We start from the raw sequence: 57671 nt of genomic DNA on the forward strand, positions 1-57671 counted from the left end.
GAGCAGGCGGGTTTCATGGCGGGTGGGAGTTTGGGAAGGTAGGTGTCGTTCGGGGGCCTCACCCCCTGACCCCCGGTTCGCTTGAAGCGCGAAGCCTTCAGAGAGGGGGCACCGGGAGTCAGTTAAAAGTGAAGAGTTAAAAGGCAGACGGGCAGTTTAACTTTTAACTCTCAACTTTTAACTTCCGTCAGGCTCCCCCTCTCCGCGGGAGAGGGGGCCGGGGGGTGAGGTTTCGTCGGGGGTGTCAGGCGGCTACGCCGAGCAGCTCGCGGACTTTTTCCATGAGCTGGCGGGTGCTGAAGGGCTTGGTAACGTAGAGGTCGGCGCCGGCTTGGTAGCCGCGCTGGGCGTCGGCGTCGCGGCTCTTGGCGGAGAGGAAGATGACCTTGGTGTTGGCCCGGTCGGGGCGCTGGCGCAGCTGCTCGCATACCTGGTAGCCGTCCACGTCGGGCATCATCACGTCGAGCAGCACCAGGTCGTAGTCGGTCTGGGCGATGGCGGCCAGGGCCTCGGTGCCGTTGCGGGCAATGCCCACGTGGTAGCCGTTCTTGCGCATGAGAAATTCCAGCGACATGACAATATTGGGCTCGTCATCAACAATAAGGATATGGGGCGTTTTCATGAACAGGTAGAATAGTGGTTAGTGATTAACGGTTAGTGATTAGTGGGCAATGGTTGGTATCGTCAGTTGCTAGTAGTTGATGGGGAATTATTGAACATCAGCAGTCAGTCAACTGACCACTAACTACTGACCACTAATCACTGCCAACCAGCTCGGGTACTTCGGCCACCGGCAGCTCCACGTAGAAGGTGGCGCCCTGGCCGGGCTGGCTTTCCACCCAAAGGCGGCCCTGGTGCAGCTCCACTATTTTCTTGGTGATGGCCAGACCCAGGCCGGTACCCTCGGGCTTGCGGGTGGTCTGGTGGTGGGCCTGGAAAAACTTGTCGAAGATGTGGAGCTGGTCGTCGGGGGCAATGCCCTTGCCGTTGTCGGCGATGGTGATGACCAGGTGGTGCGGCACCGGGGCGATGCCGGCAAGGGCGGGCCCGGCGCCCGAGGCCACGGCCCACGCGGCGCCCACGCGGATGCGGCCGGTGCCGTCGGCCCGGCAGGCCTTGACGGCGTTGGAGAGCAGGTTGACCAGCACCTGCATCAGCCGGTCGCGGTCGGCGGGCAGGGCGGCCAGGCCGGGGGCCACGGCCAGGTCGAGGGCAATGTGCTTGTCGCGCAGGAGCTGGCCCACGGCCTCCACGGCTTCGCCGAGCAGCGCGGGCACGGGCACGGGCGCGCGCTCCAGGGTGGCCTGGCCCGACTCAAACTTTTCCAAATCCAGCACCAGCGAAATGAGGCGGGTGAGGCGTTCGGCCTCGCGGCTGATGGTGAGCTCGAAGCGCTGGCGCTCGGGCTCTTCCAGGTCGGGGTTGTCGGCCAGGATTTCGGCCAGGGCGCGGATGCTGGTCAGCGGGGTGCGCAGCTCGTGGGTGACGGTGTAGAGGAACTCGTCCTTGCGCTGGTCGAGGGCCTGGAGCTGGTCGTAGGCCGCGCGCAGCTCGTCGGTGAGGCGCTGGAGCTGGCGGCTCTGTTTCTGGAGCTGGCGGTTGGCTTCGAGCAGCTGCTGGCTCTCGCGCAGGATGCCCACCACGTTGTCGTAGCTGATGTGCTCGGCGCCCGCCACCGAGGCCACCAACATGCGGGCCGAGGCCGGGCCCAGGCTGCCGGCCAGCAGCTTTTCGGCGTAGGTGAGCAGGCGCGGGTCGGCCGAAACGAAGTGGTGGGGCACCGAGGCGGGCAAGGCGTTTTCGGGCGGCAGCGCGTCCGGGAAGCGGGTGGCAAACGTGCGCAGGGCCTGGTTGGTGCGCTTCTTGCCCAGGAAGCCCAGCAGCAGGGCCCGCACGTCGGGGTACGGGGTGCGGCCCTGCCAGCCGGCCACTTCCTCGCCCAGGCTGCGGCGGCTGAACACGTCCACGAACACGTCGGCCTGGCGCAGCTCCAGGGCCGTGGGCGGCACGGCCAACGACACGCCCACGTAGAGGCCAATGTTGAAGAGCCAGCTCCAGAACAGGCCGTGCGAGAGGTAGTCGAGCCCGTCGAGGCCAAACAGCGCGAACGGGCGCAGACCCGCGATGCCGCACACGCCGGCGGTCAGGATGGACTCGGGCAGGCGGCCCGGCCCCACCAGCGTGGGCAGCACCAGGGTAAAGAACCACACGGCAAACCCCGCCAACAGGCCCGTGGTGGCCCCGCGGCGGGTGCCGCCCTTCCAGTAGAGCCCGCCCAGCACGGCCGGCACGAACTGCGCCACCGCCGCAAACGACACCAGGCCGGTGTTGACGAGCGGGAGCTGCTTGCCCACCACGGCGTAGTAGCCGTAGGCCAGCAGCAGCACCAGCACCACGGCCAGGCGGCGGCTTTCGAGGGCCACGCGGCCCAGGTAGGCAAACCAGCGGGTTTGCAGGGGGGGCTGGGCCGCCGGCACCCGCACCAGCAGGGGCATGAGCAGGTGGTTGCTCATCATCACGCTCAGGGCAATGGTTTCGACGATAATCATGCTGCTGGCCGCCGACACCCCGCCCAGGTAGGTGAACAGCGCCAGGCCCGACTGCCCCGCCGCCAGCGGCAGGGCCAGCACGAAGGTGTCGGCGTCGATGCCCGTGCCACCGAGCCGCAGCACGCCGCCGAACGCGACGGGCAGCACGAAGAGGTTGATAACGACGAGGTAGAGCGGAAACAGCCACATGGCCTTGCGCAGGTGGTTTTCGTCCACGTTCTCGACCACGGCCACCTGAAACTGCCGGGGCAGCAGCAGCACCGCCGACATGCTCAGGACCAGCAGCGTGAACCACTCCGCACCCCCCGTGCCGCTGCCGCGCAGCGTGAACAGCTGCCGCAGGGCCGGCACCGCCGCCGCCTGGTCGAACACGTCGGCCAGGCCATCGAACAGGCCGTAGGTAACAAATATGCCCAGCGCCAGAAACGCCACCAGCTTGAGCAGGCTTTCCACGGCCACGGCCAGCACGATGCCCTCGTGCCGCTCGGTGGCCTCCACCGAGCGCACGCCGAAGAGAATGGTGAACACGGCCAGCGCGCCGGTGGTGTAGAGGGCCGTGGTGGCGGCCGGCCCGCCCGCGCCGGCCCCGCTGCCGGTCATGGTAACGAAGGAGGCGGCGATGGCCTTAATCTGCAGGGCGATGTAGGGCACAATGCCCAGCACGCACACCGCCGTTACCAGCGCCCCGAGCGAGGCGCTTTTGCCGTAACGGGCTGAGATGAAGTCGGCGATGGAGGTGAGGCGCTGCTGGCGGCACACCCGGATGATTTTGCGCAGCACCAGCCACCACAGCGGGGCCAGCAGCGTGGGGCCGAGGTAGATGCTCACAAACTCCAGCCCGTAGTGCGCGGCCCGGCCCACGCTGCCATAATACGTCCAGGCCGTGCAGTACACGGCCATGCTCAGGGCGTAGACGTAAGGGTTGCTCACCAAGCTTTTGCGGGCCGCCGAGCGCCGTTCCGCCGCGTAGGCCACGCCGAAGAGCAGGGCCAGGTAGCCGAAGGAAAAAGCAACGACAAGCAGCTTGGACATTTATTTCAATTGACAGTGAGCAGTGAGCAATGAGCAATGAGCAATGAGCAAAAGGAACGTCATGCTGAGCTTGCCGAAGCATCTCGCGTGGGGTAGTAATTCAATCGTTCAATAAGGCGAGCGAGATGTCTCGGCAAGCTCGACATGACGTTCTGTTTATCTTATCCGCTTTCCATTCCTCATTCTTCATTCCTAATTGATTTCCTCGCCAGGTAGCCAGTGAAAGCCACCAGCGCTACCCACACGAGCAGCACGTAGAGGTAAAGAATGGGTACGCCGCCCACGCGCCCGTCGTGGTCGAAGACGGCCAGCAGCGGGAAATTGAGCAGCACGCCGAACAGCACGGACAGAAACAAGAGGCGCTGGCCGCGGCGCGGTTCGGCCTGGTCGGGGCGGGGCGGCATGGGTGGTTCCGGGTCAGGGGGCATAAACGGGCGCCGCGCGGTGCGTGCAGCAGCCCTCCAATTTAACGAAAAAGCCGCCGGCCCAGCGGACCAACGGCTTTTCAGGACCGAAAGGGCCCCGCGCGGACCGGCTACGCCTTTGCCGAGGGCTGGTCGTCCATGAGCTTCACGTTGCGCACGTCCTTCATCAGCGCCGAGCCAATGAAGAAGCAGAGTAACGCGATGACGACGGGGTAAGCCAGCCCCATGAAGCTGCTGTACTCCTTGGAGAACGTGCCCGCCGGCTGCGCCGCGGCCCACACCGTGAGCGAAGTCGCAATGAACGGCACGAACCCGCCGAACACGCCGTTGCCGATGTGGTAAGGCAGCGAGAGCGAAGTGTAGCGCACCTTGGTCGGGAACAACTCCACCAAGTACGCCGCAATCGGGCCGTAAGCCATGGTGACGAACAGCACCAGGCAGAACACCAGCGCAATCATGGGCAGGAGTTGCGGCGAGGCCGACTGCATCACGGCGGGCACGGCGGCCACCGCCGCGCCGGCGGCGTCCACCGTGGCCGGGATGGCGGCCGTTTTCTCGGTTAGCGGGCCGGCGAAGGCCTTGATGCCATAGAAGATGGGCACCGTGAACAAGGCCCCGCACAGCAGCCCGGCCATGATGATTTTTTTGCGCCCGATGCGGTCCGACAGGCTACCGAAGTACACGAAGAACGGCGTGGCCAGCAGCAGGGCCGTGCACAGCACGATGGCCGCGTCCACGATGCTCATTTTCAGCGTGGAAAGCATGAAGGAGTAGGCGTAGAACTGCCCGGTGTACCAGACCACGCCCTGGCCCATGGTGGCGCCGAACAGCGCAATCAGCACCAGGCGGCGGTTCACCGGGTTCACGAAGGATTCGCGCAGCGGGTTGGTACTGGTTTTGCCCTCGGCTTTGGCCTTGGCAAACAGCGGCGACTCGGCCAGCTTGCGGCGGATGTAGTAGGAAGCCACAATCAGGAAGCCGGAGAGCAGGAACGGAATGCGCCAGCCCCACTCTTTGAAGGCATCTTCCCCAAGAATTTTGCGGGTGGCCAAAATGACCAGGACCGACATGAACAGGCCGGCCGTGGCCGTAATTTGGATGAAGCTGGTGTAATAACCCCGCTTGTTATCGGGCGCATATTCGGCCACGTAAGTCGTGGCCCCGCCGTATTCGCCGCCCAGGGCCAGCCCTTGCAGCAGCCGCAACACCACCACAATGGCCGGCGCCGCCAGTCCAATTTTATCATAGCCTGGAATCAGGCCCGTGACGAAGGTGGCGCCGCCCATGATGAGCAGCGTGAGCAGGAAAGTGTATTTCCGCCCAATCAGGTCGCCGATGCGCCCGAAGAACAGGGCGCCGAACGGCCGCACCACGAAACCCGCTCCGAATACGGCCAGGGCCCCGAGCAGGGTGTCCTCAATCTTGCCCTTCGACCCAAAGAGCACCGGACCGATGATGGTGGCCAGGGAGCCGAAAATGTAGAAGTCGTACCACTCGATGACCGTGCCCACGGACGAGGCGGTAATCACCTGCCAGATTTTGCCGGTCGGGGTCGAGTTGTTGTCGTGCGCGACGGCGGTGTCGACCGGAGCGCCGTACGCGGTGGGAATGCGCTGTTCCATGAGATGGGAATGTGGGGTTTAGCGAATAAGGGAACTGCGGCCTAGAGGAACACCTGCGTTTGCAGCGTGATTTCGGGGCGGTACTTGATATCGGAGGGCGCCGTGACCGAGGCGGGCGTGCCGGAGGGCAGCGAGAAGTCGGGCCGGGCGCGGCAGTTGAGGGTGAACTTGGCGTTGTGCCCGTCGAGGTAGAAATTGGCGCCCAGGTCGGTGATGTTCACGCCGCGCTTCTCGCCGCTGGCGTCGCGCAGGCCCTCGTAGCTGGCCAGCTGGTGCGACACGTAGGGCTGCACCCGCACTTTGGGGCCGAGCAGGCTTTTGGGCAGCAGGAAACCGGTTTCGACGAAGCCCACCTGCCCGGTACCGGACTGCGGCACGGCGTTGCCGCGGCGGGGGTCCACGCCGTAGCCGGGGTTGGAGGCGCCGATGAAGCGCACGTGGTTGGGGCCGAAGTCGTAGTTGTAGTACACCCCGTAGAAGGTGAAGGCCGTACCGGTTTCCTTATTTACGGGCGTGTCGAAGAAGGCGTCGAGCGACCACAGGCCGATGTCGTGCGCCTGGACGCCGTAAGCGGCGTTGCTGTACGCGGGAATGCCCCCCGCAGTGGCCGCCGCAATGCCCGTCGCATCAAGCACGCTTTCGGTGCCGCGCGACGCCATGCCGTCCGGGTTGTAGAAGAAACCGCCGCCGAAGTTGAGCACCCGCTTGGTGCCCAGGTAAGTGCCCACGTTGAAGGGCAGCAGGTTCGATTCCAGGTCGAACAGCTCGTAGCTCACGTAGCCCTGGTAGATATGCTTGGTTCCTTGCGGGTGGTACTCCGCCCGGTTGTTGCCTTGGTTGGTGGCCGCCGGGCCCGTACCGGTGGTGGCGCCCAGCCCCACGGGGGTGCTGAAGAGGCCGGCTTGGTTGAAGAGGAACGACTCGTTCACGCTCAGCGCGTAGTCGAGCTTGCCCACCCGGCCCTTGGCGTAGGCCCCGATGCCGCGGGCAAACTGGTCGATGGCCTCGATAACCGGCCAGTTGGTCAGCGGCGCGTCCATCGTCAGGAAGTTCAGGGTGCTGCTGCGCGTGAGGCGCGAGAGGCCGTTCTGGTAGTGCATGCCGGCGCCCAGGCTTACGTAGTTGTTCAACTTATATTCCACCACGGCTTCGTGGATGAACAGCTGGGGCTTTTTGCCGTCCACGGCCGGGGTCACCCCGCCGCTCACGGCCGTCTGGTTGTTGATGCCGATGTGCGTGTAAATCAGAAACCGCGGGTTGAGCTGGGCCAGCATAATCAGGCGCGACCGGCGCAGGGCGAAGTCGAACTGGTCGGTCTGCAGCTTGCCCGGCGCGCGGAGAGTGTTGGAGTTATTCTCCGTGTAGCGCGACCACACCTGGCTCCAGACCAGGAAGCGCAGGTACTTCGAGCCGTCGGGCGAAATGTTCACCTTCATGCCGGCGCCGTAGGGCACGCTCTCGGTGGGCGTGGGGGTAGCGGCGCTGCCGGCAGCCGGCGCCACGGGCGTGGAGGGAGTTGGCGCGGCCGACGGCACCGGGTTCGTACTGGCCGGGGCCGGCGCGGCGGGCTCGGTCGCCGGAGCTGGAGTGGTGGGCGGCGGTGGCGGCGGCGTTACTTGCCCAAAGGAGGCACCGGCACCGGTTAGCAGCAGGCCGCTCAGGGCCAAGGCGTAGCGGGGAATTCGCATAAGCGGGAAGGAGGTTGGTGAAGGAGAAACGGCGGCCACCAGACCCGGGTCTGGACTGGCTTTGTGGCGGCTAAGTAGCACTGCCCGCCCCCGCTTTGCTACCCCGGCCCTATACTTTCGCTAAACGCTATAGCTTCGCCCCTGCCCCCGCCGCGCCTACCCGGCCCGAAACCGCTCCCAGCGTATCACCATAAACTTGTCGCCCAGCTCCGTTACCACCATGCCCGCGCCTTTGAGGTTGCCGGGCACCTGAAAAAAAGCCGCCAGCTCGCTCTGGTTGAAAATCTTGTACGTCGGGTGGTAGTCGGTCTGGCGCGGGGCGCGGACGCCGTATTTTTTCACCCAGTTCATCACGCTCACGTGGCTCACGCCGAGCAGGCGCTCGATTTCGCGGTAGCTCACGCCCTCAATGTAGAGTTGCAGGGCCTTGATGACGTAGTAGCTGTCAACCTCCCGGCCTACCTTGGCCACGGTATAGTGGTAGCCACAGTTCCGGCACTTAAACCGCTGCCGGTTGCCCACTACGCCACTTTTCGTGGCTTCCGGCGACTCGCATTTGGGGCACTTGGGCGCAGTCATGGCACGGAAACGTTTGCGGAAACGACGGCAAGCTACAGTTATTCAGCAAACATATACCTGTTTAGCGAATATTCAGTCCCTCATAAATCGGTTGGCCCGGGCAGGACCGCAGCCAGCAGCGCTTCCACGGCCAGCCCGAGGCGCCGCATGTCGAGCCGGGCCAGGCCGTCGGTGGGCTGGTGGTAGCTGGGGTTGCGGTAGAAGGCGGTGTCGGTCAGCAGCACGGCGGAGTAGCCGAAATGCCAGTAGTTGAGGTGGTCGGAAAAGTCGATGCCCGGCAGCCAGGCCGGGGCCTTGAACTGCTTCACCGGCAAGCGGGCCCCGCGCCGGTAGCGCCGCGCAAACTGCCGGCCGAAGCGGCCGTTGCCGAATTTCTGGGCCACGGTCACGTAGTTGCCCCGGCTGCCGTAGATGAACTTCAGCGGGCCGAACGGGTAGCGCTGGGAGCCGCGCCGGTCGTCGAAGTAGCCCAGCATTTCCAGGGCCACCATGCCGCGCACCGGCACGCCCGCCGCCCGCAGAGCCGCCGCGTGCACGTAGCTGCCCATGTTGGGCGTCCGAAAGAACGGCGGCTCTTCCAGCGTATAGGCCACCAAGTCGATGCGGTACGGCAGCGCCGGCTGCTGCCCCAGCAGCCGGGCCAGCTCCAGCAGGGCGGCCACGCCCGTGCCGTTGTCGTCGGCCCCCGGCTGCTCGCCGCACACGTCATAATGCGCCCCCACCACCAGGCGCGGCCCCACCGCCGGGCCAAACGAGCCGATGACGTTGCGGTAGGTGTGCTCGCCCACGGCGTAGGGTTGCTCCGCTACTTCCCGGGCGCCCGCTGCTTGCAACTGGCGCCGGAGGTACCCGGCCACCGAGTCGAGCACCGCCGGGTGCTGGTAGTTGCGCGGCTGCGCCGTGGTGGTGAGGTACTGCAGGTGCCGACGCAGCCGGGCCGTGTCGGCCAGCGGCCTCGGGCGTCCTGCCGCTGGAACCTGGGCAACGGCAACCGAACCGGTCAGCAAAAACAGAAACAAGAGCGCGCGCATGCGGCCAAAGCTAGCAGACGTCCCCGCAATACCGCCGTACGAAGCTAATTTTCGGGCGGGCGCTTAGCTTTGGCCACTGGGGCCGACACTCAGCGGCCGCGCCGTTTTCCATGCCCCCCACCCCTGCTTCGTTTCACTCGCTCACGCCCGCCGACCTCACGCCCGCCCAGTGGCACCCGTTTCTGGTGGGGGCCGTGGCGCCGCGGCCGGTGGCCTTCGCCAGCACCGTCGACGCCGCGGGCCGGGTGAACCTGAGCCCGTACAGCTTTTTCAACGCCTTCAGCTCCAACCCGCCCATTCTCGTGTTTTCGCCGGCCAACCGGGTGCGCGACAACTCCCAGAAGCACACTTTGCAGAACGTGCGCGAGGTGCCCGAGGTCGTCATCAACATCTGCGATTTCGCCCTCGTGGAGCAAATGTCCCTGGCCAGCACCGAGTACGCCCAGGGCACGAACGAATTCCTCAAAGCCGGGCTCACCGAGCTGCCCTCGGAACTGGTGCGGCCGCCGCGCGTAGCCGAGGCGCCGGCCGCCTTCGAGTGCGTGGTGGAGCAAGTGGTGGAACTGGGCCGGAACAACGGGGCCGGCAACCTGGTCATTTGCCGGGTGGTGCGCGCCCATTTTCGCACCGACATCCTACTGCCCAACGCCGCCGGCATCGACCCGTTTAAGCTCGACGCCGTGGCCCGCCTGGGCGGCGACTGGTACTGCCGGGCCAGCGGCGCCAGCCTCTTCGAGGTATCCAAGCCCAACCGCGTCCTGGGCATCGGCATCGACCAGCTTCCCGCCCATATCCGCACCTCCGACGTTCTCACCGGCAACAACCTGGGCCGCCTGGCCAACATCGAAGAATCGGCTCTGCCCGCAGCCGAGCAGGTGGAAGCATTTCGCCGGCACCCGCTGGTGAGCGCCGTACTACAGCAGCACCGCGACCAGCCCAGTGAACAGCAGCGCCAGTTGACCCTACTGGGCAAAAAGATGCTGGAAGAAGGCCAGTTGCTGGATGCCTGGAAAGTCTTGTTGCTGGCCGGCAACGAGTGAGCCACAGCCTGAATTGCGGGCACCCATCGGCGCGGGCAAGCCCTGCCCCGGAACGGCCCGTTTACCGTCGCAGCATTAACTCGGCGAAACCAATTAATGGGGTAGGACGAAAAAGTTGCTGCGAGAACCGCGGCCTGTGGATTACGAATATTCTATCCTAAAATTATTTCTTGTTAAAAGTTGCCCGTTTTAAATCCGAAGTCCGCATCAGTCCGTAGTCTGTAAGGGCAGTTGGGTTACTACTTCGGACTGCTCCAATAAATCTTATCTGTCTGGTTGTCGGCTAATTTCACTGGTAGCCGCTCCAACTTAACACCGCCGCGGGACAGCTTATCCGCGGGACCGATAGCCAGGCCAGACCGCCGCAGCCTGTTCTGCCACCCGGCCGCTTCGCTTGCCAGGTGGACGCAGCTGCGTTGAAGATACTCGGCTGGCCATCGCCGCAACCCAAGCACCCAAGTGCGTCGTAACAGTTGCAGTGAAGCAGTTGCTGAACAATTAGTTTTAGTTTGCTTAGGCTCGGGTGACGGCCCCGTTTCTCCATCCCCATTCTTCAACCTCCTGCCCCATGAAAAAGCATACCCTCGTAAGTGCGTTGTGCAGCACGGCCCTGCTCGTGGTGATTTCGGCCGCCGTGGCCCTGGCCCAGCCCGGTACCGGCGGCCCCGGCCCAGACCCCGTTCCGCCCGTCGACCCCAACGCCGTGCCCATTGACGGCGGCGCTTCCTTGCTGCTGGCCAGCGGCGTGGCCCTGGGCCTGAAAAAGCTGCGGGACCGTCGCAAGGCCCAGGCGCGATAAAGTCGAGGCTACTCTAAAACAGCGAAGGTTTGCAGTGATTCCGCGTCCGCGCCTCAGTTGCGCACGGCAATCAGCAGCCCCAGCTCTTTATAGCGCAGGTTAAATTTCTTGGCAATCATGGCGTTGGTCAGCGAGCCGCGGTAGAGATACACGCCGCTGCGGAAGTGCTCGTTGGTGAACAGCACCTCGTTGATGCCACCTTGCTTGCTGATTTCTTGGAGAATGGGGGTGAAAATGTTGCTGAGCGCGTTGGTGGCCGTGCGGGGCACGCGGGAGGCGATGTTGGGCACGCAGTAGTGCACCACGTCGTACTTGCGGAAAACGGGCTTGTTGTGGCTGGTCATCTCGCTGGTTTCGAAGCAGCCACCCTGGTCGATGCTCACGTCGATGATGACCGAGCCCGGGGCCATGCTGGCCACCATTTCTTCGGGCACCATGAAGGGAATCCGGCCGTCCTCGACTGCCAGGGCGCCGATGACCACGTCGGCCCGGCGGATTTGCTGGCTCAGCGCAAACGTGTCCAGCGTGCTGGTGTAGAGCTGCATGCCCAGGTTGTGCTTGAGGCGGCGCAGCTTGTAGAGGTGGTTGTCGAACACCTTCACCTCGGCGCCCAGGCCGGTGGCGGCGCGGGCGGCGTACTCGGCCACCGTGCCGGCCCCGAGTATCACCACCTGCGACGGCGGCACGCCCGTGATGCCGCCCAAAATGATGCCCTTGCCCTCGTTGGAGCGGGCCAGGTACTCGGCGGCAATGAGCATCACCGTGGAGCCGGCAATCTCGCTCATGGCGCGCACCACGGGTCGGGCCCCGCTGGGGTCCTTCATCAGCTCGAAGCCGATGGCGTTGATTTTTTTGCGGGCCAGCGCGGCGATGTACTCCTGGGTCATGGAGCCCATCTGCAGGGCCGAAATCAGGGTTTGGTTGGCGTGCAGCAGCTCAATTTCTTCGAGCGTGGGCGGGGCCACCTTCAGCAGCACGTCGGCCTTGAACACCTCTTCGGTGGAGTAGGCAATCTGGGCGCCGGCTTCCGAGTAGGCGTGGTCGGCGTACTTGCTGGGCTCGCCAGCCCCGGCTTCCATCACCACTTCGTGGCCTTCGGTGACGAGGTGCTGCACGGCTTCGGGGGTGAGGCCGAGGCGGTTTTCCTGGAGTGACGTTTCGCGGGGCAGGCCGATGAAAAGCTTCCGCTTGCGCGTGTCCACGGCCAGCATGGATTCCTGCGTGAAATAAGCGCGGCTGGTGGCCAGGGACTCAAAACCGGAAGGTAGCTGTTCGGCCATAAGGTGATGGAATTAATAATTAGAAATTAAGAATTAAGAATTAGCGTGAATGCTGCTTCCCAATTAGTATTCCATCATTTTTAATTCTTAATTTATAATTTTTAATTGAATCTCGCGAGCCCCGCCGCCCAGCACGTTCAGGCGAACCTCAAGCCGGGGCACGGGCAATAAAGCAGCCACGCGGGCGGGCCATTCCACTAAACAAAGATACCCGGAATCGAGGTACTCGGCGGCGCCCATGCGCTCGGCTTCCTCAACGGAATCAATGCGGTAGAAGTCAAAATGGTACACGGGCTGGCCGCGGCCGTCGCGGTATTCATTGACCAGGGCGAAGGTGGGGCTGCTCACGTCGTCGGCCACGGCCAAGGCCGTCGCCAGCGCCCGGATGAGGGTGGTTTTGCCCGCCCCCATCTCGCCCTCAAACGCCACCACATTGCACCCGGCGGCCGCAATCGCCGCTTGCAGTTGCTGGGCGGCAGCGGCCAAATCGGCCAGCGCAGGAACGGAAATGGCGGAGACAAGCACGAGGGCAAAATTACCAAGTGCCGCCCACAAGCAAGTGGTTTTTTTTTGGATTATCCGCAGCCATTCAGCACCTTTATGCTTCGCCGCAGCGGACAACACGGTCAATCGAAAGCAAGTGACGCTTTTGCATGGCTTGCTTGGCGCTGCGGCGGCCGCCCGCTTTCCGGTGCGCGTGCCGCCTTTCGCCTTCTCCCCATTCTCTGCCGCCATGCCCTATTTTGCCCCCGCCCGGCTTGCCCGCGTTCCCCTTGATGCCGTGCGGTGGCTGCTGCTGTGCCTCACGCTAACGGCTCCGCTCGGCGCCCGGGCCCAGGCCCGCACTGCCGTGCGCGGCACGGTGACCACCCCAACCAGCGGAGCCGTCGAGTTTGCTACTGTGACCCTGCACCGAGCCGCCGATTCGGTGGTGGTGAAAACCGAATTCAGCAGCCCGCAGGGAGCTTTCCGGTTGGAAGCAGCGGCCGGACGCTACCGCGTTTCGGTGGCGCAGGTGGGCTTCGAACGGTATTGGAGCCCGGCATTCGACCTGGCGCTGGCGGCGGAGATGGACTTGCCGGCCATTGCGCTGGTGGCCAGCCAAGCCACGGCGCTGAAAGAGGTGACCGTGACGGCCCGCAAGCCCCTGTTTGAGCGCCAGGCGGACCGCACCGTGGTGAACGTGGCCGACAGCCCGCTCACGGCCGGGGCCACGGCGCTCGACGTGCTCGGCCGCTCGCCGGGGGTGACCGTGGGCGCGGGCGACAACCTGGCCCTACGGGGCCGCCAAGGATTGCTCGTGGTCATCGACGGCAAGCGCGTGCCCCTCACGGGCCCCGAGCTGGCCGACTACCTGCGCGCCCTGCCCGCCGAGCAGCTCCAGAGCATTGAGCTCATTACCAATCCGCCGGCCCAGTACGATGCCCAGGGCGGGGCCGGGGTCATTGCCATCAATCTCAAAAAAGACCAGAGCCTGGGCACCAACGGCAGCGCCAACGCCAGCTACGGCCGCGGCGAGTACGGCAAGTTTACGGGCGGTTTTTCGCTGAACCACCGCCTCAAAAAAATCAACGCGTACGGCACCTACGCCTACACCGACCGCCGGAACTTCACGCAGCTGACTTTCGACCGGCGGTACCTGGCAACCGCGCTGCTGCCGGCCGCCAGCAGCGCGGCCGCCACCCGGCAAGTGTCGGACCTGCGCTCCCACACCGGCAAGGCGGGGCTCGATGTGGCGCTCTCCAAGCGCACGCTGCTCGGGGCCGCGGTGAGCGGCCTGGCCAGCCAGACGGACCTCACCAACACCAACAACACCCAGCTGCGGGGACCCGTCGGGGAGCCCACCGCCCGCTTTAATTCCACGGCAGCCCAGGACCTGCGCCGGCCCAGCGGCAGCGCCAACCTGAACCTGCGCCACGCCTTTGCCGACTCGGCCACGGCCCGCACCCTCACCGCCGACGCCGACTTCGCCCGCTACACCACCACCCGCCTGCAGGACCTGCTCACGCACTACGAGGAACCCACTTCGGACGCCACCTTGCTCCGCGGCGACCAACGCAGCACGCTCACCATTCAGGCGGTTAAAGTTGATTTCAGCCAGCCCCTGCCCCGCCGCGCGCGCCTGGAGGCCGGCGCCAAAGTGACGCGGATAAGCTCCGACAACCGCGTGCAGTTCGAGAACATTGCCAACGGCGTGAGAGTCCCGATGCCGGCCATCTCCAGCAATTTTCGCTACGACGAAAACGTTAACGCCGCCTACGTCAACCTGCGCAGAACGGCCCCCAAAACCACCTTTCAGGCCGGGCTGCGCGCCGAGCAGACCAACACCCAAGCCGACCCGGAAGGCGACACACTGCGCGAGCGTCACTACGTGCAGCTGTTTCCCAGCGCCTCCGTTCAGCGCACCCTCAGCGAGCGGCATGCCCTGGCCCTGTCGGTGGCCCGGCGCATCGACCGCCCCAGCTACGGGCAGGTCAACCCGCTGCGCAATTATTTCGACGCCACCTCGTACCGCTCGGGCAACCCCAACCTGGTGGCGCAAACCAGCTACAACTTCGAAGTGGCCCATACCTACCGCCAAAAATTCAGCACCGCCCTGGCCTACGCCGTTACGAACCAGCCTTTTGTGAACGTGGTGCAGCCCTCGCCCGACGGGGGCCGCCTGGTGGTGAACCGCGACGTGAACCTGACCACCGAACACTACTACGCCCTCACCCTCACCGCCCCGCTGGAGCTTACCAAGTGGTGGACGCTCTACGCCAACGGAGTGTTTTACTACGCGCAATTTGTGGGCCGGTTGGCCGGCACGGCCCTGAACCGCGGCCAATTGGCTTGCAACCTGACGGCGAACAACAGCTTCACCCTGCCCCACGGCTGGTCGGCGGATGTGAATGGCGGGTACGAGTCGCGGGAAGTGTTTGGTTTTGAGGCCGTCGGGCAGCGCGGGCAGGTGTCGACGGGCGTGCAAAAGAGCTGCATGGGGAAACAGGGCACGTTGCGGCTCAGCGCCGCCGACATTTTTTACACCACGCCCGTCCGCTCCACTTCCGCCTACGTCAATTTTACGGAGACTTTCCGGCGGCGCCAAGACACCCGGGTGGTGACGGCGGCCTTCACCTACCGCTTTGGCAACGGCAAAGTAGCCGCCGCCCGCAAGCGCACGGCCGGCGCCGAGGAGGAGCTGCGCCGCGCCGCCGGCCAGTAGCCCCGGCACCAGCGGCCACCGAAGCAGTCGCAACCCGTTTTATCCGCGGCTAATCGCGTGGAATGGTTCTTCAACCTTTGCCGGCTGCGTTGGAGCGGTTTCCCAGTTGATGCATCCGGCGTAGCGACGCATCTTTACCTCGCTACAAAAACACGCATCCGGGCTACTTTGAAACCGCTTTGGATAATCAGCAGTTGGCCGCCGCGCGGCGCCGGCAGGGCAAAAACCGAAAATTGCCGCGCCGATTGGGGACCCCTCGTTCGGCCGCGTTGAAATATCTTCGTGAGCCGGTCCGGCGTTTTATTTCTTCGTTACTCCCACATGCAAGTATCCCACATGGCCGCGGGCCTGAGCGGCTCCGAAATCATTCGAATCGGCAACCAAGTGAGCGAGCAGGTGCGCCAGGGCGCCCGTATCTGCAACCTGACCATTGGCGACTTTGACCCCCGGATATTTCCCATCCCGGCCGGCCTGAACGCCGGCATCACCGAGGCCTACCGGGCGGGGCACACCAACTACCCGCCTGCGGCCGGCATGGCCGAGCTGCGCCAAGCCGTTGCGGCTTTCCTGCAAACGCGCCAGGACCTGGAGTACGGCCCGAACGACTTGCTGATTGCCGGCGGCTCGCGCCCGCTCATCTACGCCGCCTACCGCGCCGTGGTCGACCCCGGCGACCGGGTAGTATTTCCGCTCCCCAGCTGGAACAACAACCACTACTGCCACCTCACCGGCGCCGTGCCCGTGGCCGTGCCCGCCCGCGCCGACAACAATTTTATGCCCACCGCCACCGACCTGGCCCCGCACCTGGCGGGCGCCACCCTGCTGGCCCTGTGCTCGCCCCTGAACCCCACCGGCACGGTGTTCACCAAAGCCGGCCTGGAGGAAATCTGCGACCTGGTGCTGGCCGAAAATCAGCGCCGCGGCCCCGAGGAGAAGCCACTCTACGTCCTGTACGACCAGATTTACTGGCTGCTCACCTTCGGCGACACCGAGCACCACGACCCGGTGAGCCTGCGCCCCGAGCTGCGCCCCTACGTCATTTACATCGACGGCATCTCCAAGTGCTTCGCCGCCACCGGCGTGCGCGTGGGCTACAGCTTCGGCCCGCCCGCCATCATCGAGAAGATGAAATCCATCCTGGGCCACGTCGGCGCCTGGGCACCCAAAGCGGAACAGGTCGCCACCGCCCACTTCCTGGCGGAGCCGGGCGCCGTGGATGAATTTATTGCCGACATGAAAACCGGTTTGCAAGCTTCGCTGCAAGGCTTATTCCAGGGCCTGAAGGAATTGCAAACCCAGGGCTACCCCGTGGATGCCGTGGCCCCGGCCGGCGCCATCTACCTCACCATTAAAATTGACGTGCTGGGCCGCACCGCGCCCGATGGCGCCGTGCTGACGACCACTGCCGAACTCACGTCCTACCTTATTGCCGAGGCCAAGCTGGCGCTGGTGCCGTTCAGCGCCTTTGGCACCCCCGCGTCGGAGCCGTGGTTCCGGGCTTCGGTGGGGGCCGAAACGCTGGCGTCGATTCAGGCGGCGCTGCCGCGGTTGCGGGCGGCGCTGGATAAATTGGTGTAGCAGGTGCGGTGCGTAGCGGCTTACGCTGAGCCGTTCACCATCATGTCGTACCAAGTGGCTTGGGTGAGGTTAATTTTCACATTGAAAAAGCAGTTGCCCCCGTCGTCTACGTCAACCACTTCCTTGCGCCAGTAGCTTTCGCTGCCCTCGCAGAAGCAATTAACCCAAACCTGCTTCTCCCCTCTGGCATCGGTTACCGCAATCAACTGCCGCTTGTAGGCAGGCAGGGAAATAAAGTACCGCTCTTTCTTAAAAGGGATTTCGGGGTGCGCTCCCATCATGTCCCGAAATTCTTTTTCCTGCGCTTCGTTGTGCTCTGCCACGCACTTCTCCAGCAACGTGTTGACCGTGTTTAATTCGGGTTCGGAAAGGCCAGCGGGCTTCGCACCGTTGAATAAATAGTCTGGTTTTTTGTTAAAAGGCAGAATAACGAAGGTGTTTGCATCAAGCTGCTCTGAGCCTCTAACAGCACGTGGTTTGCTTGGGGTTTTGACTTGGCTCGGCGGTTCTCCACGGCCGCAGGCAAACGTGGCCAGCACCAGAATTAACCGGGCACCAACTTTAGCTATTTCAACGAGAATTGACATGGCATCACAGCTTAGTAAAAAAGGCAGGTGCTAAGATAGCACCTGCCTTTTCCTTAAGTATAAGACTTTAGCTTACACGCCCTTTGCCGTGAGCGTCACATAGGGAATGATGCACTCCTCCAGCGAAATACCGCCGTGCTGGAACGTGTCCTTGTAGTAGTTCACGTAGTAATTATAATTGTTGGGGTAGGCGAAGAAGTAGTCCCCAATCGTGAACACGTACGCCGTGCTCACGTTTTCGCGCGGCAGGAAAATGCTCTCCGGCTTGCGCACCACGTACACGTCGCGCGAGTCCTCGAAGCCCAGGTTTTTGCCGTGCTTGTAGCGCAGGTTGGTGTTGGTGTTGCGGTCGCCCACAATCTTGTAGGGCCGCTTGCAGCGGATCGTGCCGTGGTCGGTGGTGATGATGAGCTTACCTTTTTTCTCGGCAATCTGCTGCATCATTTCGTACAGCGGCGAGTGCAAAAACCACGAGCGGGTAATGCTGCGGTAGGCCGACTCGTCGGCCGCCAGCTCGCGAATCATGGCCATGTCGGTGCGGGCGTGCGAGAGCATGTCGACGAAATTGTACACGATGACGTTGCACTTGAAATTGTTATGCAGGTTGCTCATCTTGCCCAGCAGGTCTTTGCCGGCCTGCAGGTTCGTCACCTTGTGGTAGGAGTGCTTCACCTTCTGGTTGTTCTTCTGGAAGTTGATTTCCATGAACTCGGCCTCGTGCAGATTCTTGCCCTCGTCGTCGTCGTCGGTTACCCACAGGTTGGGGTATTTCTTCTGAATTTCCGACGGCATCATGCCCGAGAAGATGGCGTTGCGGGCGTAGGCCGTGGTGGTGGGCAGGATGGCGTAGTACATCTCCTCGCTGTCCACGGTGAACATTTCGGTGATGATGGGTTCGAGCACCTTCCACTGGTCGTAGCGCAGGTTGTCAATCAGCACGAAGTACACGGGCGTGTCGCCGGTAGCCTTCAGCGTGGGGAACACCCGCTCCTTAAACAACTGGTGCGACATGAGCGGCGCGTCCTTGTCGCTGCCGTCCACCCAGTCCTCGTAGCTCTCGGTGATGAAACGGCCGAAATAGGTGTTGGCCTCGTCCTTCTGCATGTTGAAAACCTCGGCCATGCTCTTGCCCTCGGTTTCGTTGATTTCCAGCTCCCAATACACCAGCTTCTTGTACACCTCGGCCCACTCGCTGGGCGAGAGGCGGTCGGAAAGCTGCATGCCGAGCTGGCGAAAATCGCGCTGGTAGCCGGAGTTGGTGGCCTCGCTCACGAGGCGCTTGTTGTCGAGCACCTTTTTCACCGAGAGCAGAATCTGGCTCGGGTTGACCGGCTTGATGAGGTAATCGGCAATTTTGGCGCCGATGGCCGACTCCATGATGTGCTCCTCTTCGCTCTTGGTTATCATCACCACGGGCACCGTGGGCCGAATGGCCTTGATTTCGGTGAGGGTTTGCAGCCCCGTCAGGCCGGGCATGTTCTCGTCGAGGAACACCAGGTCGTAGCTCTTATCCTGGATTTCCTCAATGGCGTCGGCGCCGCTGTTAACGGGCGTCACGTCGTAGCCTTTCTCCTTAAGGAACAGCAAGTGGGGCTTGAGCAGGTCGATTTCATCATCGGCCCAAAGAATGGTGGTTTGTTGCATAGTGGGGGCTTGGGGGCTTGGGTACTTCGGGGCTTGGTTGATGGGGTAACGCCCGTAGTACCTCGTGAATTGTCGCGGCCGGCCAAACGGCGGGCCGTAGCTTCGTACTCTTCATTGACGGGTGCGGGCCGCAAATGTTGCCTGCTCCACGTATCCTGCTCCGCACCATGCGCCACCATGTTCGACTTTCGGAAGCTTAGAATCTGGCAGGAAGGATACGCGCTGACCCTGCAAGTGTATAAGCTGACGCGAAGTTTCCCGCGCGACGAACTATTCGGGCTAACCGGCCAGATGCGCCGCGCCGCCAACTCCGTGCCGCACAACATCGCCGAAGGTTGCGGCCGCAATTCCCGTCCTGAGCTGTTGCGCTTCATCGTCATCGCGATGGGCTCGGCCAGCGAGCTGGAATCCGAAACCCTGGTGGCTCAGGGCCTCGGTTTTCTGGAAACCGAAATGGCCGAGAAACTACTGAACGACATCCAGCGGCTGCGCAAAATGCTTGCGGCGTATTACCAGAAAGTGCACGCCGCGCCCGGGCCAGCAACCCGACCAAGTTCCCAAGCCCCCAAGCTCCCAAGTCCCCACTCGTGAATAAAAAGAAAATATTTAACGACCCCGTCTACGGCTTCGTCACCATCCCGACGGAGTTTCTCTTTGACCTGATTGAGCACCGGTACTTCCAGCGGCTGCGGCGCATCCAGCAGCTCGGGCTCACCGGCTTCGTGTACCCGGGGGCGCTGCACACCCGCTTTCACCACGCGCTGGGCGCCATGCACCTGATGTCGCTGGCCCTGCGCACGCTCAAGGACAAGGGCGTGAAGATTTCGGCCGTGGAGGGCGAGGCGGCGCTGGCGGCCATTCTGCTGCACGACGTCGGCCACGGCCCCCTCTCCCACGCCCTGGAAACCGCCATTTTCCAGGACGTGCCGCACGAGCAGCTCTCGCTGTTCCTCATGCAGCGCCTCAACGCCGAATTTCATGGCAAGCTGAGTTTGGCCATTGAAATGTTCCAGGGCAGCTACGGCCGGCCGTTTTTTCACCAGCTGGTGAGCAGCCAGCTCGACATGGACCGGCTCGACTACCTCAACCGCGACTCCTTCTACACCGGCGTGGAGGAAGGGCGGCCCGGCGCCGACCGCCTCATTAAGATGCTGCGCGTGCACGAGGAGCGGCTGGTGCTGGAAGAAAAAGCCGTGTACTCGGTCGAGAATTTCCTGGTGAGCCGCCGGCTGATGTACTGGCAGGTGTACCTGCACAAAACCGTGACCAGCGCCGAGCAAATGGTGATTCGCACCGTGCAGCGGGCCCGCGACCTGGCCCGGCAGGGCGTGGAAGTGCCGGCCAACAGCTGCCTGGGCTACTTCCTGGGCCGGGCCGTGAGCCTGGCCGAGTTCGAGCACGACGAGAAAATCCTGAGCCACTTCGTGGAGCTCGACGACTACGACATCTGGTCGGCCATTAAGGCCTGGGCCAGCCACCCCGACAAAGTGCTCAGCTACCTCGCCCAGAGCATCCTGCACCGTAACCTGCTCAAAATCGTGCTGGCCTCCGAGCCGTTCGACGAGGAATTCCGTCTCGGCATCCGCGAGCTGATTGAGGAGAAATTCACCCTCCCGCCCGCCGAGGCCGAGCTATTGCTCATCGTGGGCCGCCTGAGCAACAGCGCCTACAACGCCAAAAGCCAGGAACCCATCGAAATCCTGACCAAAAAAGGCGATGTGGTGAACGTGATGGAGGCCTCCGACCTGCCCAACATCCGCGCCCTGAGCCAGCGGGTGGAAAAGTTCTACATCTGCTACCCGAAGGAGATTGTGTAGGGTTTAGTTGTCAGTTGTTGGTTGTCAGTTGTCAGGCTTTTAGCGGTCGGCTATTGTAAACCAGTGGTTAAAACCAACAACTGACAACCAACAACTGACAACTAATTTTGCCCGCTATGGAATTTACCGTTCAGCAAATTGCCGAGGTCCTCGGGGGCACCGTGGAGGGCGACGCCGCCCAGCGCGTCACCAGCCTGGCGAAAATCGAAGAAGCCCAGCCCGGCTCCCTCACCTTCCTGTCAAACGCCAAATACGAGCCGTTCCTGTATGAAACCGGCGCTTCGGCCGTCATCGTTGGCCTAGGCCAGGAGCTACGGCAGCCGATAACCGCAACGCTTATTCGGGTTGAGAATCCGTACACGGCCTTCAGCCAGTTACTGGAGTTCTACGCCCAGGCCACCCGCACGAGCAAGCGCGGCGTCGAGCAGCCGTCCTTCATCGGTGCGTCATCGGAAATCGGCCCGGGCCACTACCGCGGGGCTTTCTCCTACATCGGCGACAATTGCAAGCTAGGCGAAAACGTGCTGGTGTTTCCCCACGCCTACATCGGCGACCGGGTGACCATCGGCGCGGGCAGCATCATTCACGCCGGCGCCAAAATTTACCCCGACACCGTCATTGGGCAGTTTTGCGTGGTGAAAGCCGGGGCCGTGGTGGGTTCCGATGGCTTCGGGTTTGCGCTCCAGCCCGACGGCACCTACAAGGCCATTCCGCAGATTGGCAACGTGGTGCTCGAGGACTACGTCAGCATCGGCGCCAACGCCGCCGTGGACTGCGCCACCCTGGGCTCGACCATCATCCGCACGGGCAGCAAAATTGACAACCTCGTGCAGCTCGCCCATAACGTGGAAATTGGCCGGCACACCGTCATCGCCTCGCAAACGGGCATCGCGGGCTCGGCCAAAATCGGCGACCACTGCGTGCTGGCCGGGCAGGTGGGCATGGCCGGCCACGTCACGCTGGCCAACAAAACCACCGTCACGGCGCAGTCGGGCGTGGGCAAGAACGTGAAGCAGGAAGGGCTGATACTGCAAGGCTCCACAGCCTTCGACTTCAAGCAGAACCAGCGCGCCCAGATTGTTTTTCGCCGCCTGCCCGAGTTGGAGCAGCGCGTCGGGCGCCTGGAGCAGGCAAAAAGCACGACGGAAAAGCCCTAGCTTTGCAGCCTCTTAGTTGTTCGTTACTAGTTGTCAGTTGTTCGTCCCACAGGTATTCAACAGCTAACAACTGACAACCAACAACTGACAACTAACTAGATGAACGACAAGCAACACACCATTCAGGCGCCCGTCACGGTGCGCGGCATCGGGCTGCACACCGGCGTGGAAGCCACCATGACGTTTTGCCCGGCGCCGGTGGGCCACGGCTACAAGTTTCAGCGCGTGGATTTGCCCGGCCAGCCCGTGGTGGACGCCGACGTGGATAACGTGGTGGACCTGAGCCGCGGCACCACCATTGAGCAGAACGGCGCCCGCGTCAACACCGTGGAGCACACCCTGGCCGCCCTGGTGGGCATGCAGCTCGACAACGTCCTCATTCAGCTCAGCGGCCCCGAGCCGCCCATCATGGACGGCTCCTCGGCCGCGTTCATCACGGCCCTCGAGAGCGTGGGCCTGGCCGAGCAGAACGCCCTGCGCAACTACTACGAAATCCCGGAAAGCATCCGCTTCGTCGACAACGCCCGCGGCGTCGAAATTGCGGCCCTGCCCCTGTCCGACTACCGCCTCACGGTGATGGTGGACTACAACTCGCCGGTGCTGGGCTCGCAGCACGCCACGCTGGCCGACATCGGCCAGTTCGGGGCCGAAATTGCCTCCTCGCGCACCTTCTGCTTTTTGCACGAGCTGGAAATGCTCTACAAAAACAACCTCATCCGCGGCGGCGATTTGAGCAACGCCATCGTGGTGGTGGACCGGGTGGTGACCGACGAGGAGCTGAACGACCTGGCCAAGATGCTGGGCAAGCCCCGCGTGTCGGTCAAGAAAGAAGGTATCCTGAACAACGTGGACTTGCGCCACAAGAACGAGCCCGCCCGCCACAAGCTACTCGACCTCGTGGGCGACCTCGCCCTGGTGGGCCGCCCGCTCAAGGGCCAGATTCTGGCCGCCCGGCCCGGCCACGCCGCCAACGTGGCCTTCGCCAAACGCATCAAGAAAAAGATGCTGGAGGCCCACAGCAACCCCGTGCCGCAGTACGACCCCAGCCGCGAGCCGGTGATGGACATCAACAAAATCATGCAGGTGCTGCCCCACCGCTACCCCTTCCTGCTGATTGATAAAATCATTCACCTCGACGACCAGATGGTGACCTCGGTGAAGAACGTGACCATGAACGAGCCCTTCTTCCAGGGCCACTTCCCCGGCAACCCGGTGATGCCCGGCGTGCTGCAGGTGGAAGCCATGGCCCAAACCGGCGGCATCCTGGTGATGAACACCGTGGCCGACCCGGAGAATTACTGGCAGTATTTCCTGGGCATCGAGAACTGCCGCTTTCGCAAAAAGGTGTTGCCCGGCGACACCATTCTCTTCCATTGCCAGCTGCTGGCGCCCATCAAGCGCGGCATTGCCAAGATGCGCGGCCAGGCCTTCGTGAACGGCAAGGTGGTGATGGACGCCGAGATGAGCGCCGCCATCGTCCGCAAAGACGCTTAATTTTTTAATTAAGAATTAGGAATTAAGAATTAAGAATTGAGAAAGACCCGACAATTCTCGGCTTTCTTTTTCGATTTACCAATTCTTAATTCTTAATTCTTAATTCTTAATTCAAAGAAATGATTTCCCCCCTCGCCCATATTCACCCTGCTGCCCGCCTTGCGGCTGGCGTCACCGTCGAACCGTTTACCACCATTGCGGCAGACGTGGAAATTGGGGAGGGCACCTGGATTGGGCCGAACGTAACCATCATGAGCGGCGCGCGCATCGGGGCGCACTGCCAGGTATTTCCCGGCGCCGTGATTGGGGCCGTGCCCCAGGACCTGAAGTTCGCCGGCGAGCAAACCACGGCCGTCATCGGCGACTACACCGTCGTTCGGGAGTGCGTGACGGTGAACCGCGGCACCGTGGAGCGCGGCGAAACCCGCGTGGGCAGCCACTGCCTGCTCATGGCCTACGTCCACGTGGCCCACGACTGCATCATCGGCCACCACTGCATTCTGGCCAACACCGTGCAGGTGGCGGGCCACGTTGAAATCGGGGATTACGCCATCGTGGGCGGCTCCTCCGCCGTGCACCAATTTGTTAAAATCGGGGCCCACGCCATGGTGTCGGGCGGCTCGCTGGTGCGCAAGGACGTGCCGCCGTTTGTGAAAGCCGGCCGCGAGCCGCTCTCCTACGCCGGCGCCAACTCGGTGGGCCTGCGCCGCCGGGGCTTCTCCGAAGAAACCATCAACGCGGTGCAGCAGCTGTACCGCATCCTGTTTCTGGGCGGCTTGAACAACAACGACGCCCTGGCACAAATTGAGCGGGAGCTCTCGGCTTCGCCGGAACGCGAAACCGCCGTGAGCTTCGTACGCGCCGCCACGCGCGGCATCATCAAAGGCCCCAAACGGGGCCGGACCACCGACGGCAGCGAAGCGGAATGATTAGTGGTCAGTGGTTGATGACAGAAGAACGTCATGCTCATCTGGCGTCCGCGCAGCCGAAGCATCTCGCGCGGTGACAGTAATCAATACTATTCATCGATGCGAGGGAGATGCTTCGGCAAGCTCAGCATGACGTTCTTGCCTCGCTAACCATTAATCATTTGTTAATCGACGCTATCGGCCTGGGCAAGCGCTTCCAGCGCGACTGGATTTTTCGCGGGCTGACGCGCGCCTTCCGGCCCGGCAGTGCCACGGCCGTGCTCGGGCCCAACGGCGCCGGCAAAAGCACGCTGCTCAACACCGTTTCGGGCCAGCTGCTGCCCACGGAGGGCTCGTTGACGTATGCGCTGGCTAGCCGGCCGGTGGCCGTGGAGGACCTGCCGCAGCACCTGGCCTACGCGGCGCCCTACCTAGAATTGCTGGAAGAGCTCACGCTGTGGGAGTTGCTGCGGTTTCACACGCAGTTCAAGGCGCTGCGACCCGGCACGTCGCTGGACCAGCTGATTGGATTGATGTACCTGGAAAAGTCCCGCCACCAGCTCATTCGCGAGTTTTCTTCGGGCATGAAGCAACGGCTCAAGCTGGCCCTGGCCCTGTACGCTGAGGCGCCCCTGCTCCTGCTCGACGAGCCCACCACCAACCTCGACGCCACCGGCGTGGCCTGGTACCAGGAGCACGTGGCGGCCACCCGCGCCGGCCGCACGCTGCTGCTCAGTTCCAACGTGCCGGCCGAATACGCCTTTTGCGACGAGCAGCTGCTGGTGACGGACTTTCAAGTGGCGCGGAAATAAGCGCGGAGCTTTCGCCTGCTCATCCTTGGGAAGAATGGGCAGTATGCACGGGTTTTGTCAGGTTTCAAGCGGCCGGTTTCAAGGACTGAGCTTACGCTTTGGCTGAAAAATCCTACGCTTTCCCCGACTGAAAATCCGCCTGCGCTGTATCTTCGCGGCCGCATTAGGCCCTATTTTCCACCTCCCTTTATTTCCGCCCTGGCCATGATAGACCACGACGACCTGGACGACGACTTGCTCGACGACGACGACAACCTGGACACATACGCGGCCAAAGGCGGCGCGGCGGCCCTCGGCAACCCCGAAGACCAGCTCTCGGCCAAGTACGCCGACTACATGATGTGGACCGACACGGGCTCTTCGCACGACGAAGCCCTGGACCTGGCCAACATGACCGAGGATGAGTTTACGGATGCAGAGCGGGCCGAAAACGCCGACCGCGGCGGCTTCACCAGCCTCGTTGACGAAGACGATGACTTGGCCGACGACGAGGAGGATGAGGACGAAGGCTACGGCAGCGGCCGGGGCGGGCGGCGTAGCAGCTTCGACAGCGACGACTTCTAATGTGCTGATGGGGTTTGCCAAATCATGGCGGAAGGCGCGGTCGATTCATTGGCCCTCGCCCGTACTCCACCACACACGCAAAAGCCCCGACTGAATTTATCAGTCGGGGCTTTTGCGTGCTTAATAATTCAGCACCTCAGCACCTCAAAAAATTAACCCATCAACCTACTTGCGGCCGAACACCTGCTTGAGGATGTCGGAGGTGCGGGCCGCGGGGTTTTTGCGAATTTTGCCTTCCTCGTTGGCCAGCAGAATGAACAAGCCGTCCACCGCTTTTTGGGTGGTATAAGCCGTTAAGTCGGTTTGCACGGGGGTCATGAGGGGAATGCGGTTGTACTGGCCGGTCATCTTGGCGTAGGCCTTGCCCGCCCCAACCTGGTCGATGGCGGCGCTGATGTCGGGCTGGAACGCCGCCACGAGCTGCGCTTCGGTGGATTTGCGCAAGAACTGGGTGGCCGCATCGGCCGAGCCATTGGTTACCAGCGACAGGGCGTCGGTGATGCTGATGTTGGCCAGGGCGTTGAGAAAAATGTCCTTGGCTTTGGGCGCGGCCGCTTCGGCCGCGCGGTTGAGCTGGGTTTCGAAGGTGGTAATCAACGTGTTCATGCCCGGAAATTTGCTCAGGGTGGTCTTCATCAGAATGGCATCCTCCGGGAAAGGAATGTGGATTTCGTCGTTCGTGTTGAAGCCGTCCGGCTCGGACGCGAACTCCACGGCTTTCAGAATGCCTTTGTTGAGGGCTTCCTTGACGCCGGCGCTGGCCTGGGCTTCGGTGAGCGGCGCGGGCGGGGGAACGGCAGCAGCGGCTTTGTCGGCCGCTGCCTTGGCCGCGGCGGTTTTGGCGGCGGCCGCTTTTGCAGCGGCGGTTTTGGCGGCGGCGGCTTTTTTGGCGGCCGCCGCTTTCTTAGCCGCGGTAGTTTGCGCGTGGGCAACCGGAGCGGTAGTGGCCAGGAGGCCGGCTAGCAGCAGGGCACTGGCAAGGCGAATTAACATGGAACAAACAGCTGCGGCGGGAAAACCGGACGGCCCCTGTGGCTGTCCTTGGACCGCCGCTTGTGCAAATTGAAGACAATTTTGCGGCCAAACCTATTTTCTTTTCCAACCCATGCCCGTGCCCCACCCGCTTTCCGCCCCTAATCCATTGACAGCTAGTCTTACTTCGCCGCCCGATGTTGAAATCATGACCATTGGCGACGAGCTGCTCTACGGCCAAGTCGTGGACACCAACTCGGCCTTCATGGGCCAGGAGCTGGCGAAAATCGGCTTGCGGGTGCGCCAGATTTCGTCGGTGTCGGACCGGGCCGACGAGATTGTGGCGGCGCTGGACCAGGCCCGCCGGCGGGCGCAGGTCGTGCTCATTACCGGCGGCCTGGGCCCCACCAAGGACGATTTGACCAAGCATGTGCTGGCCCGCTACTTCGGGGCCGAGCTGGTGATGCACGAGCCCACGCTGCACCACGTGGAAGAAATTTTTCGGCGCTTCCAACGGCCCATGCTCGACGTGAACCGCCAGCAGGCCCTGGTGCCAGCCAACTGCGAGGTGCTGCACAACGCCGTGGGCACGGCGCCCGGCATGTGGTTCGTGGACCAGGACACCGTGTTTGTGAGCATGCCCGGGGTGCCCTTCGAAATGAAGCGGCTCATGACCGACCACGTGCTGCCGCGCCTGCAAGCCCGGTTTCACCTCGCCCCCATCGAGCACGTGGTGGTGATGACCGCCGGCCTGGGCGAGTCCTTCCTGGCCGAAAAAATTGCCGACTGGGAAAGCGCCCTGCCCGCCAATTTCAAGCTGGCCTACCTGCCCAGCTTCGGGGCCGTGCGCCTGCGCCTGACCGGCACCGCCGACGGCCAGCCCGACCTGCGCGGCCGCATGCTGGCGCTGTTGCCCGCTCTGCGCGCGCGCATCGGCGAGTACGTCTACGCCGAAGAGGAAACCACCCTGGAAGCCGCCATCGGCCAGCTGCTGCTTGCCCGAAACCTCACCGTGGGCACCGCCGAAAGCTGCACGGGCGGGCTGGTGGCCCACCGCCTCACGGGCGTGCCGGGCAGCTCGGCTTACTTTCGCGGCAGCATCGTGGCCTACCACAACGACCTCAAACAGGCAGAGCTGGGCGTGAAGCCCGAAACCCTGGCCCAGCACGGCGCCGTGAGCGAGGCCACCGTGCGCGAAATGGCGGAAGGCGCCCGCCGCCGCCTGGGCGTGGCCGTGGCCGTGGCCACCAGCGGCATTGCCGGCCCGGGCGGCGCCACCGACACCAAAAAGGTGGGCACCGTATGCCTGGCCTACGCCGACGCCACCCGCACCGTCAGCCGTGAATACGTGCTGGACCGCGGCCGGGCCCTGAACGTGGAGTACGCCGCCCAGTCAGTGCTCACGCTGTTGCGCCAGCAGCTGGTCGAGGGAACAATGAAAGACTAGCGCGGCTCCCGGGTTCGTGCACCGGGCGCGGCCGGGGAACCTCACGCGACCCTTGCGGGGCGAAGCCGGTTTGCCACAGGCGCGAAGCCCACGGAGAAGAGAGCCGCCGAAGCGGGCGCGGTGCTGCGGCCAGCTCAGCAGGGCCGCGCTGGGCTTTTCGAGCAGGCTCTGAGAATTAGTCAAGGCTTCGGTGAGCCGGCCAAGGAATTAGCGTAGCTCACCAGGTCCGCCAATTCGCGGGCGTTGTTACAGTCCAACTGGTGTTCGAGGGCGTAACCCTGGAGCTTGAGGGCGTATTCGGGAAAGGCTGCAAACACGTCTTTTTTTGGCGCGCTCAGCAGTTGAATTCCGCCCTGGGCGAAGGCCAGGTAGTAGGTGTCGCGCATTTCGATGAGGGTGCCGTAGCGCGTTGGCGCCGCCGCCGGGGGAGCCGGGTTACGCCCGCCGCGGCCGCCCCCCGACGTGCCCGCAGCCCCGGGGAAATTAACCCCCGTAACTGTGCCGGGGCCCCCCGTTCCTTCAAGAGTGACCGTGCGGCTAACCACGTGCTGGCGGCGCAGCAGCACAACCGGACCAGTGCCGCTGAGTTGCTCGAAGAATACGGGCTCGGGTCGCCCACGCTTCCGGCTCCAGGGCAAGGTAAGGAACAGCCGGATTTCCCGAGGGTCGGGCAAGCGGGCGTTCCGGGTGTTTGCCAAGGCAGGATAGGGCCGTTCGCCCTGTACGGCGAAGGCGGCCACCGCAGCCGGGGCCAAGGTGCGCACCGTGCCGTCGGGCTGGGCCAGGTAGAGGAGGTCCGCCGCCAGGTTCACGGCCACTGGCCCGGCCAGGGTGTCGCCACTGGTCAGCACCACCCGGCTAAACTGGAACTCCAGTCGCGCGCCACGGTTGGCCTGCGCCCGCGCCGGGGCGTCGACCAAGAGCAAGGCGATGACAACGACCCAGGCTTTCATGACGCGGCAGCAAACGGGCAAAACCAATGACATCCTAAGATAAGGAAATTATTGATTTTGCCCGTTTACGGCCGCTGGTTTTACCGCTGGCTAGGCTGCTTCCGGGGCGCTGCTGGGCACCTTGCGCATGATGTCGTGGCCCATTTTGTCGCGCTTGGTGGTCAGATAGGCCTCGTTGTGGGGGTTGGCGTCGATTTCGATGGGCAGCGTGTCCACGATGGTAAGGCCGTAGCCCACCAGGCCGGTGCGCTTGCGGGGGTTGTTGGTGAGCAGGCGCATCTCGGTAACGCCGAGGTCGCGCAGGATTTGCGCGCCCACGCCGTAGTCGCGCTCGTCGCCTTTGAATCCCAGGTCCTCGTTGGCCTGCACGGTGTCGCGGCCCTGCTCCTGCAGCTTGTAGGCCTTAAGCTTGTTGAGCAGGCCGATGCCGCGGCCTTCCTGGTTCATGTACACCACCACGCCGCGGCCTTCGCGCTCAATCTGGCGCATGGCCTGGTGCAGCTGCGGGCCGCAGTCGCAGCGGCACGAGCCGAAGATGTCGCCGGTCACACAGGAGCTGTGCACCCGCACCAGCACCGGCTCGGGTCCGCTGATGTCGCCTTTTACCAAGGCCAGGTGCTGCACGCCGGTGCTGCGCTGGGTGTAGGCATACAGGTCAAAGTCGCCCCACTCGGTGGGCAACTGCACCGAAATGTCGCGGTGAATCAGGCTCTCGTGGGCGAGGCGGTGCTTGATGAGGTCCTGCACCGAGACCAGCTTCAGGTCCCACTTTTTTGCCACAATTTCCAGGTCCGGCAAGCGGGCCATCTCGCCGTCTTCCTTCAGGATTTCGACCAGCACGCCGGCCGGCTCAAACCCCGCCAGGCGGGCCAGGTCCACGGCCGCCTCGGTGTGGCCGGCGCGGCGCAGCACGCCTTCCTTGCGGGCTTTCAGGGGGAAAATGTGGCCGGGCTTGCCCAGTTCCTCGGGCTTGGTGGCGGGGTCGATGAGGGCCAGAATGGTCTTGCTGCGGTCGGAAGCCGAGATGCCGGTGGTCACGCCGTTCTTCAGCAAGTCGACCGATACCGTGAACGGCGTGGCGTGCAGGGCCGTGTTGTGGCCCACCATCAGGTCGAGGCCCAGCTCTTCGCAGCGCTGCTCGGGCAGCGAGGCGCACACCAGGCCGCGGCCGTGGGTGGCCATGAAGTTGATAATCTCCGGGGTGGCGCACTGGGCGGCGCAGATGAAGTCGCCCTCGTTTTCGCGGTCTTCGTCGTCGACGACGATAACCACCTTGCCGGCGCGAATGTCGGCGATGGCGGATTCAATGGTGTCAAGCATGGCTTTTTGGTTGTCAATTATTAGTTAGTTGTCAGGGGTCAGCAGCGGGGGAAAGCCGACGGCTGGTGGACGGGTTGCCCACGGGTGCGGCGGCGGCTTCCGACGTGGCGGAATGGCGGAGTAACAACGGGATTTCCCACAAAGTTAGCGGCCGCCCCGGCCCTCACCCGAATAGGGCTTCGAGGCGGGCGGTGGCGCCGGGCCAGTCGTAGCGGGCCCGCACAAATTCGTGTCCCCGCCCGGCCATTGCCTGGGCCGCCGGCTCGTCGGCGAGCAAACCGAGGAGGGCGGCGGCCAGCGCGGCGGCGGAGTCGGCCACGCGCAGCTCCTGGCCGGCGGTGGCCCCGAGGGCGTTGTTGGCCAGCGGCGTGGTCACGCAGGGCAGGCGCATGGCCAGGGCTTCGAGCAGCTTGTTTTGCAGGCCCGTGCCCACCCGCATGGGCGCGGCAAACACCCGCGCCGCAGCGTAAGCCGCCCTAATGTCGGGCACCCAGCCGCTCACCACCACGTGGGCCGAGGCCAGCGCCAGCACCCGTGGGGCGGGCGTGGTGCCGGCCACCAGCAAGCGGGCCCCCGGCCGGTGCCGGCGCACCAGCGGCATGATTTCTTCGGCCAGAAAATAGGCCGCGTCCACGTTGGGGTGGTAGCTCATGTTGCCGCAAAACAACACGTCGTACTCCTTCGCCGCCGCGGGCCGGGGCTGGAAAAAATCGGTGTCGATGCCATTCAGCACGATGCAAATCCGGGCGCGGTCGGGGTGGTGGATGAGCTGCCGGTCCTGGTCGCTGATGATGGTGTGGTGCTGAAACCAGTCAAATGCTGCCGCCTCGTAGGCCCGCAGGCGACGGGCTTCGAGGGCCAGCACGGGGCGCTGCCAGCGCGAGGCCTGGGCGGCCCGCCGCGCCATGCCGGCCGAAAACACGTCCATGTAGTCGAGCGTCATCGGCCAGCGGCCGGCGTGGGGTCGCAGGTACTCGGCCATGCGAATGAGCTGGCAGTACACGTGGTCGGGCCGGAAATCGCGCAGCAGCCCGTCCACCTGCCGCTGGGCCCGGGCGTCGTGGAAGTAGCCCACTTGCAGCGGCCGGCCCGTGGCCAAGGCCCGCACCATGTTGCGCCCAATGGCGGGGCGCCGCAGCCGGTGTACCACCACCCCGCCCCGGCACAGCGGCCGCACGGCCGCATGGGCCTCGGCGCTCACGTCTTCGTCGCTCAGCGCAAACAGGCAGATTTCGTGGCGCGCGGCCAGGAAGCGGAGTTGGTGGTAGGCGCGCAGCTTGTCTCCCTTGTCGAGCGGGTACGGAAAGCGCGAAAGCAGCACGAGCAGCTTCATGCGGGCGGCGAATGGGCGGGCGTACCGGCCGGGGCGGGCAGCAGCAATTGCGCGTACAAATCCTCAAAAGCCCGCACCACGCGCCGGTTGTCGTAGACGTCGGCCGCGGTGCGGGCAGCCGCGGCTCCTATTGCCGGCCCATCCACTTCGCCGCGGCCCCAGGCGCGCAGGGCGGCCATCCACTCGGGAGCCGAATCACGCAGCAAAATATCCTGGCCGTCGCGCGCGGCAATGCCTTCGGCCCCGAGCCGGGTGCTGAGCACCGGCTTGCCCAGCGCCATGCCTTCAATGATTTTAACGCGCATGCCGCCCCCGCTCAGCAGCGGCACCAGCATCAGCTCGTATTGCTGCATGAACGCCGGGGCCGACGCCACGAAGCCGTGCACGAAAACGTTGTCAGTGCGTGGTTTCAGCAGTTCGTCGGGGGTGCCGGTGCCGGCCACGTGGAGCTCCACGTCGGGCATTTCAGCGTGGACCGTGGGCCACACCTCGCGCAGCAGCCAGTCCAGGCCCTCCCGGTTGGGCAGCCAGTTCAGCGAGCCTATCATGAACAGCGTGCGCGGCTTGGCGGTGAGGGCCAGGTCGGGCCGGAAGCGTCCCAGCTCCACCCCGGCCGGAATGAACACCACCGGCTCGGGGCAGTGCAGGGCCCGCAGGCGCGCCGCATCGGGTTCGGTGATGGCGGCCACGGCGTCGAACTGGCGCAGGTGGCGCCGCTCGAATGCTTCTAGGCGCCGGGCCATCGTGCCCAGAAAAATCCGCTTCAGCGGGTTGGGCTCGCGCCGGGCCAGCATCTGCCAGATGGTGTGCTCCACATTGTGCGCCCGCAGCACCAGCGGCGGCACCCGGAAATCGGCCCGGTGCTGGCGGCCCAGCAGCTCGGCGTACCAGGCCACGAACGTACCCTCCACCTGCACGATGTCTACTTTTTCGGTGCGCAGAACGTCGAGTAGCTGCTCCCCGAATGCGGGGTTGATGAACCGCTCCACGTTGTAGGGCTGGCGGCTGAAGAGCAGGTTTTTCAGGGCCTTGCCGGCCGAAATGTCGGTGTTCACGTCCACCGTCACCAGGCGCACGCTGGGCCCGAGGTGCGCCAGGGCATCGGCGGGCTGGCGGTGCTTGGGCGTGTTGAGGGCCAGCACCGTGACGCGGTGCCCGGCGCGGGCCAGGCCGGCCGCCACGTCGTACATGGCAATGGCGCCGCCGTCGTGGGGCGGAAACGGAACGCGGGGGCAAAGTTGCAGGATGTGCATTGGGATTTCAGTGAGCAGTTAGCAGCGAGCAGTGAGCCGTTTTCGGCCGATTGCACTGCCGACACTTTGCTTATTTACACTCAATATTCCACTATTCATTGCTCGCTGCTAGCTGTTAACTCAACTTTCAAAGCTGGCGGTACTGCACCTCGAAGCTTTCGATTTGGGCCTCGCTGCCGAGCACCAGCAGCACGTCGCCCACGGCGGGCACGTAGTCGGCGGAGGGGCTTACCAGGAGAGTGCCCGCGTGCTGGCGCAGGCCGATGACGGTGGCCCCGGTGCGGGAGCGAATGTCCAGGTCGCGGATGCTCAGGCCGTGGCGGTCGCGGCGCATCTGCCCGTGGGCCAACTCCTCCAGGCGCAGCTTGTCGGCGCTCAGGCCCGAAATCAGGTCCAGGAAGCGGATGACTTCGGGGCGCACCACCAGGTTGGCCATGTGCGAGCCGCCGATTTCGTCGGGCATGACCACCGAGTTGGCCCCGGCCGAGATGAGCTTGCTTTCCGACGTTTTGTAGGAGGCCCGGGCGATGATGTTCAGCCGCGGGTTGAGGGCGCGGGCCGAGAGGGCCACGAACACGTTGTCGGCATCTTTGGGCAAGGCCGTGATGAGGGCCGAGGCCCGCGCCACGCCGGCCTGCTGCAGCACGAGGTCGGTGGTGGCGTCGCCGATGACGGCCACGATTTTGCCGCCTGCCGCGCCGTCGCCGTCGTAGTCCTCGCCGGTGCGGCCCTGGCTGAGGTTTTGCAGCAGCTGCTCGTCCTGCTCGATGACCACCACGCGGGCGCCGTTGAGGATGAGGTCGTGGTGGGCCTTGCGGCCGTTGCGGCCGAAGCCGCACAAAATAACGTGCCCGCTAAAACTCTTAATTTCCTGGTCCAATCGATACATTTTAAAAATCTTGCGCAGCTCGCCGTCAAAGATAAACGTGGACAGGGCCGACACCAGATAAGCCACCACCACCAGGTTGAAGAGGATGTAGAAGGCCACGAACAGACGCCCCACCGGCGAGAGCGGGTGCAACTCCCCAAACCCCACCGTCGAGACGGTGATGACGGTCATGTAAAATGCGTCGGGCGCGTTGTAGCCCTCGATGAGCATGAACCCGCTCATGCCACTGCCCAAGCTCACGATGATGAGCAGAAAGGCCAGCAGCAGCCGGCTAAAATTGACGCGCTTTAACATTTCATTTAATGAAGAATGAGGAATGAAGAATGAGGAATTGAGAAGAAGCTCCGGTTGAATAATTCCTCATTCTTCATTAATACTAGGCGCCCCGGCCCACCACCGTGCCCAGCAGGGCGGCCAGCTCGTTGTCCAGCTCCTTGAGGCGCTTGATGTCGCCCAGTACCTCGTACATCTCGGCGTCTTCCAGCGGCTGGCGCAGGCGGTTGAGGCACTGGTCGAGCTCGCGCTGCACGTGCACTTTGTTGAGGCGCAGCACGGCGTTGTCGCAAGCCAGCTTGGGCAGGTCCACTTCGTTGAAGACGTAAATTTCCTTCGTGCGCCAGTTGGGGCTGATTTCGTAGCGCTCGGTGGCTAGGTCGGTGATGAGCTCGCGGATGTCGGCCCGCTCGTTCTGGGCCAGCCGGCGGGCGTCGGGGAAGCGGCCGGCCAGCAGCTCCTGCCGGCAGATTTCCCACATCTCGGCGTAGAGCGGCGTTTTGAGCGGGGCCTCGTCGAACTGGGCCAGCAGGTAAGCGGCCACGCTCACGTCCGTATCCACCTCGCGCGGGGCGTAGAGCACCAGCAGGCGCAGCACTTCGCGCTCGCAGGCTTTGAGCACGTCGGGGAGGTCCTCGTCCTCGGAAGGAGCCGCCACAGGCTGGAAACTCGCACCCGAGCTCAGGATTTCAACGGTTGCCTCCTGGCCACCATTCGGCAGCATTTCGGCCTGTTCTTCGTCCAAGGGCGGGCTGCTGACCAGCGCCGGACGGCTACCAGAATTGGGAGAAGCGCCGCTGCTGGCGCCCGGACCGTAATTGCCCGCACTGCCAGCGCCCGGGGCAGGCTTGCTCGGCGATTTCACCAGCTTGTTGTACTCCGTGATGAGCACCTGCTCGTCGATGCCAAACGTGGCCGAGGTTTGCTGCAAAAACACCTGGCGCTTGATGGCGTCGGGCACCCGGGCAATGCTGTGGAGCACGTCGCGGATGGCCTCGGCCTTCTTCACCGGGTCGTTGCTGGCTTCGCGGGCCACAAGCGTGGTTTTGAAGCTGATGAAGTCCTGGCTCTGCGTCTCGATGTACTCCGTGAAGCGCTGGTCGCCCACTTTGCGGATGTAGGAGTCCGGGTCATCGCCGTCGGGGAACAGTACTACGCGCACGTTCAGGCCGCCTTCGAGCAGCAAATCGGTGCCACGCAGCGAGGCCTTGATGCCGGCCGCGTCGCCGTCGTAGAGCACCGTCACGTTGTCGGAATACCGCTTGATGAGTCGGATTTGGCCTTCCGTGAGCGAGGTGCCCGACGAGGCCACCACGTTTTTGATGCCGCCCTGGTACAGGCTCAGCACGTCGAGGTACCCTTCCACGAGGTAGCAGACTTCCTCGGTCCGAATGGCCTGCCGGGCCTGAAACAGCCCGTAGAGCACGTCCGACTTGTGGTAAATGTCCGACTCGGGCGAGTTGAGGTACTTCGCCATCTTGTCGTCGCGCTTCAGCGTGCGCGCCCCGAAGCCCACCACCCGGCCGCTCACGTTGTGAATCGGGAACATGACCCGGCCCCGGAACCGGTCGTAGCGCCGGCCGGTGTCCTGGCCCTGGCCGTCGGTTTTGATGACGGTGAGGCCGGTTTTTTCCAGGTATTTCCGGTCGTAGCCCCCGGCTTCGGCGGCTTTCAGCAGGTCGTCCCAGCTGTCGAGCGAGTAGCCCAGCTCAAATTGCTGGATGGTGGCCAGGTTCAGCCCCCGCTCCTTGAGGTAGCCGTAGCCGATGCTCATGCCCTCCTCGGAGTTCAGCAGCAGGCGGTGGAAGTGGCTCTTGGCCCAGTCCGAGACGATGAACTGGGAGTCGCGCTCGTTTTGCTCCAACTGCTGCTGGGGCGTCTTTTCTTCTTCCTCAACGGTGATAGCGTACTTCTTGGCCAGGTACTTGAGGGCCTCCACGTAGCTGGTGCCCTCAATGTCCATCACGAACTGCACCACCCCGCCGGCCTTGCCGCAGCCGAAGCACTTGTAGAGGCTCTTGGCCGGGTTCACCGAAAACGAGGGCGACTTCTCGTTGTGAAACGGACACGGCGCCCACAGATTCTGCCCCTTGCGCTTGAGCTGCACGAAGTCGCCAACGACCTCCACAATGTCGGCGGTTTGGATGATTTGGTCAACTAGTTCTTTGGGAATGCGGGCCATAGTGGCGCGCAGCCGTTGCCGCGCGAGTTGCAGTAAAAGAATCAACGTGGCGCGGAGCCTTTGCTCCGCGTTCGAACGGTGGGGGCCGCGCCCGGCCACGCGCAGCGAAGGCTGCGCGCCACACCGCAGCAAAGTTCGCCCTACTTTCGCTACCTGCTACCTTTGCCGGAATAAACTCCGCGCAAGATGCCCGCATACCGCCCCGAAGAAATCGAAAAGAAGTGGCAGGCCCACTGGAAGGCGCACCGCACTTTCCAGGCCCACAACCACTCCGAGAAGCCCAAGTATTACGTGCTCGACATGTTCCCGTACCCGTCCGGGGCGGGGCTGCACGTGGGGCACCCGCTGGGCTACATTGCTTCCGATATCGTGACGCGCTACAAGCGCCTGCAAGGCTTCAACGTGCTGCATCCCATGGGGTTTGACTCTTTCGGCCTGCCGGCCGAGCAGTACGCCATCCAGACCGGGCAGCACCCGGCGCTCACCACCGAGCAGAACATCGACACCTACATCAAGCAGCTCAGCAGCCTGGGGTTCAGCTACGACTGGAGCCGCGAAATCCGCACCTCCGACGCCAGCTACTATAAGTGGACGCAGTGGATTTTCCTCAAGCTGTTCAACTCCTGGTACAACCTCGACACCGACCGCGCCGAGCCGCTGACCGAGCTGACGGCCCGCTTCAAGGAGCGCGGCAGCGAGGGCATCCGCGCGGCCGGCGACGAGGCCGAGCGCCAGGTGTTCACCGCCGGGCAGTGGCAGCTCTTCACCGAGCACCAGCGGCTGGCGGCGGTCCACTCCTACCGCCTGGCCTACCAGCAGGACACCTACGTGAACTGGTGCCCCGGCCTGGGCACGGTGCTGAGCAACGACGAGGTGAAGGACGGCCTGAGCGAGCGCGGCGGTTACCCCGTCGAGCGCCGCCTCATGCCCCAGTGGAACCTGCGCATCACCGCCTACGCCGACCGCCTCCTGGCCGGCCTCGACACCCTCGACTGGCCCGATGCCGTGAAGGAGATGCAGCGCAACTGGATAGGCCGCAGCATCGGAGCCGAAGTCACGTTTCCGGTGCTGGCCGGCCCGGCTCTCGCGCTGCCCACCAAGCCATCCGCTGCCGTTGACGCCCCGGCCGCTGCTGTTGCCGCGGCTTCCGACGCTGTTGCCACCACGTCCGCTGCTTCTGACGTGCCTTCCGAGGCTTCTGACGTGGCCTCCTCGACTCCTGACGTGGCTTCCTCGGCCTCGCAAGGCTTATCAGGTCACGAAATCAAAGTATACACCACCCGCGTGGACACCATTTACGGGGCCACCTTCCTGGTTTTGGCTCCGGAGCACGAGTTGGTTGACGCCATCACCACGCCCGGCCAGCGCGCGGCCGTCGACGAGTACATCGCTGCCACCAAGCGCCGCTCGGAGCGCGACCGCATGGCTGATACCAAAACCGTGTCGGGCGTCTTCACCGGCGCCTACGGCCTGAACCCGGTCAACAACGCGCCCGTGCCCATCTGGCTGGCCGACTACGTGCTGGCCGGCTACGGTACCGGCGCCGTGATGGCCGTGCCCAGCGGCGACCAGCGCGACTACGTGTTTGCCCAGCAGTTCGGCCTGCCCATCCCCGCCATTTCCGACGCCCAGCAGGGGCTGGACCAGCAAGCCGACCCCACCAAGGAAGGCCGCTACATCAACTCCGGCATCATCAACGGCCTCACCTACCAGGAGGCCACGGCCAAGCTCATTGCCTTCCTCGAAGAAAAAGGCCTGGGCCGCGGCAAGGTCAATTTCCGCCTGCGCGACTCCATTTTCGGCCGCCAGCGCTACTGGGGCGAGCCCATCCCGATTTATTACAAGGACGGCACCGCCTATGGCATCGCCGAAAGCGACCTGCCGCTGGTGCTGCCCGAAATCAGCGAGTACCGGCCCACCGAAACCGGCGAGCCGCCCCTCGGACGCGCCCAAAACTGGCTCTACCGCAACCAGTACCCCTACGAACTGAGCACCATGCCCGGCTGGGCGGGCTCGTCGTGGTACTACCTCCGCTACATGGACCCCACCAACGAAGCCCGCTTCGTATCCAAAGAAGCCGAGCAATACTGGGGCACCGTGGACCTCTACATGGGCGGCGCCGAGCACGCAACCGGCCACTTGCTGTATGCCCGTTTCTGGTATTTGTTTTTGAAGGATTTGGGGCTGGTCAGTGGCAATGAGCCATTCCAGAAACTGATTAACCAAGGGATGATATTAGGGGTCTCTCAGGTGGTAACAGCCACTCCAGGAGCAGCAGATTCACCATTCATTTTAATTCCTGGACAAGGTCAAATCCAAGTACCCGTTTCAAATGGGCAAGTATTCTATAGTGCTAACTATTCGCGCAAGGACAGCTTGGTTGGCGATGACCGACATCGGCAATTGCGTATTGATATCGAATATGTTCAGTTCGTATCAGGTGATGCAAACGGTTTTTTAAAACTCGGCCTGTACGCAAGTAATAAGAATAATGACTCAAGTAATAAGATTTTCGTAGTCAATAATGGATATTATGTGAACGACGAAAGCAATTTTACTTATTTTTCAGGAGCAAATAAAAGTGAGAGACCTGACCTCTTTTTGACTACTCCTGAAGTAGAGAAAATGTCGAAGTCCAAATACAACGTCGTCAACCCCGACGTACTAATTGGCAAATACGGCGCGGACGCCTTGCGGCTCTACGAAATGTTCCTCGGCCCGCTGGAGCAGTACAAGCCCTGGAACACCAACGGCATCAGCGGCGTGAGCAGCTTCCTCAAGAAGTTCTGGCGCCTCTTCCACCCCGAGGACGGCGACCTCGCCGTGACCGACGAGCCCGCCACGCCCGCCGAGTTGAAGGCCCTGCACAAAGCCATCAAAAAGGTACAGGAAGACATTGACAAGTTCAGCTTCAACACCTCGGTCAGCGTGTTCATGATTACCGTGAACGAGCTGACGGCTCTCAACTGCCACAAGCGCGCTATTCTGGAGCCGCTAGTGCTGCTGCTCTCGCCCTACGCGCCGCACCTGGCCGAGGAGCTGTGGCAGGAGCTGGGCCACGCGGCCGGCAGCGTGAGCACCGCGCGCTACCCGGAGTTCCGCGAGGAATACCTCGCGGAGGACAACGTAGTATATCCGATTGCCATCAACGGCAAGGTGCGCGAGCAGATGCAATTTGCTGCCGCCGCTACGGGCGCCGAAATAGAAACCGCCGTGCTGGGCTCGGATTTCCTGGCGCGGTTCGGCGAGGGGAAGTCGGCGAAGAAGGTAATTGTAGTACCCGGCCGGATGGTGAACGTGGTGGTGTAAAGCACTAACCGCCTTACAGCCCCAAAAGCCCGCTGCAATTGCAGCGGGCTTTTTGCTTCCTAATGATTTTTAGATAAAAAGTGAAATGATGCGGGGCGAATAGCTATCCGGGCAGCTATCCGGGTATATTTACACGTTCATTTTTTCCCTATTTTTTTCATGAGAAAGCTTCTACCACTTCTTTTTACGGCCTTCCCGCTCGGCGCGCAGGCCCAAAGCGCCCCGGCTTGGACCTGGGCCCGCATGCTCAACAGCAGCGCTACTTCCAACGCCACCTCTCTGGCCACCGATGCGGCCGGCAACACTTACGTAGCGGGCAGCTTCACCCAACCCATTACCTTGGCCCCGGGCACCGTGCTCACCAGCGCGGGCGGCCAGGACGGCTTTGTGGCCAAATACGACGCGGCCGGCGCCCTGCTGTGGTCGCGCCAGCTGGCGGGCACGGCCAATGAATTGTTCCAGCAAGTGGCGACCGACGCCGCGGGCGGCGTGACGGTGGTGGGCACGGCCAGCGATGGCAGCACCTTCGGCACCGTCACGTTCACCAACGGCGGCTTCGGCAACTCGCTCGTCCTGGCGCACCTCAATTCCCAGGGCCAGGTGCTGAACGTGGATGAGATTGGCAGCGGCACCCCGTTCGCACTGGCCTCGGACCTGGCCCTCGACGCGGCGGGCAACGCCTACGTCAGCGGCACTTTTGGGCTCGAAGCCACCTTTGGCAGCTTCAACCTCACCACGCCCTTTGTTGGCACCAGCTTCACGTTTGACCAGTTTCTGGTGAAAGTCTCGCCGCAGGGCATTCCGCTGTGGGCCCAGCAGGGCGGCCGCACCCTGGCCCCGGCCGGGGCCCAGTCCCAGCTGTACTACAGCAGCCTGGCCGTCGAGCCCACCGGCACCGCTTACCTCACCTGGACCTGCAACCCCGACGCGGGCGACTTTGGCAGCGTGCCCATGCCCACCGGCTTCGGCGGCTTCGACGCCGTAGTAGTGAAATACGACCCCCAGGGCACGCCCCTCTGGATTCAGCGCGCCGGCAGCGCCGGCGAGGACTTCGCGGGCCGCACGACCCTTGACGCCAGCGGCCGGGTGGTGGTGCCGGGCTTCGTGACGGGAACCGGCACGTTCGGTGGGCAGTCGGTACCGGCCACCAGCACCACCACGGGCTTCTTGTGGGTGGTGGAGCCGGCCGCCGGGGCCACGGCCTGGGTCCGGGGCATCGGCGCCGCGCAAGGAGCCGCTTTCCGGGGCGCAACCGCCGATGCGGCGGGCAACATCTACGTGGCGGGCCACTATTCCGGCCAGGGCACGGTAGGCACCACCACCCTCACCGGGGCGGGCGGACTCGACGGACTGGTGGCGAGCTATTCCGCCACCGGCGCGCTCCGCTGGACCCAGCAAACCGCCGGCACCGGCGACGAAGCCCCCTTTTTCATCTCGCTTGACGGCACCAACCGCTTGGCCGTGGGCGGGGTAGTGGGCGGAGCAGGCTTGTTTGGCACGCAGGCCGTCGCCAGCCAAAACGCGTCGCCCGGCAACTTTTTCGTGGCTCATCTGGGCAGCGTGCTCACGGCCACTAAGGCCGCCCGGGCGGCCCTTCCGTTGGCACTCTACCCCAACCCCGCCGCCACCACCGAGGCCGTAGTGCTGCCGGTCCTCCCCGCCGGCACCCAACTGACCATTACCGACGTGCTGGGGCGCGTGACCCGCCGCCCCGCCACTGCTACCCTTGCTCTTGCCAACTTGGCTTCCGGCGTGTACGTGGTGGCGGCCAGCGCCCCCGACGGCCAGCACTGGACCACTCGACTCGTGGTGAAATAAGGCTGTGCTCCGCCCCAAAAAAAGACCTGCTCCCATCGGCAGGTCTTTTTTTTACACCACAAGCTTCCTCGGGTGAACTGCTCATTTTCTGTTTTGATGCTGGCCGTTTTAGCCAGCCCAGACTGGCTTTCCTTGCTGCATCTTTGTGGCCATTAGGTTACCCTCCAAACCTCTATTACCTCAACTTTTTTTTGATGCCGTCACTCGTTTCATACTTTCGCCAATCCCATCAAGTGGTAGCCTTGCGAGCTTGGCTGCTTGTGCTATTGAGCTTGCTGACTTCGGTCACTGGTTGGGCGCAGGGAGCGGCTGCCACCACCGGCGCCCTGCTCACCCCAGCGCAGTTTCTGGGCTACCCGCTCGGCTCCCAGTTCACCACCCACGCCGAGATTCTGCGCTACGTGGACCACGTGGTGGCCCACACGCCCAGCCGCATGAAGCTGGTGCGCTACGGCAGCACCTACGAGCACCGGCCGCTGGCAGTGGTGCAGGTGGCCAGCGCCGAAACCTTTGGCCGCCTGGAAGACGTGCGCCACAACAACCTCCGATTGGCGGGCCTGGAATCCGGCACCGGCCAGCGCCAGCAGCCGGCCGTGTGCTGGCTGAGCTACAACGTGCACGGCAACGAGGCCGTGTCGTCGGAAGCCGTGCTGCAGGTGCTCTACGACCTGGCCAACCCCCAGGACCAGCAAATGCAGGACTGGCTCAAGAACACCGTCGTCATCGTGGACCCCTGCGTGAACCCCGACGGCCGCGACCGCTACGCCAACTGGTACAACCGCGTGCGCAGCCAGTCCACCAACGCCGAGCCCGACTCCTGGGAGCACCACGAGCCCTGGCCCGGCGGCCGCTACAACCACTACTACTTCGACCTGAACCGCGACTGGGCCTGGCAAACCCAAATCGAGTCCAAGAGTCGCATTGCCCTCTACAACCAGTGGCTGCCGGCCGTGCACGCCGACTTCCATGAAATGGGGCCCAACAACACCTACTACTTCTCCCCCGCCGCCAAGCCCTTCCACGCCGACATCACCCCCTGGCAGCGCCAGTTTCAGAACATCCTGGGCGACTACAACAAGGTGGCCTTCGACAAGAACAACTGGCTGTATTTCACCCGCGAAACCTACGATTTATTCGCCCCCACCTACGGCGACACCTGGCCGACCTTCAACGGCGCCATCGGCATGACCTACGAGCAGGGCGGCGGCGGCCCGGCCGGCGTGGCCTACGCCCGCCTCGACGGCGACACCCTGACCCTGGGCCAGCGCATTGCCCACCACCACGCCGCCAGCCGCGCCACCATCCAGGCCACGGCGGAGCGGCACGACGACCTGCTGCGCGAGTTCCAGGCGTACTTTACCACCGCCCGCACCAAGCCCCAGGGCGAATACAAAACCTACGTGCTGTCGGCCGGCAACGACCCCGGCCAGCTCCGGGCCTTCACCCAGTACCTCGACCGCAACCAAATCCGCTACGGCTTCGCCCCGAAGCGGACCAAAGCCCGCGGCTACAACTACATCTCCGGCAAAACCGAAACGGTACAAATCGAGCCCCGCGACGTGGTGGTGAGCATGTACCAGCCCAAGTCCACGCTGGTGAAAGTGCTGTTTGAGCCCCGCGCCCAACTCGAAGACTCGCTCACCTACGACATCACCTCGTGGGCCCTGCCCTACGCGTTTGGCCTGAAAGCCTGCGCCCTGCCCGGCCGCCTCGACGCCGCCGGCCCGGCCCCCGCGCCCGCCATGGTGCGGGGCAGCGCCGCCGCACCCGCCGAGCGCCCCTACGCCTACATCGCCCGCTGGAACAGCCTGCAGGACGTGCGTTTCCTGAGCCGCCTGCTCCAGCAAAAAGTGAAGGTGCGCTACGCCGAAAAGGCCTTCGAATCCGAAGGCCAGCAGTACGCGCCCGGCACGCTCGTCATCACCCGTACCGGCAACGAGGCCATGGGCGCCCGGTTCGACCAACTGGTGCGGGCCCAGGCCGACTCGGCCGGCACGGTGGTCACGGCCGTGAAATCCGGTTTCGCCACCAGCGGGCGCGACCTGGGCTCGGGCACCGTGCACTTCGTGAAGCAGCCCACCGTGGCGGTGGTGGCCGGCCCGGGCGTCGACGCCACGGCGTTTGGCGAGGTGTGGCACTTTTTCGAGCAGCAGCTCGGCTACCCGGTGGCGGTGCTGGGCACGGAGTACCTCAGCCGCGTGTCGATGAACAAATACGACGTTCTGATTTTGCCCAACGGCAGCTACGGCGACGTGTACCCCGAAAAAGCCCTCGACAACCTCAAGGCCTGGGTGCGCGACGGCGGCAAGCTCATTGCCCTGGAAGGCGCCGCAAAGTTTTTATCCAACAAAAAAGACTTCCTCCTCAAAACCAAAGCCGCCGACTCGGTCGCCATCAAAAAAGCCGAAAAGACCAACCCCTACCGCGCCCTGCGCCGCTACGGCGACTCCGAGCGCGAGGAAGCCGAAGAAGTGGTGCAAGGCAGCGTGTACCGCGTGCAGCTCGACAACACCCACCCGCTGGCCTTCGGCTACGGCGACACCTACTTCTCGCTGGTGCGCGCCCCACTCAACTACCGCTTCTTGGGCAAGGGCGGCTGGAACGTGGGCGTCATCAAAAAAGACAGCTACTCCTCCGGCTTCATCGGCGCCAAGGCCCGCAAGGAGCTGGCCGACACCTTCGTGGTGGGCACCCAGGACCTGGGCCGCGGCCAGGTAGTTTACCTGGGCGACAACCCCCTGTTCCGCGCCTTTTGGCAAGGCGGCAAGCTGCTCTTCGGCAACGCCGTGTTCCTGGTGGGGCAGTAATATAACTGGCCAATAACAGGCGAAAAGGAACGTCATGCTGAGCGAAGTCGAATCAACACTAACGCGCAACTAATAAGAATTAGTATTGCGGTAGAGATGCTTCGACTTCGCTCAGCATGACGTTCTCCGTATTTACTCTATTGCTCCAATATCACCCGAGCAGCTTTGGGCAGCGAGGCCAGCACCAACTCATACGAATGGTCGATGAGCGCGCGAAGCTGACTGATGGAAGCCCCCGTGCCAACGAGCACCGTGTTCCAGTGCTTCTTATTCATGTGGAAACCGGGCAGCACGTAGTCGTGGGCTTCGCGCAATTCTACGGCCCGCTCGGGGTCGCATTTTAGGTTGATGCTGCCAAAGGTATCGATGTCGGTGAGGGCGAAAATCTTGCCGCCCACTTTGAACACAAGGGTTGCGGGACCGAACGGCGTTTCCTCGGTCACGCCGGGCTTGGCCAGGCAGTAATCGCGAAAATCCTCAATGTTCATCGGGCACGGAGCTACAGCACGTAGCGGAACAGCATCACGACCAAACACACCAGAAACATCGCCAAGCTGAGCTTATTGATGAAGTGCATGGTCTTCATGTTGAAGTTGGATTTGCGGTTGGCGTCTTTGCCGCGGAAGTAATAACCGAGGACAGGGCCGAAATTAAAGAGGTTTTTACCGTTCATGGCGAGGCAGGTTTGGATTTAGAAATACAACACCCGGGGCATCAGAATGATTTGGCGGAACCAAAGTATTTGGTCCTTTACACCCCGGATAAACGCGTCATTTTCATGCGCTCACGCCACTGCAGCGGGGCCGGCAAATTTACCGCGGCGCACTCCAAATGCACCACCCGGCGCGGCTGCTCGCCGGTGCTGCGGTGCAAGGCGTGGAGCAGCAGCGGCCGCATGAGCATGGCCCCGCCCGCCGGCGCCGATTCGAGGCACTGCAGCATCGCTGCCACCTCCACCGGCCCGTAAAAGCCCGGCAGCACCGCGAATCCTTCCGTCTGAAATTGCGCCGCGAGAGCGGTATGGAAAGTCGTTGGTATCATGCGGCCACAAAGCTATATCCAGCCCCGCGCAACTTGCGGGCCCGCTCCTCAGCTTTTTTCATATTTATTCCTCGCACCTGATGCAGCGCATTATCGTCCTTTTCGCCCTCTTGGTTATTTTGGCTGCCACTGACGCCCACGCCCAAACGGCCGCCGCCCAAACCGCCGACGTTAAAAAAACCATCACCGCTTTTTTCGAGGGCATGCGCCAGGGCGACAGCACCGCCGTGCGCCGCACCTTGGCCCCTGGCGCCGTGTTCCACACCATTGCCATCAAAGCCGGCGTTACCAAAGTCGCCCCCGAAAACCCGCTGGACTTCCTGAAAGCTGTGGGTTCGCCACACCCCAAAGTCTGGGATGAGCGCATCACCTTCGCCAGTATCTTAGTCGACGCCAACCTGGCCAGCGTCTGGACGCCCTACGAGTTCTACTTCGGCGGCACCTTCAGCCACTGCGGCTACAACTCGTTCCAGTTAGTGAAGCTGGCCGACGGCTGGAAAATTGCGCACGTTATCGACACGCGCCGCAAAGAGAAGTGTCAGTAGACTTTACTTACCAAAATAATTTGGGTATAGCATCAATTTGTTCCCCTAGCTTCCATCCAATAGGCTTCAAACTTGACCTAGCCCATTTAGCTCCATCGGCTATCCATTCTGCTCTGGCTTTACGAATTGAATCCAACTGATAGTCTTCGTACCCAAACTCAGTTCCGCAGCATACACAAATTTCGAAACTCGGGGTTTTCCCATCCGCTCCCCAAGGGAAATCATGGTGTGTAAGACCGCAAACGCGGCATCTTAAGTTATTATCTTCCATTGAACAGATACGCTGATTTGTTCAGAGCCTTACCTTACGCCCCCACCGGCTCCTCCACCACTTCCTTCTCAATCCAGCGGCCGTCCTCGCGCATCAGCTCAATCAGCTCATCCACGGCTGCTTCTTCGGGCACCGATTTCTTGATGACTTCCTGGCCGCGGTAGAGAGAGATTTTACCCTTGCCCACGCCCACGTAGCCGTAGTCGGCATCGGCCATCTCGCCGGGGCCGTTCACGATGCAGCCCATAATACCGATTTTGATGCCCTTGAGGTGGTCGGTGCGCTTGCGAATCATGGCCGTGGTTTCCTGCAAGTCGAATAAGGTGCGGCCGCAGCTGGGGCAGCTGATGTATTCGGTCTTGCTCATGCGGGTGCGCGCCGCCTGCAGGATGCCGAACGAAAGCTGGTTGAGGCCGTCGATAGTGGTGAGCCACTCGGCTTTCGGGCGCTCGGGCAGCAGCTCGGTGCTCAGCACGATGCCGTCGCCCAGGCCGTCGAGCAGCAGCCCACCGCTGTCGGTGGCGGCGTAAAGCTGAGTTTCTTCGTCACGCAAGGCTGGGAACTGCCGGTTGATAACGACGGGGCAAGCCACGCCCGCATTCATCAGTTCAAAGAATGCCCGCCGGATTTCCGGCATGGCGTGGGCGTTTCCGGTGTAGAGAATTACGACCACCGTGCCATCCCCGCGCAATTGGTCCAGCGCCGGGGCGGTGAGCGAGGCCAAGTTATGGAACACGAAATTCAGCGTCGGGTGCTTTGCTGCGGCAACCGCATATTCAGCCTGCGTGAGCACGGGGTAATGATCGACGCGGTGGCCGGCGTCGCGCCAGGCGCTGTAATCCACGATTTCCTTCAGGCCGTTGGGCAGCATGAACGGGGCCGGCACCTGCCCGGTGTAGATGTAGTCGGCGCCCAAGTCTGACATTTGAAACTTGTCAAGAAACGGCGAATACAGCTGCCCGGCGGCGCGCAGGTCGGCGTATTCCAGGCTCCGCAGGCGCGAAAGGTCCGCGATGACGCGCGGCACGTTGGCGCCGCCAAAGTTGGCAACTTCACGGGTGACGCGGCGGAAGTACTGGAAGGGGTTTATCGGGGAGAGGTCGCCCTCCCCGTTCACCTCACCCCCCGGCCCCCGCACCCCCCGCGTGGGGGGGCCCCCAGAAACCACAACACGAACGGAGGGGGGCCCCCCACCCCCGGGGAGCGGGGTAGCATGAATACGCCAGAACGTAATCGCCGGGCACCCCCTCTCCGCGGGTGTGGGGACCGGGGGGTGAGGTGAGCGGCGCGATGGGCCGCGCCAGCTCCGCCCGGTTCGCGTACCGGTCAATCAGCATCTTGGCCACGGGCGCCTCCGCCTCCGGCGCCTCCGTCAGGCTCACGCGCACGGTGTCGCCCAGGCCGTCCTCCAGCAGCGTGCCAATGCCCACGGCCGACTTGATGCGGCCGTCTTCCGCCTCGCCGGCTTCGGTCACGCCCAGGTGCAGCGGGTAGGGCTGCAGGCCTTCCTCGTCCAGCTTTTGCACTAGCAGGCGGTAGGCCTGCACCATCACCTGGGTGTTGCTGGCCTTCATGCTCAGCACCACGTCGTAGTAGCTTTCTTCTTCGCACAGGCGCAGGAACTCCAGGGCCGACTCCACCATGCCCAGCGGCGTGTCGCCGTAGCGGCTCAGGATGCGGTCGGACAGCGAGCCGTGGTTGGTGCCGATGCGCATGGCCGTGCCGTACTGCTTGCAAATCTTCACCAGCGGCCGGAACCGCTCGCGAATGCGCTCCACCTCGGCCGCGTAGGTGGCATCGGTGTACTCGATTTCTTCGAATTTCTTTTTGTCGGCGTAGTTGCCGGGGTTCACGCGCACTTTTTCCACGATGCGGGCGGCCAGCTCGGCGGCATTGGGCGTGAAGTGGATGTCGGCAATCAGCGGCACGGTGCAGCCGCGCTTGCGCAGCTCTTTCTTGATTTCCAGCAGGTTTTGAGCCTCCTTCATGCTGGGCGCTGTGATGCGCACGTACTCGCAGCCGGCCGCCACCATGCGCAGCGTCTGCTCCACCGAGCCCAGGGTGTCCATGGTATCCACGGTGGTCATGCTCTGCACCCGGATGGGGTGGTCACCACCCAGCGGCACGTCGCCGATGCTTACCACGCGGGCCACGCGGCGCTTGTACTCGGTCAGGCTGGGGCAATACGTTTTGTTCATAACCCAAAAACTAGGGGAGGAAGGCGAAAGTTGCGCCGCAGTGCAAAGGTAAAGCGCTTGGGGTGGGGCCCTGCCGCGCGGGGCCGCAACTTCTGGCCGGGCTTTGCTGTCTTTGGCCCAAGACATACGTTTACCCGGCTGCCTTTTCCCTCTCATTACCTTTCATCTTTGGTGCGGGCGAGCGTTCGTCCATTTATCAGCTACTATTCAGCTACTATGTTGCTTCCGAAATCCGTAGTAATTGGGCTCGGTCTGTTGCTGGCGTCGCACCTTGGCTTCGGCCAGAGTGTGGCCGTTATCAAGTTCCCTGCGCTGCAAAAGCGCCTCGCGCAGCCCACTGACACCACGTATGTGGTAAATTTCTGGGCCACGTGGTGCGCGCCCTGCGTGAAAGAGCTGCTCAGCTTTGAGCAGGTGCGCCTCGCGAATGCGGACAAGAAAGTGAAGGTGCTCTTGATTAGTCTCGATTACGCCTCCCAGCTGGACAAGAAGGTAAAGCCCTTTGTGAAGCAGCGCGGCTTGAAATCCGAGGTGGTGCTGCTCAACGAAACCGACCCTAATGCCTGGCTGAATAAGGTGGACGCGAAATGGTCCGGGGCGCTGCCTTTCACGCTGATTTTTAACAATAAGACCAAGCAGCGCGCTACATTCGAGCAAGAGCTTTCCCAGTCCGCGCTAACCGCCGCCCTGCAGAAATTTCTGTAACTTCCGAAGCTTACCAACAGCGGGCTGGCCTGCTGTTTTCTTTTCTCCAACCACTAACAACCCTCTTTCGCCATGAACAAGCTCCTGTCGCTCCTTTCCCTCTGCTTCGCGCTGATGCTCAGTAGCTTCAGTGCCCGCCCCACGGCCGAAGGCTACAAAGTGGGCGATAAAGTCGCCGATTTCAAGCTGAAAAACGTGGATGGCAAAATGGTGTCGCTGGCCGACAACAAGGCCGCCAAAGGCTACATTGTGGTGTTCACCTGCAACACCTGCCCCTACGCCAAAGCTTACGAAAGCCGCATCGTGGATTTGAATAAGAAGTACGCCCCGCAAGGCTTCCCCGTGGTGGCCATTAACCCCAACGACCCCATTGTGGCCCCCGGCGACTCCTATGCCGCCATGCAAACCAAGAAATACGCCTTTCCCTATTTGCTCGACGAGTCGCAGCAAGTAGCCAGAATGTACGGCGCCACCCGCACGCCCCACCTCTACGTGCTCACGCGCAAGGGCAATGATTTCGTGGTGTCCTACATCGGCGCCATCGACGACAATTCGGAAGACGCCAGCGCGGTGAAAACCAGATACGTGGAGAATGCCATGACCGAAATTATGGCTGGCAAATCCCCTTCCACCAGTGCCACCAAAGCCATTGGCTGCACCATCAAGTGGAAACAGGCGTAATGCTCCGCACCACGTGGTGAGGCGCCGGTGGTGTGCACATTGGGCCGTGAATTCATAAAAAGAAACGTCCTGCTGAATTGGCAGGACGTTTCTTTTTATAGCGTGGAATGTTTTCCGCTTACGGTCGATTGGCTGGCGTGCACTGTACGTCGGGCAAAAAGCTTCGTTTAGACCTGCTGCTCACCCGCTTGCTGGCGCAGCGTCGCCACCTCACGTTCCAGGTCGAGGGTTCGAAACACCACCTTGGCTTCCAGGTCCGAGTAGGCAACTTCCAGTTGCTCGCGGAGCTGGCGCTGCTCCTGGATGTCGGTGCAGGTGCCGAACCAAGCAATAATCTGCCCATCGGCGGCGCAGCGCGGCAGGGCCTGGCCCAGAAACCAGCGGTAGGAACCGTCCCGGGCTTTGAAGCGGTACTCGATGCTGTAGTCATCGCCCGTGGCCAAGGAGTGGCCCCACACCTGCCGGGCGCGGGTGCGGTCATCGGGGTGCAACAGGTTGTTCCACGTGTCGGGCCCCACGCTGTCGGCCAGCGTGTACCCCGTAAATTCAATCCAGCGCTGATTGAAATAAGTGTGAAAACCGGCGTTGTCGGTAATCCAAACCAACTGCGGAATCATGTCGGCCAGAAACGTGAATTGCTCGGGCCCCACCAGGCCGTGGGCGGCCGCCTCGGGCTGGGCCGCGGCGGGAGAGGAGTTTGCGGGAAAAGGAATGCTCACGAACAAAAAAAGCGGGATTCGGAAGAAAATTAAAAGGCGCGGTTGAGTTGCATTTCCATGCCAGAACTGAAATACAGATTCAACTGGCTGCTCAGGCCGTCGAGGGAGCGGCGGAGGCGCGTGACCAGGGCCCGGGTTTCTTCCTCGGGCAGGCTAAAGCTGAGGTACGGGCGGTTCATCAGCTCGTCGCGAATCACGGCCCAGCTGCCGGCTTCGGCTTGATGGCCGGAATTGTCCGGCACGCGGGTTTCCAGCGCTTCCGGTGTGAGCACCAAGCGGCTGGCCCGCGCCAAGGGCGTGGTGGCCGCGTTGCGGTTGAGCACCCGGCTGGCCACTTGCCAGTCGCCCACGAAATAATCGTCGGGCAGTTGTTGTAGGTTTATATCCAGCAGCAAGTCAGACATGCAGAAACAAAAACGGCCCGGCGAGCCGCAATAAGGGCCAGAGTGGCGTTAAAGACCCGGCGCCGGCCACCGCGCGCGGCGCAAGCTCTCCGGTCCACACTTATTCCCCAAACCCAAGATTACGGCCTCCCGTTCCGTTGCGGGCCGTCAATTCACCCGGATAAATACTGAATTTCGTGAAAACGCCCCGTTTCATTCCCGCCCTGGTTGGGGCCGCCCGCCTCACCGGGCTGGCCGCCTGGCAAACCGGCCGCCTGTTCCGCCAACTGGCCGCCCGCGCCCTCGATGCGGTGCAGGACGTGCTGCGCGCCGAAGTCGAAAAAGGCAACCTGAAGCTGGTGGCGGATTTCCTGGCCGACAAGGCCCTGCCGGCCGCCCGCGCCCTTCTCGTGGAGCAGATGACCGTGCGCCTGCTGGTACGCCTGGGCCTGCGCGGCGCGCTGGCCTCCAACGTGGTGGGCTGGGTCCTGCCCTTCGTCATTGAGAAGCTAATTGCGGCCGGCAACAAAAGCGGCTTGTTCGCCCGCCTCAAAGCCAACGCCACCGTGGGCGAGAACCTCGGCCGGCTGGACGAGCTGCGCCGCGCCACCTGGAAAATGCTGGTGCCCGACCCCGGCACCAGCGCCGAAGTGCTGGAAAACGACGAAGACGACCTTACGCCCCGCCTGCCGCTGTTGCTGGGCGCACCCGCCGGCAGCAAGCCAAAAAGCCCCGCCGGAGCAGCAGCGCCCATTATTGGAAAAGACAACTGAGCAAAAAATTCCGCAATCGTTTGCGGCCGTCTTCCAAAAAAAGGCACCTCATGGAGATACCTCTTTCAAAACCGGGGCGCGGCGAGAATTCCCACCCAACACCGGACCCGATTCCGCCCCCCGCGACTTACCGGCTGAACAACAGTTCGCGGTACTTCACCAGGGGCCAGTCCTCGTCGGCCACCATCTGCTCGAGCTTGTCAACGGCGCGGCGGATGGGGTCGAATTTTGGTTTCACTTCCTCGCAGTACGCCACCGCCAGGGCGCGGGGGTCTTCGATTTTATTGGCTTGCTTGCGCGCCTCCGTCATGGCGTCGGCGTTGGTTTTAATGGTCGAGACGTAGCGGGAAATGGCCTTAATCATTTCCACCGTCACCTCGCTGTGCTCGTCGTCGAGGCCGAGCTCGCGCAGGCCGCGCACGTTGTTCACCAGCTTGGTCTGGTAGGCCAGCGCCGTGGGGATGATGTGGTTGATGGCCAAATCGCCGAGCACGCGGCTCTCAATCTGAATCTTCTTTTGGTATTCCTCCAGCAGGATTTCGTGACGGGCGTGCAGCTCCACTTCGGAAAAGATGCCGTGGCGGGAAAACAGCTCGGCGGCGTCGGCGCGCACCAGCGCATCGAGGGCCTGGGGCGTGGTGGCGATGTTGTTCAGGCCGCGGCGGGCCGCCTCTTCCTTCCACTCGTCGGAGTAGCCGTTGCCTTCGAACCGAATGTTTTTGGAGCTGATGACGTACTCGCGCAGCACCTCCACAATGGCCACTTCCTTCTTCTTGCCCTGCTCAATCAGCGCATCCACTGAGGTTTTGAAGTCGATGAGCTGGTTGGCCACGATGGTGTTGAGCACCGTCATCGCCGACGAGCAGTTGGCCGACGAGCCCACGGCGCGCAGCTCAAACTTGTTGCCGGTAAAGGCAAACGGCGAGGTCCGGTTGCGGTCCGTGTTATCGAGCAGAATGGCCGGAATCTTGTCGATGCCGAGCTTGAGGTAAATGTTGTCGCCTTTGTCGAGCGGCAGCTTGGCGGTGCGCTCCAGCTCATCCAGCACCGAGTCCAGCATCGAGCCCACAAACACCGACACAATGGCCGGCGGGGCTTCGTTGGCGCCCAGGCGGTGGTCGTTGCTGGCCGAGGCGATGCTGGCGCGCAGCAGGTCGGCGTAGCGGTGCACGGCCTGAATGGTGGTGATGAAGAAGGCCAGGAACTGCAGGTTCTCTTTGGGGCGGCGGCCGGGCGCGAGCAGGTTCACGCCGGTGTCGGTGCTCATTGCCCAGTTGTTGTGCTTGCCGCTGCCGTTCACGCCGGCAAAGGGCTTCTCGTGCAGCAGCACCTTGAAGTTGTGGCGCTCGGCCACGCGGTCCATCACGTCCATGAGCAACTGGTTGTGGTCCACGGCCAGGTTGGCGTCCTCGAAAGTCGGGGCGCACTCAAACTGGTTCGGGGCCACCTCGTTGTGCCGGGTGCGCAGCGGGATGCCGAGCAGGTTGGCTTCTTCCTCAAACTCCAACATGAAGCCGTGCACCCGCGCCGGAATCGAGCCAAAGTAATGGTCGTCCAGCTGCTGGCCCTTGGCCGGGGAATGGCCGAATACCGTGCGGCCGGTCAGCACCAGGTCGGGCCGGGCGTCGTACAGGGCCTTGTCAACCAAAAAGTACTCCTGCTCAATTCCCAGCGTGGTATTCACGCGGCTCACGTCTTTGTCAAAGTACTGGCACACTTCCAGAGCCGCCCTTTCCAGCACGGCCAACGACTTAAGCAAGGGAGCCTTGTAGTCGAGCGCCTCGCCGGTGTAAGCCACAAAAATCGTGGGAATGCAAAGCGTCTTGGCGCCGACCGTCTCAATAATGAACGCGGGCGAGGTGGGGTCCCAGGCGGTGTAGCCGCGGGCTTCAAACGTGTTGCGGATGCCGCCGTTCGGGAACGACGACGCGTCGGGCTCCTGCTGCACCAGCGCCGAGCCCTTGAAGCTTTCAATCGGCCGACCGTCGGAGTTGAGGTCAAAAAAGGAGTCGTGCTTCTCGGCGGTGGAGCCGGTCAGGGGCTGAAACCAGTGGGTGTAGTGGGTGGCGCCCTTGGCCATGGCCCAGGTCTTCATGGCCGAAGCCACGGCGTCGGCCACGTTGCGCTCGACCGTGGCGCCCTGCTTAATGGCGCCCTGCAGCTTCTTGAAATACTCCCCGGGCATGTTGGCCCGCATGGCTTCCAGGTTGAACACACTCTGCCCAAAGCTGTCGGAGCGACGCGCGGCGGCTGGCACCACGGTAATGGGACGGCGCTGATTGACGAGTTCTAGGGCTTTAAAGCGGAGAATGGCCATAAGGGTGGAAACCGGGCGGGGAGTTAAAATGAACAGCTGTTATGAACAAGGGCAAATATAGAGCACGTTTGGAATTATTGCCTGGACCACTCCAAATTATCAGGTGGTTTTTCGCAAAATAACAACTTTTGAGTAACGCCCCCTTCGAATAAAAGACCCGTCGGAGAAATTAGGATAATATTCTCCCAACGATTACCTCTTGTTTATCTTTTAGTGGTCATTTCACAACCAACTACCTTTGCCCGGTGAAAAACCGTTTTGCGTTTCAGCCGCGCTACTTTCTGTTTTGGCTGCTATTTTTTGGGCTGGGCCGCGGCTTCTTTTTGGGATACCAGCACGCCGCCATGCCGAAGCTGCCCCTCGAAACCTTGCTGGGGACGTTCTACTACGGGTTCCGCCTCGACGCCTCGGCCGCTGCCTACGTGTGCCTGCTGCCTTTTTTGGCGTTTGTGGCCAATGCCTGGCGGCCTCAACTGCCGCTTGGGGGGTTTCTTAATGTGTATTCCGCGGCCGTGGCGGCCGTGCTGGCCCTGCTGATGACGGCGGATTTGGAGCTGTACCGGGTGTGGGGCTTTCGGCTGGACGATACCCCGCTCCAATACCTGAATTCCCCCCTGGAGGCGGCGGCTTCGGCCGCGAGTGCGCCGCTGGGCTTGCTGCTGGCACTGCTGCTGGCGCTGCTCGCCAGCAGTTGGGTTATGTACCGGGTGGTGGTGGGGCCGTTGCAGCCGCTGCCGGTTTGGTTTGGCCGCGGCCGGGCCGCCCTGGCCGGGCTGCTGTACGCGGTGCTGCTGATAGTGCCCCTGCGCGGCGGCACCCAGCAAATTCCGGTAAACCAGAGCGAGGTGTATTTCTCGCGCATTGCCTTTGCCAACCACGCCGCCCTGAACGCGCCCTGGAACCTGATGAACACGCTGCGCCTGCGGGCCGATGAAAGCGAGCCCGCCCCGTTCATGCCCGACAGCGCGGCCCGGCGCCTGGTGACGGGCCTCTACCCCCGGGCCGTGGGGGCCCCGCCCCGGCCCGACTCCACGGCCTCCGTGCTGGCGGAGCCCCGGCCCAACGTGGTATTTATTATCCTGGAGAGCTTTACGGCCAAGCTGGTGGGCAGCGTGGGCGGTGAAGTGGGCGTGACGCCCACGCTCGACAGCCTGGCTCGGACGGGCATTCTGTTCCGCAACATCTACGCCGCCGGCGACCGCAGCCAGAAGGGCCTCGTGGCGCTGCTTTCCGGTTATCCCAACCAGCCCACGACCAGCATTATCCGGTTCCCGCGCAAAAACCAGCATTTGCCGCACCTGTGCCGCGCGCTGGCGGCGGCGGGCTACCACTCGCGCTACTACTATGGCGGCGAGCTCAACTTTGCCAACATGAAGAGCTACCTGCAGACGGCGGGCTACGAGCACCTCGTCGAACGGAATGATTTTGCCACGGCCGACCAGAACTCGAAGTGGGGCGCCCACGACGGCGCGCTCTTCGCCCGCGTGTTGGCCGACTTGTCGCGGCAGCCCCAGCCGTTTTTTGTCACGGCCTTCACGCTCAGCAGCCACGAGCCGTTTGACGTGCCGATGAAGTCTCGGTTCACCGGCGCCACCGAAGCGGCTTTGTTCCGCAACTCGGTGCACTACACCGATTATGCGCTGGGCCAGTTTTTGGCGGCGGCCCGCCAGCAGCCGTGGTACGCCCACACCCTGTTGGTGCTGGTGGCAGACCACGGCCACCAGCAACCGGGCGCTTCGGCTTTGCAGAGCCCGGCCAAGTTCCACATTCCGCTGCTGCTGGCGGGGGGGGCCCTGAAGCCGGCGGCGCGCGGCCGGGTGGTGCCCGTCATTGGCTCGCAGACCGACGTGGTGGCCACGCTGCTGCGGCAGCTCCGCCTGCCCGCCAACGATTTTACCTGGAGCCGCGACTTGCTGGCGCCCCACCCCGCCTCGTTCGCGTACTACTGCTACAACGACGGCTTTGGGACGGTGGCGCCCGCCGGGGCCGTCTCGTTCGACAACGTGAGCCGGCGGGTGTGGGAGCGCGACGCCACCGTACCCGAGGCCCAGCTGCAGCTGGGGAAGGCCATGGAGCAGGTTTCGCTGCGGGATTTTGCCCGTAAGTAACCGCGGCGGATTGCTGAAATAAACGCTTTTCGGCCTTACCAGCGCCCGACTAACCGCCCCCAACCGTACCTTTGCGGGGCTATGCCCGTCCCCCAATCCGTTGCCTTTTACACCCTTGGCTGCAAGCTCAACTTTTCCGAAACGTCGGCCATTGGCCGGCAGTTTGAAGAGCGCGGCTTTCAGAAAATTCCCTTTGAAGCTGGCGCTGACTTGTACGTTATCAATACCTGCTCCGTCACCGACCACGCCGACCGCAAGTGCCGGAAGGTGGTGCAGCAGGCCCTGAAGCACAACCCCGAGGCGTTTGTGGCCATCGTGGGCTGCTACGCGCAACTCAAGCCCCAGGAAATTGCGGGCATTCCCGGCGTGAGCGCCGTGCTGGGGGCGGCCGAGAAGTTTCAGCTGGTGGACCTCCTGGCTGATTTCCGCAAGCCCGCCGCCGGCGAGCCGGGCCGGGTGCACGCCTCGCCCATTGCCACCGCCACGGAATTTCACGCCGCCCACTCGTTCGGCGACCGCACCCGCACCTTCCTCAAGGTGCAGGACGGCTGCGACTATTCCTGCTCGTTCTGCACCATCCCGCTGGCCCGGGGCGGCAGCCGCTCGGGCAGCATCGCCAGCGTGGTGGCCCGCGCCAAACAGCTGGCCACCAGCGGCGTGAAGGAAATCGTCCTCACCGGCGTAAACCTGGGCGATTTCGGCCTGCAGGGCCCCGGGCGCGAGCGGCGCGAAGACTTCACCGGGCTGGTGACGGCTTTGGATGGGGTGAGCGGCATTCGCCGTTTCCGCATCAGCAGCTGCGAGCCCAACTTGCTGACCGACGAGATACTGGAGACTGTCGCGGCTTCGGCCCGGTTCATGCCGCACTTCCACCTCCCGCTGCAAAGCGGCTCCGACAAAGTCCTGGGGCTGATGCGCCGCCGCTACCGCCGGGCGCAGTACGCCGGCCGGGTGGCGCGCATCAAGGAGCTGATGCCGCACGCCTGCATCGGCGCGGACGTGATTGTGGGCTTTCCGGGGGAAACCGACGCTGATTTCCTGGACACTTACAATTTCCTCAACGAGCTGCCCATCAGCTACCTGCACGTTTTCCCTTACTCCGAACGGCCCGACACCCTGGCCCCCACCCTGCCCGGCCGGGTGCAAGACCGGGTGCGGCACGCCCGCACCACCCAGCTGCGCAGCTTGTCGGAGAAAAAGAAGCGTCATTTCTACGAGCAGCACCTGGGCCTGGAAACCGACGTGCTCTTTGAAGACGACGTGACCGGGGGCCGCGTGGAGGGCTTCACCCCCAACTACATCCGGGTGGCCGTGAAGTACGACCCGCTGCTGGTGGGCGAAACGAAAACGCTACGCCTGGCCGGGGTAAACGCCTCGGGGCTAATGGAAGCCGAGGAAGTGGGCATTCTGACCTAAACCATGGCTTGGCGGGCCATGGCCAGCATCTCGCGCAGCATCTGCTGCTGCTGCTCCAGGTGCTGATTGCGCAATTCGGCCAAAGCCAACTGGTGCTGCAGGTGCTGGGCGTGGAGCGCGGCCGCCACGAAGGTTTCGGGGGAGATA

Annotated in this window: 47 protein-coding genes and 1 pseudogene (1 of these 48 running past the window's edge); 21 read left to right on the plus strand and 27 right to left on the minus strand. The window is 63.2% G+C overall.

The window, feature by feature from the left end:
* Nucleotides 1-244 precede the first annotated feature (244 nt).
* The 7 genes from RMO51_RS16025 to RMO51_RS16055 form a co-directional block, all read right to left on the minus strand.
* On the minus strand, nucleotides 245-622 hold the full coding sequence (locus RMO51_RS16025; RefSeq protein ID WP_310396292.1) for a response regulator: 378 nt from the start codon (nucleotides 620-622) through the stop codon (nucleotides 245-247).
* Between the two features lie 133 nt (nucleotides 623-755).
* Nucleotides 756-3581, minus strand: a complete 2826-nt coding sequence (locus RMO51_RS16030; protein ID WP_310396294.1) for a sensor histidine kinase — start codon at nucleotides 3579-3581, stop codon at nucleotides 756-758.
* Nucleotides 3582-3760: 179 nt separating this feature from the next.
* Nucleotides 3761-3985, minus strand: a complete 225-nt coding sequence (locus RMO51_RS16035) for a hypothetical protein (RefSeq protein ID WP_310396296.1) — start codon at nucleotides 3983-3985, stop codon at nucleotides 3761-3763.
* Nucleotides 3986-4116: 131 nt separating this feature from the next.
* Nucleotides 4117-5628 (minus strand): MFS transporter, encoded by a 1512-nt coding sequence (locus RMO51_RS16040; protein WP_310396298.1) that lies wholly within the window; start codon nucleotides 5626-5628, stop codon nucleotides 4117-4119.
* Between the two features lie 41 nt (nucleotides 5629-5669).
* Nucleotides 5670-7316, minus strand: coding sequence for a hypothetical protein (locus RMO51_RS16045; RefSeq protein ID WP_310396300.1), 1647 nt, complete (start codon nucleotides 7314-7316; stop codon nucleotides 5670-5672).
* 156 nt (nucleotides 7317-7472) lie between these two features.
* On the minus strand, nucleotides 7473-7787 hold the full coding sequence (locus RMO51_RS16050) for a helix-turn-helix domain-containing protein (RefSeq protein ID WP_310396302.1): 315 nt from the start codon (nucleotides 7785-7787) through the stop codon (nucleotides 7473-7475).
* A gap of 188 nt (nucleotides 7788-7975) precedes the next feature.
* Entirely contained in the window at nucleotides 7976-8926 is a 951-nt protein-coding gene (locus RMO51_RS16055; protein ID WP_310396304.1) for a M28 family peptidase, read from the minus strand.
* A 110-nt stretch (nucleotides 8927-9036) separates the two neighbouring features.
* Here RMO51_RS16055 and RMO51_RS16060 point away from each other — a divergent pair, with 110 nt between their 5' ends.
* The gene (locus RMO51_RS16060; protein ID WP_310396306.1) at nucleotides 9037-9966 is read left to right on the plus strand and encodes a flavin reductase family protein; all 930 of its coding nucleotides are present in this window, start codon (nucleotides 9037-9039) and stop codon (nucleotides 9964-9966) included.
* Nucleotides 9967-10534: 568 nt separating this feature from the next.
* Nucleotides 10535-10765: a PID-CTERM protein-sorting domain-containing protein gene (locus RMO51_RS16065; protein ID WP_310396308.1), complete on the plus strand. Its 231-nt coding sequence runs from the start codon at nucleotides 10535-10537 to the stop codon at nucleotides 10763-10765.
* 53 nt (nucleotides 10766-10818) lie between these two features.
* On the opposite strand, the gene RMO51_RS16070 is transcribed toward RMO51_RS16065, so the two are convergent.
* Together RMO51_RS16070 and tsaE are read right to left on the minus strand one after the other, a co-directional pair.
* Nucleotides 10819-12045: an alanine dehydrogenase gene (locus RMO51_RS16070; protein WP_310396309.1), complete on the minus strand. Its 1227-nt coding sequence runs from the start codon at nucleotides 12043-12045 to the stop codon at nucleotides 10819-10821.
* Between the two features lie 87 nt (nucleotides 12046-12132).
* Nucleotides 12133-12570: a tRNA (adenosine(37)-N6)-threonylcarbamoyltransferase complex ATPase subunit type 1 TsaE gene (gene tsaE / locus RMO51_RS16075; RefSeq protein ID WP_310396310.1), complete on the minus strand. Its 438-nt coding sequence runs from the start codon at nucleotides 12568-12570 to the stop codon at nucleotides 12133-12135.
* A gap of 208 nt (nucleotides 12571-12778) precedes the next feature.
* Here tsaE and RMO51_RS16080 point away from each other — a divergent pair, with 208 nt between their 5' ends.
* Entirely contained in the window at nucleotides 12779-15250 is a 2472-nt protein-coding gene (locus tag RMO51_RS16080; protein ID WP_310396311.1) for an outer membrane beta-barrel protein, read from the plus strand.
* A 321-nt stretch (nucleotides 15251-15571) separates the two neighbouring features.
* A complete protein-coding gene (locus RMO51_RS16085) occupies nucleotides 15572-16828 on the plus strand; it encodes an aminotransferase class I/II-fold pyridoxal phosphate-dependent enzyme (protein WP_310396313.1) in 1257 nt (418 codons plus the stop codon).
* 20 nt (nucleotides 16829-16848) lie between these two features.
* On the opposite strand, the gene RMO51_RS16090 is transcribed toward RMO51_RS16085, so the two are convergent.
* Together RMO51_RS16090 and RMO51_RS16095 are read right to left on the minus strand one after the other, a co-directional pair.
* On the minus strand, nucleotides 16849-17415 hold the full coding sequence (locus RMO51_RS16090; RefSeq protein WP_310396314.1) for a hypothetical protein: 567 nt from the start codon (nucleotides 17413-17415) through the stop codon (nucleotides 16849-16851).
* Between the two features lie 72 nt (nucleotides 17416-17487).
* Entirely contained in the window at nucleotides 17488-19059 is a 1572-nt protein-coding gene (locus tag RMO51_RS16095; RefSeq protein WP_310396315.1) for a PglZ domain-containing protein, read from the minus strand.
* 177 nt (nucleotides 19060-19236) lie between these two features.
* On the opposite strand from RMO51_RS16095, the gene RMO51_RS16100 reads away from it, so the two are divergent.
* The 7 genes from RMO51_RS16100 to RMO51_RS16130 all read left to right on the plus strand — a co-directional run bounded on the left by RMO51_RS16100 (nucleotide 19237) and on the right by RMO51_RS16130 (nucleotide 25811).
* Complete coding sequence (locus RMO51_RS16100; protein ID WP_310396317.1) at nucleotides 19237-19650, plus strand: four helix bundle protein; 414 nt, start codon at nucleotides 19237-19239, stop codon at nucleotides 19648-19650.
* Nucleotides 19647-20876 carry an HD domain-containing protein gene (locus tag RMO51_RS16105; RefSeq protein ID WP_310396319.1) on the plus strand — a complete coding sequence of 410 codons (1230 nt, stop codon included), beginning with the start codon at nucleotides 19647-19649 and terminating at the stop codon, nucleotides 20874-20876. The genes RMO51_RS16100 and RMO51_RS16105 overlap by 4 nt, the downstream gene beginning before the upstream one ends.
* Nucleotides 20877-20992: 116 nt before the next feature.
* On the plus strand, nucleotides 20993-22033 hold the full coding sequence (lpxD, locus tag RMO51_RS16110; RefSeq protein WP_310396320.1) for a UDP-3-O-(3-hydroxymyristoyl)glucosamine N-acyltransferase: 1041 nt from the start codon (nucleotides 20993-20995) through the stop codon (nucleotides 22031-22033).
* Between the two features lie 99 nt (nucleotides 22034-22132).
* Nucleotides 22133-23527 (plus strand): bifunctional UDP-3-O-[3-hydroxymyristoyl] N-acetylglucosamine deacetylase/3-hydroxyacyl-ACP dehydratase, encoded by a 1395-nt coding sequence (locus RMO51_RS16115; RefSeq protein ID WP_310396322.1) that lies wholly within the window; start codon nucleotides 22133-22135, stop codon nucleotides 23525-23527.
* Nucleotides 23528-23646: 119 nt separating this feature from the next.
* Nucleotides 23647-24456, plus strand: a complete 810-nt coding sequence (lpxA, locus tag RMO51_RS16120) for an acyl-ACP--UDP-N-acetylglucosamine O-acyltransferase (RefSeq protein WP_310396324.1) — start codon at nucleotides 23647-23649, stop codon at nucleotides 24454-24456.
* Between the two features lie 161 nt (nucleotides 24457-24617).
* Entirely contained in the window at nucleotides 24618-25247 is a 630-nt protein-coding gene (locus tag RMO51_RS16125; protein ID WP_310396326.1) for an ATP-binding cassette domain-containing protein, read from the plus strand.
* 204 nt (nucleotides 25248-25451) lie between these two features.
* Nucleotides 25452-25811 carry a hypothetical protein gene (locus RMO51_RS16130; RefSeq protein ID WP_310396327.1) on the plus strand — a complete coding sequence of 120 codons (360 nt, stop codon included), beginning with the start codon at nucleotides 25452-25454 and terminating at the stop codon, nucleotides 25809-25811.
* Nucleotides 25812-25976: 165 nt separating this feature from the next.
* On the opposite strand, the gene RMO51_RS16135 is transcribed toward RMO51_RS16130, so the two are convergent.
* Complete coding sequence (locus RMO51_RS16135) at nucleotides 25977-26804, minus strand: DUF4197 domain-containing protein (protein WP_310396329.1); 828 nt, start codon at nucleotides 26802-26804, stop codon at nucleotides 25977-25979.
* Nucleotides 26805-26916: 112 nt separating this feature from the next.
* Here RMO51_RS16135 and RMO51_RS16140 point away from each other — a divergent pair, with 112 nt between their 5' ends.
* Nucleotides 26917-28230, plus strand: a complete 1314-nt coding sequence (locus RMO51_RS16140) for a competence/damage-inducible protein A (RefSeq protein WP_310396331.1) — start codon at nucleotides 26917-26919, stop codon at nucleotides 28228-28230.
* Nucleotides 28231-28409: 179 nt separating this feature from the next.
* Here RMO51_RS16140 and RMO51_RS16145 read toward each other — a convergent pair whose 3' ends face one another.
* The 6 genes from RMO51_RS16145 to dnaG form a co-directional block, all read right to left on the minus strand.
* Complete coding sequence (locus RMO51_RS16145; RefSeq protein ID WP_310396334.1) at nucleotides 28410-29183, minus strand: hypothetical protein; 774 nt, start codon at nucleotides 29181-29183, stop codon at nucleotides 28410-28412.
* 90 nt (nucleotides 29184-29273) lie between these two features.
* A complete protein-coding gene (locus RMO51_RS16150) occupies nucleotides 29274-30503 on the minus strand; it encodes a bifunctional 3,4-dihydroxy-2-butanone-4-phosphate synthase/GTP cyclohydrolase II (protein ID WP_310396335.1) in 1230 nt (409 codons plus the stop codon).
* A gap of 163 nt (nucleotides 30504-30666) precedes the next feature.
* Nucleotides 30667-31836: a glycosyltransferase gene (locus RMO51_RS16155; RefSeq protein ID WP_310396337.1), complete on the minus strand. Its 1170-nt coding sequence runs from the start codon at nucleotides 31834-31836 to the stop codon at nucleotides 30667-30669.
* Nucleotides 31833-33089 carry a glycosyltransferase family 4 protein gene (locus RMO51_RS16160; RefSeq protein ID WP_310396338.1) on the minus strand — a complete coding sequence of 419 codons (1257 nt, stop codon included), beginning with the start codon at nucleotides 33087-33089 and terminating at the stop codon, nucleotides 31833-31835. The genes RMO51_RS16155 and RMO51_RS16160 overlap by 4 nt, the downstream gene beginning before the upstream one ends.
* A 127-nt stretch (nucleotides 33090-33216) precedes the next feature.
* Nucleotides 33217-34272 (minus strand): NAD-binding protein, encoded by a 1056-nt coding sequence (locus RMO51_RS16165; protein ID WP_310396340.1) that lies wholly within the window; start codon nucleotides 34270-34272, stop codon nucleotides 33217-33219.
* Between the two features lie 82 nt (nucleotides 34273-34354).
* Entirely contained in the window at nucleotides 34355-36433 is a 2079-nt protein-coding gene (gene dnaG / locus RMO51_RS16170; protein WP_310396342.1) for a DNA primase, read from the minus strand.
* Between the two features lie 186 nt (nucleotides 36434-36619).
* Here dnaG and RMO51_RS16175 point away from each other — a divergent pair, with 186 nt between their 5' ends.
* The 3 genes from RMO51_RS16175 (at nucleotide 36620) to RMO51_RS16185 (ending at nucleotide 44367) form a co-directional block, all read left to right on the plus strand.
* Nucleotides 36620-39742 (plus strand): class I tRNA ligase family protein, encoded by a 3123-nt coding sequence (locus RMO51_RS16175; protein ID WP_310396344.1) that lies wholly within the window; start codon nucleotides 36620-36622, stop codon nucleotides 39740-39742.
* 159 nt (nucleotides 39743-39901) lie between these two features.
* Nucleotides 39902-41560 (plus strand): T9SS type A sorting domain-containing protein, encoded by a 1659-nt coding sequence (locus tag RMO51_RS16180; protein WP_310396345.1) that lies wholly within the window; start codon nucleotides 39902-39904, stop codon nucleotides 41558-41560.
* A gap of 260 nt (nucleotides 41561-41820) precedes the next feature.
* Complete coding sequence (locus RMO51_RS16185; protein WP_310396347.1) at nucleotides 41821-44367, plus strand: M14 family metallopeptidase; 2547 nt, start codon at nucleotides 41821-41823, stop codon at nucleotides 44365-44367.
* Between the two features lie 137 nt (nucleotides 44368-44504).
* Here RMO51_RS16185 and RMO51_RS16190 read toward each other — a convergent pair whose 3' ends face one another.
* The 3 genes from RMO51_RS16190 to RMO51_RS16200 all read right to left on the minus strand — a co-directional run bounded on the left by RMO51_RS16190 (nucleotide 44505) and on the right by RMO51_RS16200 (nucleotide 45408).
* Nucleotides 44505-44855 carry an MmcQ/YjbR family DNA-binding protein gene (locus tag RMO51_RS16190; RefSeq protein ID WP_310396349.1) on the minus strand — a complete coding sequence of 117 codons (351 nt, stop codon included), beginning with the start codon at nucleotides 44853-44855 and terminating at the stop codon, nucleotides 44505-44507.
* Between the two features lie 11 nt (nucleotides 44856-44866).
* A complete protein-coding gene (locus RMO51_RS16195) occupies nucleotides 44867-45040 on the minus strand; it encodes a DUF6728 family protein (protein ID WP_310396350.1) in 174 nt (57 codons plus the stop codon).
* Nucleotides 45041-45117: 77 nt separating this feature from the next.
* A complete protein-coding gene (locus RMO51_RS16200; RefSeq protein ID WP_310396352.1) occupies nucleotides 45118-45408 on the minus strand; it encodes a hypothetical protein in 291 nt (96 codons plus the stop codon).
* An 80-nt stretch (nucleotides 45409-45488) separates the two neighbouring features.
* Between RMO51_RS16200 and RMO51_RS16205 the strand changes: the two genes are divergently transcribed.
* Nucleotides 45489-45953, plus strand: a complete 465-nt coding sequence (locus RMO51_RS16205; RefSeq protein WP_310396354.1) for a nuclear transport factor 2 family protein — start codon at nucleotides 45489-45491, stop codon at nucleotides 45951-45953.
* Nucleotides 45954-46258: 305 nt separating this feature from the next.
* Here the strand turns inward: RMO51_RS16205 and RMO51_RS16210 are convergent, their stop codons facing one another.
* A complete protein-coding gene (locus RMO51_RS16210; RefSeq protein WP_409025050.1) occupies nucleotides 46259-47392 on the minus strand; it encodes a flavodoxin-dependent (E)-4-hydroxy-3-methylbut-2-enyl-diphosphate synthase in 1134 nt (377 codons plus the stop codon).
* A 112-nt stretch (nucleotides 47393-47504) separates the two neighbouring features.
* Nucleotides 47505-48422, minus strand: a pseudogene (gene ispG, locus RMO51_RS16215) ((E)-4-hydroxy-3-methylbut-2-enyl-diphosphate synthase); the annotation flags it as partial.
* 171 nt (nucleotides 48423-48593) lie between these two features.
* On the opposite strand from ispG, the gene RMO51_RS16220 reads away from it, so the two are divergent.
* Nucleotides 48594-49127 (plus strand): TlpA disulfide reductase family protein, encoded by a 534-nt coding sequence (locus RMO51_RS16220; protein WP_310396389.1) that lies wholly within the window; start codon nucleotides 48594-48596, stop codon nucleotides 49125-49127.
* Between the two features lie 72 nt (nucleotides 49128-49199).
* Nucleotides 49200-49808 (plus strand): thioredoxin family protein, encoded by a 609-nt coding sequence (locus tag RMO51_RS16225; protein ID WP_310396355.1) that lies wholly within the window; start codon nucleotides 49200-49202, stop codon nucleotides 49806-49808.
* Nucleotides 49809-49975: 167 nt separating this feature from the next.
* Here the strand turns inward: RMO51_RS16225 and RMO51_RS16230 are convergent, their stop codons facing one another.
* Together RMO51_RS16230 and RMO51_RS16235 are read right to left on the minus strand one after the other, a co-directional pair.
* The gene (locus tag RMO51_RS16230; protein WP_310396357.1) at nucleotides 49976-50527 is read right to left on the minus strand and encodes a PAS domain-containing protein; all 552 of its coding nucleotides are present in this window, start codon (nucleotides 50525-50527) and stop codon (nucleotides 49976-49978) included.
* Nucleotides 50528-50556: 29 nt separating this feature from the next.
* Nucleotides 50557-50931, minus strand: a complete 375-nt coding sequence (locus RMO51_RS16235) for a hypothetical protein (protein ID WP_310396359.1) — start codon at nucleotides 50929-50931, stop codon at nucleotides 50557-50559.
* Between the two features lie 176 nt (nucleotides 50932-51107).
* On the opposite strand from RMO51_RS16235, the gene RMO51_RS16240 reads away from it, so the two are divergent.
* Nucleotides 51108-51683 carry a hypothetical protein gene (locus RMO51_RS16240; protein WP_310396360.1) on the plus strand — a complete coding sequence of 192 codons (576 nt, stop codon included), beginning with the start codon at nucleotides 51108-51110 and terminating at the stop codon, nucleotides 51681-51683.
* Nucleotides 51684-51810: 127 nt separating this feature from the next.
* On the opposite strand, the gene RMO51_RS16245 is transcribed toward RMO51_RS16240, so the two are convergent.
* Nucleotides 51811-54000, minus strand: a complete 2190-nt coding sequence (locus RMO51_RS16245) for a glutamine synthetase III (RefSeq protein WP_310396362.1) — start codon at nucleotides 53998-54000, stop codon at nucleotides 51811-51813.
* A gap of 245 nt (nucleotides 54001-54245) precedes the next feature.
* Here RMO51_RS16245 and RMO51_RS16250 point away from each other — a divergent pair, with 245 nt between their 5' ends.
* Both RMO51_RS16250 and mtaB read left to right on the plus strand, forming a co-directional pair.
* The gene (locus tag RMO51_RS16250; protein WP_310396364.1) at nucleotides 54246-56108 is read left to right on the plus strand and encodes an LTA synthase family protein; all 1863 of its coding nucleotides are present in this window, start codon (nucleotides 54246-54248) and stop codon (nucleotides 56106-56108) included.
* A gap of 81 nt (nucleotides 56109-56189) precedes the next feature.
* Complete coding sequence (gene mtaB / locus RMO51_RS16255; protein WP_310396366.1) at nucleotides 56190-57524, plus strand: tRNA (N(6)-L-threonylcarbamoyladenosine(37)-C(2))-methylthiotransferase MtaB; 1335 nt, start codon at nucleotides 56190-56192, stop codon at nucleotides 57522-57524.
* Here mtaB and RMO51_RS16260 read toward each other — a convergent pair.
* Nucleotides 57521-57671 carry the final stretch of a helix-turn-helix transcriptional regulator gene (locus tag RMO51_RS16260; RefSeq protein WP_310396368.1) on the minus strand. 650 nt of this gene lie beyond the right edge of the window, so 151 of the gene's 801 nt are visible here — the last part of the coding sequence; the start codon falls outside the window, past its right edge; its stop codon occupies nucleotides 57521-57523. The genes mtaB and RMO51_RS16260 overlap by 4 nt on opposite strands.

Origin of the sequence: Hymenobacter sp., from assembly GCF_031398885.1 — a bacterium.
Lineage (GTDB): Bacteria > Bacteroidota > Bacteroidia > Cytophagales > Hymenobacteraceae > Hymenobacter.

Bases quoted from the DNA above. Each gene is read 5' to 3' on its own strand.
- RMO51_RS16115 (WP_310396322.1), top strand. From the start codon at position 22,133: ATGAACGACAAGCAACACACCATTCAGGCGCCCGTCACGGTGCGCGGC.
- RMO51_RS16130 (WP_310396327.1), top strand. From the start codon at position 25,452: ATGATAGACCACGACGACCTGGACGACGACTTGCTCGACGACGACGAC.
- RMO51_RS16235 (WP_310396359.1), bottom strand. From the start codon at position 50,931: ATGTCTGACTTGCTGCTGGATATAAACCTACAACAACTGCCCGACGAT.
- lpxD (WP_310396320.1), top strand. From the start codon at position 20,993: ATGGAATTTACCGTTCAGCAAATTGCCGAGGTCCTCGGGGGCACCGTG.
- RMO51_RS16055 (WP_310396304.1), bottom strand. From the start codon at position 8,926: ATGCGCGCGCTCTTGTTTCTGTTTTTGCTGACCGGTTCGGTTGCCGTT.
- RMO51_RS16030 (WP_310396294.1), bottom strand. From the start codon at position 3,581: ATGTCCAAGCTGCTTGTCGTTGCTTTTTCCTTCGGCTACCTGGCCCTG.
- RMO51_RS16135 (WP_310396329.1), bottom strand. From the start codon at position 26,804: ATGTTAATTCGCCTTGCCAGTGCCCTGCTGCTAGCCGGCCTCCTGGCC.
- RMO51_RS16045 (WP_310396300.1), bottom strand. From the start codon at position 7,316: ATGCGAATTCCCCGCTACGCCTTGGCCCTGAGCGGCCTGCTGCTAACC.
- RMO51_RS16225 (WP_310396355.1), top strand. From the start codon at position 49,200: ATGAACAAGCTCCTGTCGCTCCTTTCCCTCTGCTTCGCGCTGATGCTC.
- RMO51_RS16065 (WP_310396308.1), top strand. From the start codon at position 10,535: ATGAAAAAGCATACCCTCGTAAGTGCGTTGTGCAGCACGGCCCTGCTC.
- RMO51_RS16155 (WP_310396337.1), bottom strand. From the start codon at position 31,836: ATGAAGCTGCTCGTGCTGCTTTCGCGCTTTCCGTACCCGCTCGACAAG.
- RMO51_RS16085 (WP_310396313.1), top strand. From the start codon at position 15,572: ATGCAAGTATCCCACATGGCCGCGGGCCTGAGCGGCTCCGAAATCATT.
- RMO51_RS16100 (WP_310396317.1), top strand. From the start codon at position 19,237: ATGTTCGACTTTCGGAAGCTTAGAATCTGGCAGGAAGGATACGCGCTG.
- RMO51_RS16025 (WP_310396292.1), bottom strand. From the start codon at position 622: ATGAAAACGCCCCATATCCTTATTGTTGATGACGAGCCCAATATTGTC.
- RMO51_RS16090 (WP_310396314.1), bottom strand. From the start codon at position 17,415: ATGTCAATTCTCGTTGAAATAGCTAAAGTTGGTGCCCGGTTAATTCTG.
- lpxA (WP_310396324.1), top strand. From the start codon at position 23,647: ATGATTTCCCCCCTCGCCCATATTCACCCTGCTGCCCGCCTTGCGGCT.
- mtaB (WP_310396366.1), top strand. From the start codon at position 56,190: ATGCCCGTCCCCCAATCCGTTGCCTTTTACACCCTTGGCTGCAAGCTC.
- RMO51_RS16060 (WP_310396306.1), top strand. From the start codon at position 9,037: ATGCCCCCCACCCCTGCTTCGTTTCACTCGCTCACGCCCGCCGACCTC.
- RMO51_RS16165 (WP_310396340.1), bottom strand. From the start codon at position 34,272: ATGTTAAAGCGCGTCAATTTTAGCCGGCTGCTGCTGGCCTTTCTGCTC.
- RMO51_RS16195 (WP_310396350.1), bottom strand. From the start codon at position 45,040: ATGAACGGTAAAAACCTCTTTAATTTCGGCCCTGTCCTCGGTTATTAC.
- RMO51_RS16080 (WP_310396311.1), top strand. From the start codon at position 12,779: ATGCCCTATTTTGCCCCCGCCCGGCTTGCCCGCGTTCCCCTTGATGCC.
- RMO51_RS16160 (WP_310396338.1), bottom strand. From the start codon at position 33,089: ATGCACATCCTGCAACTTTGCCCCCGCGTTCCGTTTCCGCCCCACGAC.
- RMO51_RS16145 (WP_310396334.1), bottom strand. From the start codon at position 29,183: ATGAAAGCCTGGGTCGTTGTCATCGCCTTGCTCTTGGTCGACGCCCCG.
- RMO51_RS16095 (WP_310396315.1), bottom strand. From the start codon at position 19,059: ATGCAACAAACCACCATTCTTTGGGCCGATGATGAAATCGACCTGCTC.
- RMO51_RS16245 (WP_310396362.1), bottom strand. From the start codon at position 54,000: ATGGCCATTCTCCGCTTTAAAGCCCTAGAACTCGTCAATCAGCGCCGT.
- dnaG (WP_310396342.1), bottom strand. From the start codon at position 36,433: ATGGCCCGCATTCCCAAAGAACTAGTTGACCAAATCATCCAAACCGCC.
- RMO51_RS16040 (WP_310396298.1), bottom strand. From the start codon at position 5,628: ATGGAACAGCGCATTCCCACCGCGTACGGCGCTCCGGTCGACACCGCC.
- RMO51_RS16035 (WP_310396296.1), bottom strand. From the start codon at position 3,985: ATGCCGCCCCGCCCCGACCAGGCCGAACCGCGCCGCGGCCAGCGCCTC.
- RMO51_RS16150 (WP_310396335.1), bottom strand. From the start codon at position 30,503: ATGCTTGACACCATTGAATCCGCCATCGCCGACATTCGCGCCGGCAAG.
- RMO51_RS16190 (WP_310396349.1), bottom strand. From the start codon at position 44,855: ATGAACATTGAGGATTTTCGCGATTACTGCCTGGCCAAGCCCGGCGTG.
- RMO51_RS16200 (WP_310396352.1), bottom strand. From the start codon at position 45,408: ATGATACCAACGACTTTCCATACCGCTCTCGCGGCGCAATTTCAGACG.
- RMO51_RS16205 (WP_310396354.1), top strand. From the start codon at position 45,489: ATGCAGCGCATTATCGTCCTTTTCGCCCTCTTGGTTATTTTGGCTGCC.
- RMO51_RS16175 (WP_310396344.1), top strand. From the start codon at position 36,620: ATGCCCGCATACCGCCCCGAAGAAATCGAAAAGAAGTGGCAGGCCCAC.
- RMO51_RS16180 (WP_310396345.1), top strand. From the start codon at position 39,902: ATGAGAAAGCTTCTACCACTTCTTTTTACGGCCTTCCCGCTCGGCGCG.
- RMO51_RS16140 (WP_310396331.1), top strand. From the start codon at position 26,917: ATGCCCGTGCCCCACCCGCTTTCCGCCCCTAATCCATTGACAGCTAGT.
- RMO51_RS16070 (WP_310396309.1), bottom strand. From the start codon at position 12,045: ATGGCCGAACAGCTACCTTCCGGTTTTGAGTCCCTGGCCACCAGCCGC.